The 55,151-nt window shown below is 64.2% G+C and carries 58 protein-coding genes and 1 pseudogene (2 of these 59 cut by a window edge); 38 read left to right on the top strand and 21 right to left on the bottom strand.

All coding sequences use genetic code 11. From position 1 onward, the window contains the following. On the top strand, nt 1-95 hold the final stretch of the coding sequence (locus AC4FWB_RS14970; protein ID WP_491026919.1) for a 4-aminobutyrate--2-oxoglutarate transaminase. Its footprint begins 1,183 nt before the window's first position; the window shows 95 of its 1,278 coding nt (coding positions 1,184-1,278); its start codon lies off the left edge, out of view; its stop codon occupies nt 93-95. A gap of 23 nt (nt 96-118) precedes the next feature. Here the strand turns inward: AC4FWB_RS14970 and AC4FWB_RS14965 are convergent, their stop codons facing one another. The 4 genes from AC4FWB_RS14965 to AC4FWB_RS14950 form a co-directional block, all read right to left on the bottom strand. Further along, nucleotides 119-430: a type II toxin-antitoxin system RelE/ParE family toxin gene (locus AC4FWB_RS14965; RefSeq protein WP_491026918.1), complete on the bottom strand. Its 312-nt coding sequence runs from the start codon at nt 428-430 to the stop codon at nt 119-121. Beyond that, nucleotides 430-687, bottom strand: a complete 258-nt coding sequence (locus tag AC4FWB_RS14960; RefSeq protein WP_491026917.1) for a type II toxin-antitoxin system ParD family antitoxin — start codon at nt 685-687, stop codon at nt 430-432. The genes AC4FWB_RS14965 and AC4FWB_RS14960 overlap by 1 nt, the downstream gene beginning before the upstream one ends. 332 nt (nt 688-1,019) lie before the next feature. Further along, nucleotides 1,020-1,250 (bottom strand): ribbon-helix-helix domain-containing protein, encoded by a 231-nt coding sequence (locus AC4FWB_RS14955; protein ID WP_491026916.1) that lies wholly within the window; start codon nt 1,248-1,250, stop codon nt 1,020-1,022. 38 nt (nt 1,251-1,288) lie between these two features. Then, nucleotides 1,289-2,542, bottom strand: a complete 1,254-nt coding sequence (locus AC4FWB_RS14950; RefSeq protein WP_491026915.1) for an NAD(P)/FAD-dependent oxidoreductase — start codon at nt 2,540-2,542, stop codon at nt 1,289-1,291. Nucleotides 2,543-2,969: 427 nt separating this feature from the next. On the opposite strand from AC4FWB_RS14950, the gene AC4FWB_RS14945 reads away from it, so the two are divergent. The 20 genes from AC4FWB_RS14945 to AC4FWB_RS14850 all read left to right on the top strand — a co-directional run bounded on the left by AC4FWB_RS14945 (nt 2,970) and on the right by AC4FWB_RS14850 (nt 21,332). Then, complete coding sequence (locus AC4FWB_RS14945) at nt 2,970-4,286, top strand: imelysin family protein (RefSeq protein ID WP_491026913.1); 1,317 nt, start codon at nt 2,970-2,972, stop codon at nt 4,284-4,286. A 58-nt stretch (nt 4,287-4,344) separates the two neighbouring features. Next, complete coding sequence (locus AC4FWB_RS14940; protein ID WP_491026911.1) at nt 4,345-4,656, top strand: (2Fe-2S)-binding protein; 312 nt, start codon at nt 4,345-4,347, stop codon at nt 4,654-4,656. Continuing rightward, entirely contained in the window at nt 4,622-5,107 is a 486-nt protein-coding gene (gene bfr, locus AC4FWB_RS14935; RefSeq protein WP_059184973.1) for a bacterioferritin, read from the top strand. The genes AC4FWB_RS14940 and bfr overlap by 35 nt, the downstream gene beginning before the upstream one ends. Before the next feature lie 129 nt (nt 5,108-5,236). Further along, nucleotides 5,237-6,715: a di-heme oxidoreductase family protein gene (locus tag AC4FWB_RS14930; RefSeq protein WP_491026909.1), complete on the top strand. Its 1,479-nt coding sequence runs from the start codon at nt 5,237-5,239 to the stop codon at nt 6,713-6,715. After that, a complete protein-coding gene (locus AC4FWB_RS14925; RefSeq protein ID WP_491026908.1) occupies nt 6,715-7,794 on the top strand; it encodes an imelysin family protein in 1,080 nt (359 codons plus the stop codon). Before AC4FWB_RS14930 ends, AC4FWB_RS14925 begins: the two co-directional genes overlap by 1 nt. Before the next feature lie 4 nt (nt 7,795-7,798). Continuing rightward, the gene (locus AC4FWB_RS14920; protein ID WP_491026906.1) at nt 7,799-8,905 is read left to right on the top strand and encodes a DUF1513 domain-containing protein; all 1,107 of its coding nucleotides are present in this window, start codon (nt 7,799-7,801) and stop codon (nt 8,903-8,905) included. Between the two features lie 158 nt (nt 8,906-9,063). Beyond that, complete coding sequence (tsaB, locus tag AC4FWB_RS14915) at nt 9,064-9,810, top strand: tRNA (adenosine(37)-N6)-threonylcarbamoyltransferase complex dimerization subunit type 1 TsaB (protein ID WP_491026905.1); 747 nt, start codon at nt 9,064-9,066, stop codon at nt 9,808-9,810. After that, nucleotides 9,810-10,304, top strand: a complete 495-nt coding sequence (gene rimI / locus AC4FWB_RS14910; protein ID WP_491026903.1) for a ribosomal protein S18-alanine N-acetyltransferase — start codon at nt 9,810-9,812, stop codon at nt 10,302-10,304. Before tsaB ends, rimI begins: the two co-directional genes overlap by 1 nt. Nucleotides 10,305-10,433: 129 nt before the next feature. Beyond that, entirely contained in the window at nt 10,434-11,234 is an 801-nt protein-coding gene (gene olsA / locus AC4FWB_RS14905) for a lyso-ornithine lipid O-acyltransferase (protein ID WP_491026901.1), read from the top strand. 51 nt (nt 11,235-11,285) lie between these two features. Beyond that, on the top strand, nt 11,286-12,695 hold the full coding sequence (miaB, locus tag AC4FWB_RS14900) for a tRNA (N6-isopentenyl adenosine(37)-C2)-methylthiotransferase MiaB (protein WP_491026900.1): 1,410 nt from the start codon (nt 11,286-11,288) through the stop codon (nt 12,693-12,695). A 136-nt stretch (nt 12,696-12,831) separates the two neighbouring features. Continuing rightward, entirely contained in the window at nt 12,832-13,824 is a 993-nt protein-coding gene (locus AC4FWB_RS14895) for a PhoH family protein (protein ID WP_491026997.1), read from the top strand. A gap of 11 nt (nt 13,825-13,835) precedes the next feature. Continuing rightward, nucleotides 13,836-14,333 carry an rRNA maturation RNase YbeY gene (gene ybeY, locus AC4FWB_RS14890; protein WP_491026898.1) on the top strand — a complete coding sequence of 166 codons (498 nt, stop codon included), beginning with the start codon at nt 13,836-13,838 and terminating at the stop codon, nt 14,331-14,333. Between the two features lie 27 nt (nt 14,334-14,360). Continuing rightward, nucleotides 14,361-15,437, top strand: coding sequence for a hemolysin family protein (locus tag AC4FWB_RS14885; RefSeq protein ID WP_491026897.1), 1,077 nt, complete (start codon nt 14,361-14,363; stop codon nt 15,435-15,437). A gap of 11 nt (nt 15,438-15,448) precedes the next feature. Continuing rightward, nucleotides 15,449-15,919, top strand: coding sequence for a VOC family protein (locus AC4FWB_RS14880; RefSeq protein WP_491026895.1), 471 nt, complete (start codon nt 15,449-15,451; stop codon nt 15,917-15,919). 97 nt (nt 15,920-16,016) lie between these two features. Beyond that, a complete protein-coding gene (gene lnt, locus AC4FWB_RS14875; protein ID WP_491026893.1) occupies nt 16,017-17,606 on the top strand; it encodes an apolipoprotein N-acyltransferase in 1,590 nt (529 codons plus the stop codon). Nucleotides 17,607-17,745: 139 nt separating this feature from the next. Next, entirely contained in the window at nt 17,746-18,168 is a 423-nt protein-coding gene (locus AC4FWB_RS14870) for a helix-turn-helix domain-containing protein (RefSeq protein WP_126086026.1), read from the top strand. Nucleotides 18,169-18,335: 167 nt separating this feature from the next. Continuing rightward, nucleotides 18,336-19,613: a methionine adenosyltransferase gene (gene metK / locus AC4FWB_RS14865; RefSeq protein ID WP_292372373.1), complete on the top strand. Its 1,278-nt coding sequence runs from the start codon at nt 18,336-18,338 to the stop codon at nt 19,611-19,613. 20 nt (nt 19,614-19,633) lie between these two features. Then, the gene (gene trmB / locus AC4FWB_RS14860; RefSeq protein WP_491026891.1) at nt 19,634-20,335 is read left to right on the top strand and encodes a tRNA (guanine(46)-N(7))-methyltransferase TrmB; all 702 of its coding nucleotides are present in this window, start codon (nt 19,634-19,636) and stop codon (nt 20,333-20,335) included. A 187-nt stretch (nt 20,336-20,522) separates the two neighbouring features. After that, nucleotides 20,523-20,819, top strand: a complete 297-nt coding sequence (locus AC4FWB_RS14855; protein WP_491026890.1) for a type II toxin-antitoxin system TacA family antitoxin — start codon at nt 20,523-20,525, stop codon at nt 20,817-20,819. Between the two features lie 3 nt (nt 20,820-20,822). Beyond that, nucleotides 20,823-21,332 carry a GNAT family N-acetyltransferase gene (locus AC4FWB_RS14850; RefSeq protein ID WP_491026889.1) on the top strand — a complete coding sequence of 170 codons (510 nt, stop codon included), beginning with the start codon at nt 20,823-20,825 and terminating at the stop codon, nt 21,330-21,332. Nucleotides 21,333-21,386: 54 nt separating this feature from the next. Here the strand turns inward: AC4FWB_RS14850 and AC4FWB_RS14845 are convergent, their stop codons facing one another. Continuing rightward, complete coding sequence (locus AC4FWB_RS14845; protein WP_491026888.1) at nt 21,387-21,548, bottom strand: hypothetical protein; 162 nt, start codon at nt 21,546-21,548, stop codon at nt 21,387-21,389. 199 nt (nt 21,549-21,747) lie between these two features. Here AC4FWB_RS14845 and AC4FWB_RS14840 point away from each other — a divergent pair, with 199 nt between their 5' ends. The 12 genes and pseudogenes from AC4FWB_RS14840 (at nt 21,748) to AC4FWB_RS14785 (ending at nt 34,846) form a co-directional block, all read left to right on the top strand. Next, complete coding sequence (locus tag AC4FWB_RS14840) at nt 21,748-21,996, top strand: CopG family ribbon-helix-helix protein (protein WP_491026886.1); 249 nt, start codon at nt 21,748-21,750, stop codon at nt 21,994-21,996. Continuing rightward, nucleotides 21,993-22,279 (top strand): annotated as a pseudogene (locus AC4FWB_RS14835) (type II toxin-antitoxin system RelE/ParE family toxin). The gene AC4FWB_RS14840 and the pseudogene AC4FWB_RS14835 overlap by 4 nt, the downstream one beginning before the upstream one ends. Nucleotides 22,280-22,448: 169 nt before the next feature. Continuing rightward, nucleotides 22,449-23,081 (top strand): ribosome maturation factor RimP, encoded by a 633-nt coding sequence (gene rimP / locus AC4FWB_RS14830; RefSeq protein WP_491026884.1) that lies wholly within the window; start codon nt 22,449-22,451, stop codon nt 23,079-23,081. Between the two features lie 46 nt (nt 23,082-23,127). Then, complete coding sequence (gene nusA, locus AC4FWB_RS14825; RefSeq protein ID WP_491026882.1) at nt 23,128-24,723, top strand: transcription termination factor NusA; 1,596 nt, start codon at nt 23,128-23,130, stop codon at nt 24,721-24,723. 32 nt (nt 24,724-24,755) lie between these two features. Then, nucleotides 24,756-25,406, top strand: coding sequence for an RNA-binding protein (locus AC4FWB_RS14820; RefSeq protein WP_491026881.1), 651 nt, complete (start codon nt 24,756-24,758; stop codon nt 25,404-25,406). After that, entirely contained in the window at nt 25,403-27,982 is a 2,580-nt protein-coding gene (infB, locus tag AC4FWB_RS14815) for a translation initiation factor IF-2 (protein ID WP_491026880.1), read from the top strand. Before AC4FWB_RS14820 ends, infB begins: the two co-directional genes overlap by 4 nt. A gap of 123 nt (nt 27,983-28,105) precedes the next feature. Beyond that, the gene (gene rbfA / locus AC4FWB_RS14810) at nt 28,106-28,525 is read left to right on the top strand and encodes a 30S ribosome-binding factor RbfA (RefSeq protein WP_491026879.1); all 420 of its coding nucleotides are present in this window, start codon (nt 28,106-28,108) and stop codon (nt 28,523-28,525) included. After that, nucleotides 28,526-29,488 (top strand): tRNA pseudouridine(55) synthase TruB, encoded by a 963-nt coding sequence (gene truB / locus AC4FWB_RS14805; RefSeq protein ID WP_491026878.1) that lies wholly within the window; start codon nt 28,526-28,528, stop codon nt 29,486-29,488. It begins immediately after the preceding gene. A 104-nt stretch (nt 29,489-29,592) separates the two neighbouring features. Next, entirely contained in the window at nt 29,593-30,687 is a 1,095-nt protein-coding gene (gene corA / locus AC4FWB_RS14800; protein ID WP_491026877.1) for a magnesium/cobalt transporter CorA, read from the top strand. Between the two features lie 191 nt (nt 30,688-30,878). Then, nucleotides 30,879-31,148, top strand: coding sequence for a 30S ribosomal protein S15 (gene rpsO, locus AC4FWB_RS14795; RefSeq protein ID WP_027165894.1), 270 nt, complete (start codon nt 30,879-30,881; stop codon nt 31,146-31,148). A gap of 368 nt (nt 31,149-31,516) precedes the next feature. Beyond that, nucleotides 31,517-33,667 (top strand): polyribonucleotide nucleotidyltransferase, encoded by a 2,151-nt coding sequence (gene pnp, locus AC4FWB_RS14790; protein ID WP_491026876.1) that lies wholly within the window; start codon nt 31,517-31,519, stop codon nt 33,665-33,667. A 171-nt stretch (nt 33,668-33,838) separates the two neighbouring features. Next, on the top strand, nt 33,839-34,846 hold the full coding sequence (locus tag AC4FWB_RS14785) for a class I SAM-dependent methyltransferase (RefSeq protein WP_491026875.1): 1,008 nt from the start codon (nt 33,839-33,841) through the stop codon (nt 34,844-34,846). Nucleotides 34,847-34,851: 5 nt separating this feature from the next. Here the strand turns inward: AC4FWB_RS14785 and AC4FWB_RS14780 are convergent, their stop codons facing one another. From AC4FWB_RS14780 to fabA, 4 genes are all read right to left on the bottom strand, one after another. Beyond that, a complete protein-coding gene (locus tag AC4FWB_RS14780) occupies nt 34,852-36,405 on the bottom strand; it encodes a putative bifunctional diguanylate cyclase/phosphodiesterase (protein ID WP_491026874.1) in 1,554 nt (517 codons plus the stop codon). Between the two features lie 103 nt (nt 36,406-36,508). Further along, entirely contained in the window at nt 36,509-37,321 is an 813-nt protein-coding gene (fabI, locus tag AC4FWB_RS14775) for an enoyl-ACP reductase FabI (RefSeq protein WP_491026873.1), read from the bottom strand. 13 nt (nt 37,322-37,334) lie between these two features. Further along, nucleotides 37,335-38,555, bottom strand: a complete 1,221-nt coding sequence (fabB, locus tag AC4FWB_RS14770; protein ID WP_491026872.1) for a beta-ketoacyl-ACP synthase I — start codon at nt 38,553-38,555, stop codon at nt 37,335-37,337. Nucleotides 38,556-38,682: 127 nt separating this feature from the next. Beyond that, nucleotides 38,683-39,198 (bottom strand): 3-hydroxyacyl-[acyl-carrier-protein] dehydratase FabA, encoded by a 516-nt coding sequence (gene fabA, locus AC4FWB_RS14765; protein ID WP_027165888.1) that lies wholly within the window; start codon nt 39,196-39,198, stop codon nt 38,683-38,685. Between the two features lie 246 nt (nt 39,199-39,444). Between fabA and irrA the strand changes: the two genes are divergently transcribed. The 3 genes from irrA to plsY are packed head-to-tail and all read left to right on the top strand — an operon-like array spanning nt 39,445 to nt 40,972. Continuing rightward, entirely contained in the window at nt 39,445-39,876 is a 432-nt protein-coding gene (irrA, locus tag AC4FWB_RS14760; RefSeq protein WP_491026870.1) for an iron response transcriptional regulator IrrA, read from the top strand. A 10-nt stretch (nt 39,877-39,886) separates the two neighbouring features. After that, nucleotides 39,887-40,267 (top strand): DUF4260 domain-containing protein, encoded by a 381-nt coding sequence (locus AC4FWB_RS14755; protein WP_491026869.1) that lies wholly within the window; start codon nt 39,887-39,889, stop codon nt 40,265-40,267. A gap of 18 nt (nt 40,268-40,285) precedes the next feature. Further along, nucleotides 40,286-40,972, top strand: a complete 687-nt coding sequence (gene plsY / locus AC4FWB_RS14750) for a glycerol-3-phosphate 1-O-acyltransferase PlsY (protein WP_491026868.1) — start codon at nt 40,286-40,288, stop codon at nt 40,970-40,972. 86 nt (nt 40,973-41,058) lie between these two features. On the opposite strand, the gene AC4FWB_RS14745 is transcribed toward plsY, so the two are convergent. After that, nucleotides 41,059-41,616, bottom strand: a complete 558-nt coding sequence (locus tag AC4FWB_RS14745; protein WP_320218698.1) for an SH3 domain-containing protein — start codon at nt 41,614-41,616, stop codon at nt 41,059-41,061. A gap of 169 nt (nt 41,617-41,785) precedes the next feature. Here AC4FWB_RS14745 and AC4FWB_RS14740 point away from each other — a divergent pair, with 169 nt between their 5' ends. Beyond that, nucleotides 41,786-42,787, top strand: coding sequence for a 2-hydroxyacid dehydrogenase (locus AC4FWB_RS14740; protein WP_126096320.1), 1,002 nt, complete (start codon nt 41,786-41,788; stop codon nt 42,785-42,787). A gap of 70 nt (nt 42,788-42,857) precedes the next feature. Here the strand turns inward: AC4FWB_RS14740 and AC4FWB_RS14735 are convergent, their stop codons facing one another. The 11 genes from AC4FWB_RS14735 to AC4FWB_RS14685 form a co-directional block, all read right to left on the bottom strand. Further along, the gene (locus tag AC4FWB_RS14735) at nt 42,858-43,268 is read right to left on the bottom strand and encodes an aconitase X swivel domain-containing protein (RefSeq protein ID WP_491026867.1); all 411 of its coding nucleotides are present in this window, start codon (nt 43,266-43,268) and stop codon (nt 42,858-42,860) included. After that, nucleotides 43,265-44,518: an aconitase X gene (locus tag AC4FWB_RS14730; RefSeq protein WP_491026866.1), complete on the bottom strand. Its 1,254-nt coding sequence runs from the start codon at nt 44,516-44,518 to the stop codon at nt 43,265-43,267. Before AC4FWB_RS14730 ends, AC4FWB_RS14735 begins: the two co-directional genes overlap by 4 nt. Next, nucleotides 44,515-45,003: a GNAT family N-acetyltransferase gene (locus AC4FWB_RS14725; protein WP_491026865.1), complete on the bottom strand. Its 489-nt coding sequence runs from the start codon at nt 45,001-45,003 to the stop codon at nt 44,515-44,517. The genes AC4FWB_RS14730 and AC4FWB_RS14725 overlap by 4 nt, the downstream gene beginning before the upstream one ends. A gap of 4 nt (nt 45,004-45,007) precedes the next feature. Beyond that, nucleotides 45,008-45,763 (bottom strand): molybdopterin-synthase adenylyltransferase MoeB, encoded by a 756-nt coding sequence (locus AC4FWB_RS14720; RefSeq protein WP_491026864.1) that lies wholly within the window; start codon nt 45,761-45,763, stop codon nt 45,008-45,010. A gap of 259 nt (nt 45,764-46,022) precedes the next feature. Then, nucleotides 46,023-47,162 (bottom strand): DNA replication/repair protein RecF, encoded by a 1,140-nt coding sequence (gene recF / locus AC4FWB_RS14715; protein WP_491026863.1) that lies wholly within the window; start codon nt 47,160-47,162, stop codon nt 46,023-46,025. A gap of 68 nt (nt 47,163-47,230) precedes the next feature. Beyond that, complete coding sequence (gene dnaN / locus AC4FWB_RS14710) at nt 47,231-48,349, bottom strand: DNA polymerase III subunit beta (protein WP_491026862.1); 1,119 nt, start codon at nt 48,347-48,349, stop codon at nt 47,231-47,233. A 175-nt stretch (nt 48,350-48,524) separates the two neighbouring features. Next, nucleotides 48,525-50,069 carry a chromosomal replication initiator protein DnaA gene (dnaA, locus tag AC4FWB_RS14705; RefSeq protein WP_491026860.1) on the bottom strand — a complete coding sequence of 515 codons (1,545 nt, stop codon included), beginning with the start codon at nt 50,067-50,069 and terminating at the stop codon, nt 48,525-48,527. A gap of 836 nt (nt 50,070-50,905) precedes the next feature. Beyond that, nucleotides 50,906-51,172, bottom strand: coding sequence for a 30S ribosomal protein S20 (gene rpsT, locus AC4FWB_RS14700; protein WP_059185001.1), 267 nt, complete (start codon nt 51,170-51,172; stop codon nt 50,906-50,908). 242 nt (nt 51,173-51,414) lie between these two features. After that, a complete protein-coding gene (locus AC4FWB_RS14695) occupies nt 51,415-52,188 on the bottom strand; it encodes an enoyl-CoA hydratase (RefSeq protein WP_491026859.1) in 774 nt (257 codons plus the stop codon). Nucleotides 52,189-52,223: 35 nt separating this feature from the next. Continuing rightward, nucleotides 52,224-53,114 carry a bifunctional DNA-formamidopyrimidine glycosylase/DNA-(apurinic or apyrimidinic site) lyase gene (gene mutM / locus AC4FWB_RS14690; RefSeq protein WP_491026858.1) on the bottom strand — a complete coding sequence of 297 codons (891 nt, stop codon included), beginning with the start codon at nt 53,112-53,114 and terminating at the stop codon, nt 52,224-52,226. Further along, nucleotides 53,098-54,345, bottom strand: a complete 1,248-nt coding sequence (locus tag AC4FWB_RS14685) for a phosphopentomutase (RefSeq protein ID WP_491026857.1) — start codon at nt 54,343-54,345, stop codon at nt 53,098-53,100. Before AC4FWB_RS14685 ends, mutM begins: the two co-directional genes overlap by 17 nt. A 241-nt stretch (nt 54,346-54,586) precedes the next feature. Here AC4FWB_RS14685 and AC4FWB_RS14680 point away from each other — a divergent pair, with 241 nt between their 5' ends. Then, on the top strand, nt 54,587-55,151 hold the 5' portion of the coding sequence (locus AC4FWB_RS14680; RefSeq protein WP_491026856.1) for a phosphate/phosphite/phosphonate ABC transporter substrate-binding protein. 368 nt of this gene lie beyond the right edge of the window; the window shows 565 of its 933 coding nt (coding positions 1-565); the start codon lies at nt 54,587-54,589; its stop codon lies beyond the right edge, outside the window.

Genomic DNA, 55,151 nt, shown 5'->3' with positions numbered 1-55,151 from the left:
TCCGCTTCCTGTCGCCGATCACCATCCAGGACGGCGTCATGACCGAGGCGCTGGATATTCTGGAGGCATCGATCCGCGAAGTGCGGGCGTCTTAATCGAAATGGTCAGAGTGTCGGCTTCAACTATCCTTGGGCATTTTCCCTTCATCGAAAATGCCCTGGATGTCGCGTGAGCCGTGCAGAATGCGCTCAACACGCACGTCTTCGCCCTCGACGGTATAGAAGATGACATATCTCTGGAACGCGACGGAGCGCAGCCCGGGCCAGAGCTCCGAACGGGGAGCGCCACCACGCGGTGCATCCAAGATGGTGTCGCATCGCACTCGAAGTGCCGCTATCAAGCGGCGAGCGGCCGCCGGATTTTCAGCCTGGATATAATCGCCAATCTCTTCAATGTCCTGCACGGCGGCAGGCGCGAAACTGAGAGCCATTATTTACGGCTTTCAGCCGCGTATCTTTTCTCCAGCCGATCAAAAACGTCGTCGGCTGTAATAGCTGGTCCGCTCTCTACACCCTTGCGGATGTCCTCACGCAGTGCAGTAAGCTTCGCCTGCCGGTGCTCTTCACGTTCCTCCAGCAGGCGCAGGCTATCGCGCACAACTTCGCTTGCGCTGGCGTAGCGACCACTCTCGACAAGCTCGCGCACGAATGCCTCGTAGCGGGAGCCAATGCTGTAGCTTGCAGGCATGGAACAATCTTTCGCTCTATCCGAAATTATCAATTTATGATAAGTCGACGATGGGCTTTTGCCAAGGTTGGAAGCGGCCTCGCCTAGGGTCTGTTGAGATTCAGGTCAGGCCGCGCCGAAAATGGTGGCTTCCGAGAACCGGAGCGGAGCGTACTTTCTGTACGTGAGCCCCGGAAGCGCAGGAAGCCGCCGTTTGCAGGCCGGCCTCACCTGAATATCAACAGACCCTAAAACGCATTCCATTTCTGCTGACGGCCTGCCCGAGAGTGCGCCGTCAGGAACTCGGACTAGGCTGGAATATCCATCTTGGCGTGCAGTGCCCGTACGCCAGTCTATCGGCGCTGCGCTCGGCTTCGCAGAGCGGCGAAATAGTCGTCGTCAATCGGAGCCCCCGGCGCCGATGATGCGCCCTCGAGAAGCACGCCACGCAGAAGTTGACGATCCTGATCGTGGCGGATCAATTCACGCACATACTCGCCGCTCGCACCATAGCCGCGCTCCGTCACCTGCCGGTCGACGAAATGCTTCAAGCTTTCGGGCAATGAGATACTGATCGTGCTCATCCAGGCATTTTGTTGCGCATAGCAAAAATTGGCAATCTCTACGCGCTGGCCTTGGCTGGCTCCCTGTCCTGAAACGCCGCAAGCGCCGCCTTCAGCGCATCCGGCCCGCCTGCCACCGTCTGCGGCGCTGGCGAAAAACCGGCGCCGAGCATCTTGCGGCCAAGCATGTGGTCGGCCGGGCGGTTGACGGATTCGATGCCGAGCAGCCGGTTGCCGGCATAGTGGTAGATCGAGAACTTGTTGTCGGCGAGATCGCCCAGTACGACGTGGTGATCGCCGCCTTGCGTCAGCCCCACCATCTGCAGCTTCATGTCGCCGATATCCGACCAGAACCACGGCACCGCCGAGAAGGGCTCCGCATGGCCGAGGATCGTGCGCGCGGCAAGCCGCGCCTGGTCGGTGGCGTTCTGCACCGATTCCAGCCGTACGTCGGCGCCGGTGAACCAGTGCCGGTAGGAGGCGGCGTCGCCGACGGCGAGGATTTCGGGGATCGAGCTCTGCATATGCTGGTCGACGCGGATGCCGTTGCCGGTAGCTAAGCCGGCGGCTTCCGCCAATTCGACATTGGGCACCACGCCGATGCCGATGATCACCATTTGCGCCGGCAGGCGTTCGCCGCTCGATGTGATCGCGGCCGAGACGCGGCCGGCTTCGCCTTCGAGGCGGGAAACAGTGGTGCCGGTCAGGATGCGCACGCCCATCGCCTCGAGGCGCTGGCGCACATGGGCCGCGATCACCGGCGCAACGGCCCGGCCGAGCAGCCTGTCTACGGCCTCGACGACGGTGACCTTGCGGCCGGCCGCCCGTAGCGTCGCCGCGATCTCCAGCCCGATGAAGCCGCCGCCGAGGATCACGACGTCCTCGCTCTGCGCGCTGAGCTCGCGGATCAGCCGCGCGTCGGCCAGCGAGCGCAGCGACACCACGCCGGCCAGTTCCACGCCATCGAGCCTGAGCAGGCGCGGCCGCGAGCCGGTCGCGAGCACCAGCCGGTCGAAGGCAAGCGTTCCGCCGCCGGCGATCTCCAGCCTGCGCGCGCCGGTATCGATCCTGTCGATGCGCACGCCCGGTCGGTAATCGATGCTGTTGCCGGAATAGAAGGCTTCGCCGCGCAAAGGCTGCGGCTTCGCCTCGGCATCCTTGATGAAGGTCTTGGACAGCGGCGGCTTGTGATAAGGCAGCTCGTTTTCGTCGCCGATCAGGACGACCGGTCCGTGATAGCCTTCCTCGCGCAGGCTCGCGGCCGCCTGCACGCCGGCATGACCCGCACCGACAATGACCACCCCGTTCTTCATCGCAGTCCTTTTTGCCTTTGAAATCTAGGATCTTCCGCCAGGTGGCGATTGTCTGCCGCCGCCGCAAGAGCCATGGTCGGGGTCGCACCCAGAATGGCCGTCTGTCAATCCGGATGTTCGACAGTGCCATCGGCATAAAGTTGATAATTGCAGTTTAGAATAATTCTAAACTGTTGTTTCAATTGAATTTTCTCTGGCGAGCCAGTTGACTTCCAGCCGCTCCGCCGCTTTATGGAGGGCCGCGCTCCTAGCGCATTCCTTTGATGTCTGGGCCTTGAACCCTTTCGATTGGAGGCATTTCGGTGTCTTTTGCTGATTGGCCGCCGTCGCGCGGCGACCTTGCCTTTCCGGTCATTCGTGCTTGCGCTAGCGCCGCGCGCCGGCGGCCGCACGCCTATGTCATTGAATTTCTGAGGAGATGGGATTGATGAAAGCGATAATTTCGCCACGGATTGTTACGCCACGTTGGGGCAGCAGGCTGGCCGCGATCGGCGCCACCGCGGCGCTGACGGCCGCCGCGTTCGTGCTGCCGGCGAAGGCCGAAACCGACGCGAAGGCGGTCATCAAGACCTATGCCGACATTGCGCTGGCCAAGTATGAGGATTCGCTGACCACCGCGCAGGCGCTCGATAAGGCTGTCGATGCGCTCATCGCCACGCCCTCGGCCGAGACGCTCAACGCCGCTCGTGAGGCCTGGAAGGCGGCCCGCGTCCCCTACCAGCAGACCGAGGTCTATCGCTTCGGCAACAAGATCGTCGACGACTGGGAAGGCCGGGTGAATTCCTGGCCGCTCGATGAAGGCCTGATCGACTATGTCGCCAAGAGCTACGGCACCGAGTCGGACGAGAACGCGCTCTATACGGCCAATGTCATCGCCAACAAGGAGATCGAGATCAACGGCAAGAAGGTCGACGCCTCGAAGCTGACGCCCGAATTCCTCTCCGGCACGCTGCAGGAGGCCGGCGGCGTCGAGGCCAATGTGGCGACCGGCTATCACGCCATCGAATTCCTGCTCTGGGGCCAGGACCTGCATGGCACCGGGCCGGGCGCCGGCGAGCGTCCTTATACCGACTACGATCTCAAGAACTGCACCGGCGGCAATTGCGACCGCCGCGCGGAATATCTGAAGTCGGCAAGCGACCTTTTGGTCTCCGACCTGCAGGAGATGGTCAACAACTGGAAGGAAGACGGCGTGGCGCGCAAGAACCTCACCGACGGTGAGCCGAATGCCGGCATCTCCACCATCTTCACCGGCATGGGCTCGCTGTCCTACGGCGAGTTGGCCGGCGAGCGCATGAAGCTTGGCCTTTTGCTGCACGACCCGGAGGAGGAGCACGACTGCTTCTCCGACAACACCTACAACTCGCATCTCTATGACGCGATAGGCATCCGCGCCGCCTATCACGCCAGCTACACGCGTCTCGACGGCACCGTGGTGTCCGGCCCGTCGGTGGCCGATATGGTCAAGGCCGCCGATCCGGCGATCGACAAGGAGCTGTCGGACAAGCTCGACGTCACGGTCGCCAAGATGGAGGCGATCAAGGCGCGCGCGCTGGCCGGCGAGGCCTATGACCAGCAGATCGCCGAGGGCAATACCGAAGGCAACGCCACTGTGCAGGCGGCGATCGATGCGCTGATCGACCAGACCAAGTCGATCGAACGCGCCGTCGGTTCGCTCAAGCTCAACGCCATCGCCTTCGAGGGCTCCGACAGCCTCGATGCGCCGGATAAGGTGTTCAAGTAAGCGACGGTCCAGTACCAGCCACACGGCGCCGAATGGCGCCGTCAGCCAGAGCAAGTAAATGCTGATCTGCCATTGCAACATCATCACCGAAAAGGAGATCGAGCAGACGATCATCGGTCTGCTGGATGAAGATCCCTGGCAGCTTATTGTGCCGGCCAAGGTCTATCATGCCATGGGCAAGCGCGGTCGCTGTTGCGGCTGCTTTCCAAATGTGGTGGAAACGATCATTCGGGTCACCGAGAACTACCATGCCCGTTCAGAGGGGAGCGGCGTGGACATCGTTTCACACCTGGACCGCGTGAGAGGCTTGCGGGTCCAATACGGGAGCAGAACCCATGAAAGGCGAACCGCAGATCATCGAGCGGCTTAACGAAGCCCTGTTTCTGGAGCTTGGGGCCGTCAATCAGTACTGGGTCCACTATCGTCTGCTCGAGGACTGGGGCTACACGAAGCTGGCAAAGAAGGAGCGGGCGGAATCGATCGAGGAGATGCACCACGCCGACCGGCTGGTGGCCCGCATCATCTTTCTTGAGGGCCATCCGAACCTGCAGTCCGTCGCGCCGCTGCGCATCGGCCAGAACGTCAAGGAAGTGCTCGAATCCGATCTCGCCGGCGAGTATGACGCGCGCACCTCCTACAAGCGCTCGCGCGAGATCTGCCAGGAGGCAGGAGACTACGTGTCGATGAAGCTGTTCGAGGACCTTTTGTCCGACGAGGAGGGCCATATCGACTTCCTGGAGACGCAGCTCGACCTGCTTGCCTCGATCGGCGAGGAAAAATACGGCCAGCTCAACGCCGACTCGGCCAACGAGGCGGAGTAAGGACATGCGGGAATGCGGCGCCCCGTAAACCTTTTGCGCCGCACGCGGCGGGCCGAAGTTGATGGCCTGCCGCTCCAGGAGGACCTGCGATACCGGATTTGTCGCGGGGTTTTGCTCCTGCTGGCAATCATGCTTGCTACATCGACCTCAGCTGGCGAGCCGTCCGGTCTGCCGACCGGCCGCACCGATCTGACGCCGAAGGATCAGGCGCGGGTGCTGGCCGTCACCCGGCCGACCACGGATTTCTCCAAGCCCGAGCAGTTCGAGCTGATGCAGGGTGGCGCCGGCACATCGCGCAAGGACGTCAATCGCGACGTCTTCTCGCAGTCTTCCGCCAACATCACCTTCGAGGAACAGGCGACCTTCAAGCTCGGCAACGCGCTTTTCCGCAAGAACTGGGTGTCGTCGCCGTCGTCGACGCAGGCCTCCGACGGGCTTGGTCCGCTGTTCAACGAACGTGCCTGCCAGAACTGCCATCTGAAGGATGGGCGCGGCCGGCCACCGGAAGGCGGCATCGGCTCCACGTCGATGTTCCTGCGGCTGGCGCGCGATGCGAGCAATGCCGAAGAGAAAGCTGCGCTTGCCGACCACAAGGTGCTGAACTTCCCCGATCCGGTCTACGGCTCGCAATTGCAGGATCTTGCCGTTCCCGGCCTCAAGGGCGAGGGTCGGATGCGCGTCGAATATGCGCAAGAGAAGGTGGCGCTCGGCGACGGCCTCGTCGTTTCGCTGCGCAAGCCGATCTATGCGGTCGAAGGCCTGGCCTACGGCCCGCTCGATCCACGCACGACGCTCTCGCCGCGCCTGACGCCGCCGATGATCGGCCTCGGCCTGATCGAGCAGATCGCGCCCTCCGACATCCTCGCCCATGCCGATCCGGATGATCGCGACGGCGACGGCATTTCGGGCCGGCCCAACATCGTGCGCGACGCTTTGAGCGGCGAACCGACGCTCGGCCGCTTCGGCTGGAAGGCGCAGGCCGCGTCCATCCGTCAGCAGGCGGCCGACGCCTTTGCCGGCGATATCGGCATCTCGACGCCGGAGGTGCCGAAGCATTGGGGCGACTGCACACAGGCTGAGAAGGCCTGCCTCGCCATGCCGAACGGCGTGCAGCAGCGCCTGGGCGCGGCAGAAGCGCCGCCCCCGGTCATGGACCTCGTCACCTTCTATTCGCAGAACCTTGCCGTGCCGGCGCGGCGCGATATCGGCAGGCCTGACGTGCTCGCCGGCAAGAAGCAGTTCTACGAGATGGGCTGCATCTCCTGCCATACGCCGAAATTCGTCACCCTGCGCGGCAACAAGGCGCAGGCCTTCCAACTGATCTGGCCCTATTCCGACTTCCTGCTGCACGACATGGGCGAGGGTCTCGCCGACGGGCAGCGTGTCGGGGAAGCGAGCGGCAGCGAATGGCGCACCCCGCCGCTCTGGGGCATTGGCCTCACCGCGACGGTCAACGGCAACAGCTTCTATCTGCATGACGGCCGTGCGCGAACGCTCGCCGAGGCAATCCTCTGGCATGGCGGCGAGGGCCAGAAAGCGCGCGATCGCTTTGCCGGTGCTACTGCCGCCGACCGTGATGCGCTGATCAAATTTTTGGAGTCTCTCTGATGTCGAAACGCCTGGCAGCCGCGCTTGCCTTTCCCCTGTTTCTGGCCGCTGCATGGCCGGCCTCGGCCGCGGTCAAAGCCTCCGATGTCATCGGACGCGCGATCGACGGTTTTGTCCGCCCCGCCTATGCCAGCCTCAACGATCATGCCGCGGGCCTGACAAAGGCGATGCGCCAGCTTTGCGATGTCCCTTCCGAGCAAAATCTGGATGCGGCGCGCGCCGATTATTCGGCCACGGTCGACGCCTGGTCCGTGGCCGAGATCATCGCCTTCGGGCCGATCAAGGAAAACAACCGGCTGGAGCGCATGCTCTATTGGCCGGACCGCAAGAGCATCGGTCTCAGACAAGTGCAGGCGACGCTCGCCGCCAAGGACCCCTCCGCGACGGATCCGGCACAACTGGCGGGAAAGAGCGTCGCCATGCAGGGGTTGGGCGCGCTCGAATATGTTCTGTTCGGCGATGGCGCGGAGGTGCTTGCCAAAAAGGACGAACCCTATCGCTGCGCCTATGGCACGGCGGTCGCCGGCAACATCCAGGCGATCGCCGGCGAGGTCCGCGACGCCTGGAACAAGCCGGACGGCTTCGCCTCGCTCTGGGCCAATCCTGGACCGAAAAACCCGCTCTACCGCGACGGCACCGAAGCGGTGACCGAACTGGTCGGCGTTTTCATCAACGAGCTGGAGATGATCCGCGACGTTCGGCTCAAGGGTTTCCTTGGCGCCAAGCCGGACGCCGACAAGCCGAAGCAGGCGATCTACTGGCGCTCGCGGAACACGACGAACTCGCTGGCCGGAAACCTGTCCGGCATCGACCAGTTGTTCGAGGCCTCGACGCTCGGCGACGCGCTGCCCGCCGATGCGCGGTGGATGGCGGAATCCATCCACATCCAGCTCACCAATGGCGTGGCGACGGCGAAGTCCGTCACTGGCCCGATTGATAAGGCGCTCGCCGATCCGGCGCTGCGCGGCAACCTCGAGCATTTCGCGCTGATCACCTCCAGCCTCTCGACCCTGATCGGCACCAGGATGACCGCCGAGTTCGGCCTCACCGCCGGCTTTTCGTCACTCGATGGGGATTGATGCTGTGAGGACCTCACTCATCGACCGCCGCGATTTTCTGCGCGCCGCAGGTGCAGGCTTCGCCGCCGCCATGGCGCCGCGCGCCTGGGCGGATACGCTGGCAGTCGACGCCGTCTTTGCCACGGCCTTCGTCAAGCGCGGCGGCGGCTTCGGCGCCGCCGTGCTCTCCGAGGCCGGCAGGATCCTGCACACTGTCGATCTGCCGGACCGCGGCCACGACGTCACCTTCGATCCGGTGTCGAAGCGCTCGGTCGTCTTTGCCCGCCAGCCCGGCACCTTCGCGGTCGTCTTCGACCATGCCGGCCGCGAGAAGCCATTGACCATCGCCAGCGTCGCCGGTCGGCATTTCTTCGGCCACGGCGCGTTCTCGCCCGACGGCGCGCTGCTCTACGCCACCGAGAACGATTTTGACAACGCCGCCGGTGTCGTCGGTGTCTATGACGCGAAGGCGAAATTCAAGCGCATCGGCGAGTTCCCGACCTACGGCATGGGTCCGCATGAATTGCTGCTGCTCGGCGACGGCAGGACGCTGGCCATAGCCAATGGCGGCATCGAGACCCATCCAGACTATGGTCGCGCCGAGCTGAACATCGCGACGATGAAGCCGTCCTATACGCTGGTCGACCGCGTCACCGGCGACCTGATCGAGAAGCACGAACTGCCGCCGGCGCTGCACCAGCTCTCGATCCGCCACATGGACCGTGATCAGGCGGGCACCGTCTGGTTTGGCTGCCAGTATCGCGGGCCGGCGACCGACCGCCCGGCGCTGGTCGGTCGCGCCGCGCGCGGCAAGGAGCTAGAGCTTTTGGAGATGCCGCAGGACGTGCTCTCCGGCTTTCGCAACTACATCGGTTCGGTCGCCGCCAATCCTGCCGCTGGCACGGTCGCCGTCACCTCGCCGGAAGGCAATTCGCTGGCTGTGATCGATGCCGCCAGCGGGCGCGTGGTCGCGACCAGATCGCTTGTCGAGGTTTGCGGTCTCGCCCCGGACAGCGCCGACTTCATGGCGACGACCGGCGCCGGCGAGATCGTCGGCGGCGCCGGTGCCTCGCGTTCCGAGCCCGACTATGTCTGGGACAACCACATGCTGCGCATCGCGGCCACGGCGTGACAGCCGGCAAGGCTGGCCTTGGTGTTACGCGGAAGCAAAGCCGCTTAACATTTATGCGGCCTGGCCCTTGCAGTGGCCGGCCATGCCGGGCACAGGGAAGGCGTTTCGATCCAGTGCGTTAACCGGCCACATGAAGCTACCCGTATGAAGCTGCCTGCATGAAATTGCTTGCCATCGACTGCGCCGCCAATCTCTGTGCCGCCTGCGTCTATGACGCGGGCGCGGGCATCGAGCTTGGCCGGCAGGCGCTCGATCTGGGCAAAGGCCATGCCGAGCATCTGATGGCCGTCATCGAGACTGCCCTGAAGGCCAGCGGGATCGGTTACCGAGGCTTGGGTGCCGTCGCCGTCTCGATCGGACCGGGTTCCTTTACCGGCCTGCGCGTCGGCGTGTCCACCGCGCGCGGCCTGGCTTTGGCATTGAAGATCCCGGCCATCGGCGTGACGACACTGGAAGCGCTGGCGGCGGAAGCCGCGAATGCCTTTCCCGGCCGCCCCGTGCTTGCCGCGCTCGATGCCGGCCGCGAGGAGTTCCATGCGGCTCTTTTCGACAAAGCGTTAGTTTTGACTTACGGTCCCGCGGTGGCCACGCTTTCCGAAGCGGCCGCAATGGCAGTCAAGGCGATCGCGGTTCTAGCCGGCACCGCCGCGCCGCAGATTGCCGCGGCAGCAGGACCTGCCTTCGACATCGGGCCGGTCGCCGCCACGGCGGACATTGCGACCTACGCCAGGCTCGCCGCCGCCAAGGGACCAGGCGAAAAGCCGAAGCCGCTTTATCTGCGCGGTGCCGACGCCAAGCCGCAGGCTGGCTTCATTCTGCCGAGACAGGACCAGCCGAAAGGCCATGGTCCGGAAAAACAGGGCCTGAACCCCCAAAAGCGGGGTTCAGGAGAAAAAGAGTCCTGATGCGCATACCTTTTCTTCAGCCGCGTCGCAGGGACTATGCGCTTGAGCCGCTGACGGTTGCCGACAGTGCCTCCGTCTCGGTCTTGCACCGCGAGGATTTTGTCCGCCCCTGGACCGACGGCGAGTTCGCAGCACTCCTCGAACAGGACACCGTGTTCGGCTACGCCGCGCGCGAGACCGGGCAGGGAGCGAAGCCTCCGGTCGGCTTCGTGCTGGCGCGTCTGGCGGCCGGCGAGGGCGAGATACTGACAGTCGCGGTCGCTCGCGCGCATCGCCGCCAGGGGCTCGGCTGGCAATTGATGGACGCTGTGCTGCGCGAATTGCACGCGCAGCGCGCCGAGGCGCTCTTCCTCGAGGTCGACGAGACCAATGCGCCGGCGATCGCGCTCTACCGCAGGCTCGGCTTTCGCCAGGTCGGCCAGCGTCCGAACTACTACCGGTCGACCGAGCACGGCCCCACCGGCGCGCTTGTCATGCGCCGCGATCTTCGCTAGCCAGACCCGCGCATGATCCCGAAAATCGGGACCGATTTTCGGAAAGATCATGCGCCAAGTGAGAGTGTTACAGCGTCCTTTGCGCGCCCGCGAGGGCGCGCGGCGCTGTAATGGCTAGGGCCGGAGCGAATGATCAAGAAATTGCGGATTTTCCTGGCGTTCGGCCTCGTCGTCGTCGGCTCGCTGGTCATGGTGCCACTGCAGATACTGTCGATGAAGACCGGACTCTGGCCGGAGACGGTCGTTCTGAAAATCTGGCACCGCATGATCCTCAAGGCGCTCGGCATGCGCGTACACGTCAAGGGCGCGCTGTCCAAGGAGCGTCCGTTGCTCATCGCGGCCAACCACATCTCCTGGACCGACATCATGGTGCTCGGCTCCTTTGTCGATGTGAAGTTCATCGCCCGGGCCGACATGGAAGGCTGGCCGCTGATCGGCATGCTGTCCAAGCTGCAGCGCACCGTCTTCATCGAGCGCGACCGCAAGCGTACCTCCGGCGACCAGGCAAGCGAGATCGCCAGGCGCATGGCCAAGGGCGATGCGATGGTGCTGTTCGCCGAGGGCTCGACCGGCGACGGCAATCTCGTGCTGCCGTTCAAGAGCACTCTGTTCGGTGCGGCCTCGATGACGATCTCGGAAGGGGCTGCGAAACAGGTGTTCATCCAGCCGGTGGCGATTGCCTACACGCGGCTGCACGGCGTGCCGATGGGCCGCCGTCACCGGCCGATCGCCGCCTGGATCGGCGACCAGGATCTGATGCCGCATCTGAAGGGTCTGCTTGCCGAAGGCTCGCTGGATGCCGAAGTGCATTTCGGCGATCCGGTGCCGTTCTCCAAGGGTTCGAACCGCAAGGAAACGGCAAGATTGATGGAAGCGAAGGTGCGCGAGATGATGCAGGCCACGCTCGCCGATCCCGCTCCAAGCCGATGACTGCCCAGAATCGTCTGTTTTTTGTCACGGAAAGGCGTTAGAAGCCGCCCGATGGAATTGAACACGATCGAAAGCCACACCATCGGCACTGCGCCCGAGCACTCGGCCGGCGCCGCCCCGGCGGCGAAAAAGGTCTTCGTCAAGACCTATGGCTGCCAGATGAATGTCTACGATTCCCAGCGCATGACCGATGCGCTGGCCGCCGACGGCTATGTCGCGACCGACGCCGTCGAAGACGCCGATCTGGTGCTGCTCAATACCTGCCATATCCGCGAGAAGGCGGCCGAAAAGGTCTATTCCGAGCTTGGCCGCATCCGCGACATGAAGGCCGAGCGCGCCGAGGCCGGCCGCGAGTTGCTGATCGGTGTCGCCGGCTGCGTGGCGCAGGCCGAGGGTGCCGAGATCATCCGCCGCGCGCCCGCGGTCGATCTGGTCATCGGCCCGCAGACCTATCACCGCCTGCCCGACGTGCTGGCGAGGGTGCGCGGCGGCGCAAAGATCGTCGAGACCGACTACGCCATCGAGGACAAGTTCGAGCACCTGCCGCAGCCGAAGCGCGCCGAGTTGGCCAAGCGCGGCGTCACCGCGTTTCTCACGGTGCAGGAAGGCTGCGACAAGTTCTGCACTTTCTGCGTCGTGCCCTATACCCGCGGTTCGGAAGTCTCCCGGCCGGTGGCGCAGATCGTCGCCGAGGCCGAGCGTCTGGCCGAAGCCGGCGTGCGCGAGGTGACGCTGCTTGGCCAGAACGTCAACGCCTGGCACGGCGAGGGCGAGAACGGCGAGGAATGGGGGCTTGGCCGCCTGCTTTTCCGCCTGGCGGAAATCCCCGGCCTAGCCCGGCTGCGCTACACGACCAGCCACCCGCGCGACATGGATGACGAATTGATCGCCGCCCACCGTGACCTGCCCGCCTTGATGCCCTATCTGCATTTGCCAGTGCAGTCTGGCTCCGACCGGATACTGAAGGCGATGAACCGCAGGCACACGGCACGCGACTATCTGGCGCTCATCGAGCGCATCCGCGCGGCGCGCGGCGATATCGCCATGTCGGGCGATTTCATCGTCGGCTTCCCCGGCGAGACGGAAGAGGATTTCGAGGCGACGCTCGAGCTGGTGCGCGACGTGAACTACGCCTCTGCCTTCACGTTCAAATATTCGCCGCGCCCCGGCACGCCGGGCGCCGAGATGGACGGTCACGTTTCCGAAGCAGTGAAGGACGAGCGGCTGCAGCGCCTGCAGGCGTTGATCAACGAGCAGCAGCAGAATTTCATCGCCAGCCTGGTCGGCCGCACGGTCAGCACGCTGATCGAGAAGCCGGGCCGCCGCCCTGGTCAGAAAGTCGGCCGCTCGCCCTGGCTGCAGCCGGTTATTGTTGACGACAAGGCCGGCGGAATCGGTGACATTATCGATGTGCGAATCACGAAGACGGGCCACAACAGCCTGTTCGCCGAGTTGGCCTGATGCATGTCGCCCAAAAGTGCTCGCGGTTTTGGGACAACGACATGCATAGCCACAAGCCTCGGCAGATGAGGAGAGACGGTTGAGCGCTGCTGAACTGAAGAATCCGCCCCAGAACCAGGCATCCGGGGCCTCCGACATGGCGCACATCGTACTGACCTTCGACAACAACAAGCTTGCCAGCGCCCTTTACGGCCAGTTCGACGAGAACCTGGCCAGGCTCGAGCAGAAGCTCGGCGTCGACATCCGCTCGCGCGGCAACCAGCTCACGATCAAAGGCTCGGCCCTCGCGGCCGAGCAGGCGCGCCGCGCGCTGGATACGCTCTATGGGATTTTGCAGAAGGGCGTCGATATCGGCCAGTCCGACGTCGACGGCGCCGTGCGCATGGCGATCGCCGCCGACGACCAGCTGACGCTGCCGACCATGGAGCGCAAGGGCAAGGTTTCCGCCGCCCAGATCGCGACGCGCAAGCGCACGATCTATGCCCGCTCGCTCAACCAGGACGCCTATATGCGCGCGCTGGAGCGCTCCGAGATGGTGTTCGGCATCGGCCCAGCCGGCACCGGCAAGACCTATCTGGCGGTGGCGCACGCCGCGATGCTGCTCGAGCGCGGCATGGTCGAGCGCATCGTGCTGTCGCGCCCGGCGGTCGAGGCCGGCGAGCGGCTGGGCTTCCTGCCCGGCGACATGAAGGAGAAGGTCGATCCGTATCTCAGACCCCTCTACGACGCGCTCTACGACATGATGCCGGCCGACAAGGTCGAGCGAGCGATCGCCGCCGAGGTCATCGAGATCGCGCCTTTAGCCTTCATGCGCGGCCGCACGCTGGCCCATGCGGCGGTGATCCTCGACGAGGCGCAGAACACCACGCCGATGCAGATGAAGATGTTCCTCACCCGTCTCGGCGAGAACTCGCGCATGATCGTCACCGGCGATCCGACGCAGATCGACCTGCCGCTCAACACCAAGTCGGGCCTGGTCGAGGCGCTGCGCATCCTCGACGGCGTGCCGGGCATCGTCACGGTCCGCTTCAACGAAGGCGACGTCGTGCGGCATCCGCTGGTTGCCGAGATCGTCAAGGCCTATGACCGTGACGGCAAGCTGGCCAGGGGTCTCGGCGCCGAAAGCTGATCAAAGGCTCCATGGCTGAAAATCCAGCATCCAGCGGCGGGACGCCGGTCGATATCGATATTTTCGTCGAGGCCGGCGGCTGGCCCGCGGAAGCCGAGCTGGAACACCTGGTCGATCGCGCCGTCGCGGCCGCTTTTGCCGAAACCGGCGCGAAGGGCGCTTCGGAGCTCAGTATCGTTTTTTCCGACGATGCCCATATCCAGACCCTCAACGCCGAATGGCGCGGCAAGGACAAGCCGACCAACGTCTTGTCTTTCCCGGCTTTTTCCTTCCCGAAAGGCGGCGAGCTGCCGCCGATGCTGGGCGACATCGTGCTGGCCTCCGAGACCGTGGTCCGCGAGGCCGCACTGGAAGACAAGCCGCTGGCGAACCATATCACCCATCTCGTCATCCATGGCCTGCTGCATCTTCTGGGCCATGATCACGAGACCGACGCCGAGGCCGAGGAGATGGAAGCCATCGAGCGCGCAGCGCTTGCGAGGCTTGCCATTCCCGATCCCTACGCGTAACAAAAAAGACCAATTGACCTGATGGCGATGAACGACAAACCAGAAACTGCCGCCCGTCCGGACGCCGGCAGTGCGACCAAGCCTTCCGAGAAGTCGGAAGAGGGCTCCAGTCCGAGTATTCCGACCGGCAGCGTGGCCGCTGAGCCTTCGCATGCCGGTCCTTCGCTCTTCGATCGCGTGCTCGGCCTGTTCCGGCACCGCAACGGCACCAATTTGCGCGAGGAGATCGCCGGTGCGCTTGCCGAGACGGCGAGCGATGCCGAATCCTTCTCGCCCGGCGAACGCGCCATGCTCAACAACATCCTGCGGCTGCGCGAAGTGCGCGTCGAGGATGTGATGGTGCCGCGCGCCGACATCGAAGCGGTCGAGATCACCACCAATCTTGGCGATCTGCTTGGCCTCTTCGAACAATCCGGCCATTCCCGCATGCCGGTCTATTCCGAGACGCTCGACGACCCGCGCGGCATGGTCCACATCCGCGACGTTCTTGCCCACATCACCAAGCTCGCCCGCGTCAAGAAGGGCCGCGCGAACAGGAAGACCCAGGCGCCGACCGTTCTCGATCTCGCCCAGGTCGATCTTGCCCGCACCATCGGCGACCTCGACCTGATCCGCCCGGTGCTGTTCGTGCCGCCGTCGATGCTTGCTTCCGACCTGATGGGACGCATGCAGACGACGCGCACCCAGATGGCGCTGGTCATCGACGAGTATGGCGGTACCGACGGCCTCGCCTCGCTCGAGGACATCGTCGAGATGGTGGTCGGCGACATCGAGGACGAGCACGATGACGACGAGCCGATGGTCACCCAGACGGGCGACGGCGTGTTCGTTGTCGACGGCAAGGCCGAGATCGACGAGGTCGCCAAGATGATCGGCGAGGATTTCGCCGCCGGCGAGCATGGCGAATATGTCGACACCATCGGCGGCATGATCTTCAACACGCTCGGCCGCGTCCCGGCCCGGGGCGAAGTGGTGCAGGCCATACCGGGCTTCGAGTTCCATGTGCTCGACGCCGACCCGCGCCGCGTCAAGCGGGTGCGCATCGTGCAGAGCCCGAAAGGCGAACGGCAGCGCCGCCGCGCGGCGCGCACCGAGCAGGCCTGATATTTTCGCTCATGCCGGTCGACGACCCGTTCAAGCACACAGTCGTCGGTTCCGGCGTCTTCTATCGAAATCCACGCGCGGCCCTGGTCTGGCTTCAGGCAGCGTTCGGCTTCGAGCCGAGCATGGTCGTGAGCGATACCGATGGACGGCTTGTCCATGCCGAAATGCGGTTCGGCGACGGCTACATCATCGTCGATTCCGAATGGGCCGAGCACATCGCCAGCCCGGCTTCGGTCGGCGGCAAGAATACCCAGTCGGTCTACATCCGTTTGAAGGAAGACCTCGACGCCCATTGCGAAAAGGCGCGCGCGGCAGGGGCGGAAATTCTCGAAGAACCCACCGACTATTTCTACGGCGAGCGCCAGTATCGCGCCCGCGATCCCGAAGGCCATGTCTGGACCTTCACGCAAACCGTGCGCGTAGTGTCTTGGGAAGAGGCCGAGCAACTGAGCGGCTTGCGCATCGAAGGCTGGCACAGATAGCGCGACCGTGAATTAGGTGGCACTCATCCGGGTTTGGAGCAGGCGGCGCGGCCTGTTAAATCTCTGGCTCCCTGATTCGCGCGACTTGGGAAGCTATATGCAGCGCTTTGCCGGCCGGATAATTCTGCTGTGGGGGTGGCGGCGATCGCTGGTGGCGTTTTTCGCGGGCGCGCTCGCGGTTCTCGCTCAGGCTCCTTACGATTTCTTCGCCGTCTGCTTCGTCTCGTTTCCGGTGCTTGTCTGGCTGCTCGACGGCGCGACCGGCGAGGCCTCCGACGGGTGGCTGAAGCGCCTGAGGCCGGCCTTTGCCATCGGCTGGTGGTTCGGCTTCGGCTATTTCCTCGCCGGCCTCTGGTGGATCGGCCAGGCACTTCTGGTCGAGGCCGACAACTTTGCCTGGGCCTTGCCCTTCGCCGTGGTCGGCATCCCCTTGGCGCTTGCCTTTTTCTACGGCTTTGCGGCGGTCGTGGCGCGGCTTTTCTGGAGCAGCGATATCGGCCGCATAGCAGCGCTTGCCTTCGGCTTCGGCCTTGCCGAATGGCTGCGCGATTTCCTCTTCACCGGTTTTCCGTGGAATGCCGTCGGCTATGCCGCGATGCCGGTGCCGATCCTGATGCAGAGCGTGTCGGTGACCGGCATGATCGGCATGAACGCGCTCGCCGTCTTCGTCTTTTCCTTGCCCGCTCTTGTCGCCGCGCGCCGGCATCTCAGGCTCGGCCTTGCCCTGTTCGTCATCCTCGTCGCCGCCGATGTCGGCTTCGGCTATTTCAGGCTTGCCGCCCCGGCCGAGCCGGCCACCCGCTCGATCGATGTTCGCATCGTCCAGCCCGCCGTCGATCTCAGCGAGAAATGGGATGCCTCGGTGCGTGACCGCATCTTCGCCACGCTGCTGGGCATATCGGGGAAAGCGCCGGAGCAAGGCCATGCCAAGCCGCAGCTGATCCTGTGGCCGGAAACATCGGTGCCGTTCCTGTTCACGGAGCGTCCGGACGCGCTGACGGCGCTGGGCGATATGCTGGGCGACGGCCAGATGCTGATCGCCGGCGTCGTGCGCGAGGAGGGTGGCGCGGGCACTGCCGGCAGCCGTTATTACAATTCCGTGGTGGCGATCAACGACAAGGGCGAGATCACTGACGCCGTCGACAAGGTGCATCTGGTGCCCTTCGGCGAATATCTGCCTTTTGCCGGTCTGTTCGAGCGTTTCGGCATCGGCCAACTCGTTGCCGGGCCGATGAATTTCGCCGCCGGCAACCAGCGGCATCCGATCACGACGCCGAACGGCCTGCGAGCGGTTCCCTTCATCTGCTACGAGGTCATCTTTGCAGACCTTGTGGCGGCTGACGCAGCGTCGTCTGAACTTATTGTGAACGTCACCAACGACGCCTGGTTTGGCGACACGCCAGGCCCGTACCAGCACTTCAGGCAGGCGCAGGTTCGCGCGGTGGAGAACGGGTTGCCATTGTTGCGTGCGGCCAACAACGGCATCTCCGCCGTTGTCGATTCGCGCGGGCGCATCGTCGATGCCCTAGCGGTCGACGCGCGCGGCGCCATCGATGCGCATGTGCCGATTTCTGGGCGCGCCCTCCTGCCCGCCGACCAGCGGCGCATTAACGGATTGCTGATCATGTTGCTGTTTGCCCTGACGGCCTTCACATTGAATGTAAGGCAGCGGCTACGGGTGAATTGACAGTCGGCACATTAGAAACTCATACTGTAACGCCTAAAATTTTCTCGAAGTCGGCTGGAGGGGTCTGTTGGGGCAGGTGGCTCCGGCTTCGTTTGGGCGGGAAAAATAGAAAAAGCCGGAAAAATTCGGCGAGGAAAAAATGACAGAAGAGAACAAGAAGAAGCCGAATCCGATCGACATCCATGTCGGGAGTCGTATTCGGTTGCGTCGCAATATGCTTGGAATGAGCCAGGAAAAGCTGGGTGAAAATCTCGGCATCACGTTTCAGCAGATACAGAAGTACGAAAAGGGGACGAACAGGGTCGGCGCCAGCCGTCTGCAGGCGATAGCCTCCATCCTGAGCGTTCCCGTCGCCTTCTTCTTCGAGGACGCCCCGGGTCAGGAGGCCGGGGCCGGCAATCGAGGATTCGCCGAGGACGCCTCGATGGCCTTCGCCATCGAATTCTGCGGCAGCCCGGAGGGGCTTCAGCTCAATCGCGCCTTCGTCAAGATTCCGGACGTCAAGGTGCGGCGCCGGATCATCGATCTTGTGAAGTCCCTTTCGCCGGACGATGCCGAGTGATTCCAGGCTCCTGTCGCCGGCGGTGCCCTGCCGCCGGTGGCACAAGCCGATTGTGCCGATATTCATGCCAGATCCGTCGCGCCGCTTGACGAGTGGCGCCCGGCACCGCTAACACGTGGCGCGCCAAAATCGGCAGCTTGCCGATCTTTTTTCAAGAGGGGACACCCGTGACGCGGCAGAACTATCTCTTCACCTCGGAATCCGTCTCTGAGGGCCATCCCGACAAAGTCTGTGACCGTATCTCCGACGAGATCGTCGATCTCGTCTATCGCGAGGCCAAGAAGACGGGCATGGACCCGTGGAAGGTGCGCGTTGCCTGCGAGACGCTGGCCACCACCAACCGCGTCGTCATCGCCGGTGAGGTCAGGGTTCCCGACACGCTGCTGAAGAAGGACAAGGCCGGCAACATCCTCAAGGATGCGTCGGGCCACCCGGTCGTCAATCCGACCAAGTTCAAGTCGGTCGCCCGTAAGGCGATCCGCGAGATCGGTTACGAACAGGCGGGCTTCCACTGGAGGACGGCCAAGATCGAGGTGCTTCTGCACGGCCAGTCGCCCGACATCGGCCAGGGCGTTGACAATGCCGCCGACCGTCAGGGCGAGGAAGGTGCCGGCGACCAGGGCATCATGTTCGGTTACGCCTGCCGCGAGACGCCGGACCTGATGCCGGCGCCGATCTATTACAGTCATAAGATCCTCGAATTGCTTGCCGCCGCGCGCCATGAAGGCAATGGCGAGGCCGGCAAGCTCGGCCCGGATGCCAAGAGCCAGGTCACCGTGCGCTATGCCGACGGCAAGGCGGCGGAAGTGACGCAGATCGTGCTTTCCACCCAGCATCTCGATTCGAGCTGGGATTCCAAGAAGGTTCGCAAGGTCGTCGAGCCTTACATCATCGAGGCGCTTGGCGATCTCAAAGTCGCCGAAGACTGCAACTGGTACATCAACCCGACCGGCAAGTTCGTCATCGGCGGACCCGACGGCGATGCCGGCCTCACCGGCCGCAAGATCATCGTCGATACCTATGGCGGCGCAGCACCCCATGGCGGCGGCGCCTTCTCGGGCAAGGACACCACCAAGGTCGACCGCTCGGCCGCCTATGCGGCGCGCTACCTCGCCAAGAACGTGGTGGCGGCCAAGCTCGCCGACCGCTGCACCATCCAGCTCTCCTACGCAATCGGCGTCGCCCAGCCGCTGTCGGTCTATGTCGATCTGCACGGCACCGGCAAGGTCGACGAGGCCAGGCTCGAGGAGGCGCTGCGCACGGTGATGGACCTGTCGCCGTCCGGCATCCGCCGTCACCTCGACCTCAACAAGCCAATCTACGCCAAGACCTCGTCCTATGGCCATTTCGGCCGCAAGGCCGGCCGCGACGGTTCCTTCTCCTGGGAGAAGACCGACCTCGCCAAGGCGCTCAAGGACGCGGTTGCCGATGCGATTGCCGCCTGACGGCGTCGCCAAGCGTATCCATGGAGCCAAACGACAGGCCGAGCCGCGCGACCGAAGCTTTCTTCGGCCGCCGGCACGGCAAGGCTATTCGCCCGCAACAGGCTGCGGCGCTTGAAAGTGGCCTGCGCGCCTACAGGCTCGACCTGACGGCCGAGGTGCCGGCAGATCTCAAGACGCTGTTCGAGGCGCAGGTTTCTGCCCTTCAACTCGAGATCGGCTTCGGCGGCGGCGAGCATCTCTTGCATCGCGCGACGGAAGCGCCGGCGACCGGCTTCATCGGCGTCGAGCCCTTCGTCAACGGCATGGCCAAGATGATGACGGCGCTCGATAAGCGCCCGCTCGCCAATCTGAGGGTCTATGACGACGACGCCACGCGCCTGCTCGACTGGCTGCCGCCGGCCTCGCTCGACGGCATCGACCTGCTTTATCCCGATCCCTGGCCGAAGAAGAAGCACTGGAAGCGGCGCTTCGTCAGCCCGGCCAATCTCGACCGGTTCGCCCGGGTGCTGAAGGCGGGCGGCCGGTTCCGCTTTGCCTCCGATATCGACAGCTATGTGAACTGGACGCTGCTTGCCTGCCGCGCCCACGGCGCCTTCGCCTGGCAGGCGAGCGAGTCTGCCGACTGGCACCGGCCCTATGAGGGTTGGCCCGGCACGCGCTATGAAGCCAAGGCCATCCGCGAGGGAAGGCGGCCTGCCTATCTGACCTTTATCCGGAAGTAGCCCGGAAAATCTCGGAAGGGCCGCAAAGTGCCCCAGTCGTCCCACCGCTAAGAAGCTCGATGGCGGCGGTCTCCATGCCGCGCTGTTTCGCGTCGAGGCGGCGCGGCTTGGGCCGGCCTCGATGGTTCGCCGTGATGTATTGCCGTTAGCGCTACAAATCTCTATGTTTGCCGGCAAGGAGACAATTATGGCCACGGTCGAACGCAAGGAATACCCGATCTCGATGCGCCTGCCGGAAGCGGACGTGGCGATGATTGATCGTGCCGCCACTCTCCGCGGCCGGTCCCGTACGGACTTCGTGCGCGATGCCGCCGTGCGCGCGGCCGAGGATGTATTGATGGACAACCGTCTTGTCCGCATGAGCCCGGAAGGGTTTGCGGAATTTATGGAGGTTCTGTCGGCCCCGGCCGCTCCGGTCCCCGATTTGGTGGAATTGGCAAAGCGGCCCGCGCCTTGGGAAGCTGGTTACACAACGAAGCGCTAAGCCGTGGCCTTATCGGCTCCCGAACCGCTTACCGCAGCCCACGACGTTTCCGGATTTTCCTGCGGGAAACCGACGCTTGATCACTGGCTGAAAACGCGCGCGCTCTCCAATCAGGAGAAGGGCTTTACGGCCGTCCTCGTTGTCCATGAAGCCAGCCGCGTGGTCGGATACTATGGTTTGGCGCCCACGGCCGTCGTGCCGTCGATCTTGCCCCGGTCAATCCGCACAGGCCAACCGCCCGATCCGGTGCCCTGTCTCCTCCTCGGCCAGCTTGCGACCGATGCCGAATGGGCGGGGCGCGGCATCGGTACTGGCTTGGTGAAGCATGCCCTTCAGCGCTGCGTCCAGGCCGCGGAGCTGATTGGAGGGCGCGCGCTGATGGTCAATGCAATCGATGAGGACGCGGCGCAATTTTGGCAGCGGCGGGGATTTCTCCCAACAAAAGACGATCCATTTGTCTTGTTTCGTTCGATTGCAGCAATTGCGGCGTCGCTGCTGGAAGCGCGGAAGTAAGGCAGAGGCGCTGCGCGCGGCGAGGTCGGGACGGTCAGGGTTCCGTCCACCGCTTTAGAAGCGGCCGATCTTGTCGAAGGCGGTGGGGTCGATGCCGAGCTTCTTCAGATCGCCGCGGCGCGGCTTGCGGCCGGCCTCGACGGCGCGCGATGCGGCTGCGGCGCTGCCGAATGTGTTGAAGAAATCACCGATGACGAAAAACAATCCACGGTCCATATGATTACCTTCGCGCGCCACCGGGCGCGTCCTTTTGGCGCTGCAACATAGATGGTCACGACACATCGGTTTACAAAGGACTGCATGGCCGCCATGCGCGGCGCGCAACGCAGCTCAAGCGGGTTCTGCCTCGAGACATGCAGAATTGACGAACCAATTTGGTTCCACCACATTCATAGTGAACCAGAATGGAGACAGGATGATGGGTGCCTTCACCGTGCGGCTCCCTGATGAGACTGTCGCCAAGCTCGACCAACTGGCCGAAAAGGTGGATCGCTCTCGTTCCTACGTCGCGGCTCAAGCGATCGAAGACTACGTCGCCAGGGAAGAATGGCAACTTGCCGAGATCGAGGCCGGCCTTGACGAAGCCGATCGCGGAGAATTTGCGAGTGAGAAGGATTTGGCCGGCGTCATAGCGAAATACGTCAAGCCGCCCTACGGACGATGAAGCCGATCCGCTGGACCGAGCGCGCCGTGCGTCGTCTCGACCAGATTGGCGCTTTCATCGAAAAGGACAATCCAACAGCCGCGGCCCGGGTCGTTGCCCGTATCGTTTCCTCTGCGGACAATCTCGCCGAGCAACCCGCTATGGGCGGGTCGGGCGGGTGAAAGGGACACGAGAACTGGTCCTGGCAGATATCCCATACATAATTCCCTGCCGTGTTGTCGGCGGCGAGATCGAGATACTCACCGTGATGCATGCGGCCCAACGATGGCCGCGCCAGTTGTAGACACCGCCGCAGGCCTTTGCCTACAGTGCGCCACCGTGAGGCTTGAAACGCCGGCCGGGATCGTCTATATCAGGCTCAAATTCTTGGTCGGTATGACGAAGAGTGGGTCCACCCGGTCCCGCTCTTTTTTATTACCTGCCGGCCGGAGCGACGAAGCGACAGGAAACTCATGACCGCAGCGGCAAGCCAAGCCGACGACCGTATCATCCGCGAAAGCGGCATCGATGCGCGCATTGCGATGATCGTGCAGCCGGTGCTCAAGGCCATCGGCTTCCGCCTTGTCCGGGTGCAACTGACGGGGCAGAACGGGCTGACGCTGCAGATCATGGCCGAGCGCGAGGACGGCACCATGACCGTCGAGGATTGCGAAGAGGTCAGCCGCGCGGTGTCGCCGGCGCTCGATGTCGAAGATCCGATCGAAAAGGCGTATCATCTCGAAGTGTCGTCGCCGGGCATCGACCGGCCGCTGGTGCGCAAGTCGGATTTTGCCGCCTGGACCGGCCATTTGGTCAAGATGGAGACCTCGGTCCTCATCGGCGACCGCAAGCGCTTCAAGGGCAAGATCGCCGAGGCGGACGCCGACGGCATCCTGCTGGAGCGCGACAAGGCGGCCTATGGCGAAGAGCCGACGGTGCGCGTGCCCTATGACGCGATCGCCGAGGCGCGGCTGGTGCTGACCGACGATCTGATCCGCGAGGCCCTGTCGAAGGACAACAGGGCCCGCAAGGAAGCAAAGAAACGCCGGGGCGAGGCGGAAGATGCCGCCGCCGGCGAAGAAAATGAAACCGAACAGGAAAGTTGATTGAGCTTTCGGGCTGCGTGCCTGGAGCGAAGTCGGGAGAAAGACAATGGTTGTAAGCGCCAACAGGCTTGAACTGCTGCAGATCGCCGATGCGGTCGCGCGTGAAAAGTCGATCGACAAGTCGATCGTCATCGCCGCCATGGCCGATGCGATCCAGAAGGCGGCGCGTTCGCGTTACGGTCAGGAAACCAATATCCGCGCCGACATCAACCCCAATACGGGCGAGATGAAGCTGCAGCGCCTCATGGAAGTGGTCGAGAAGGTCGAGGACTACGCGACGCAGATCGCTCTTTCCACGGCGCGCGAGCGCAACCCCGATGCTCAGCTCGGCGATTTCATCGCCGAACAGCTGCCGCCCATGGATTTCGGCCGCATCGCCGCCCAGTCGGCCAAGCAGGTCATTGTCCAGAAGGTGCGCGAGGCCGAGCGCGATCGTCAGTATGACGAGTACAAGGACCGTATCGGCGAGATCGTCAATGGCACCGTCAAGCGCGTCGAATACGGCAACGTCATCGTCGATCTCGGCCGCGGCGAGGCGATCATCCGCCGCGACGAGCTGATCCCGCGCGAGAACTACAAATATGGCGACCGCGTCCGCGCCTATGTCTATGACGTGCGCCGCGAGCAGCGCGGCCCGCAGATCTTCCTGTCGCGCACGCATCCGCAGTTCATGGCCAAGCTCTTCACCATGGAAGTGCCGGAAATCTACGACGGCATCATCGAGATCAAGTCGGTCGCCCGCGATCCGGGCTCGCGCGCCAAGATCGCCGTCATCTCGCGCGACTCCTCGATCGATCCGGTCGGCGCCTGCGTCGGCATGCGCGGCAGCCGCGTCCAGGCGGTGGTCGGCGAATTGCAGGGCGAGAAGATCGACATCATTCCGTGGTCGCCTTCGGCCGCCTCCTTCATCGTCAACGCGCTGCAGCCGGCGGAAGTCGCCAAGGTGGTGCTCGACGAGGATGCCGAGCGCATCGAGGTGGTGGTGCCGGACGACCAGCTGTCGCTGGCCATCGGCCGCCGCGGCCAGAATGTGCGCCTTGCCTCGCAGCTCACCGGTTGGGACATCGACATCCTGACCGAGCAGGAAGAGAGCGAGCGTCGCCAGAAGGAATTCGTCGAGCGCTCGGCGCTGTTCATGGAGGCCCTCGACGTCGACGAGATGGTCGGCCAGGTGCTTGCCTCCGAAGGCTTCACCAGCGTCGAGGAAGTCGCCTATGTCGATTCGGGCGAAATTTCCTCGATCGACGGCTTCGACGAGGACACCGCCTCGGAAATCCAGTCGCGCGCCCGCGAATATCTGGAGAAGATCGAGGCCGAGCATGACGAGAAGCGCAAGGCGCTCGGCGTCCAGGACGAGCTGCGCGAGATCCCCGGCATCACCACGGCCATGATGGTGACGCTCGGCGAGGACGGCGTGAAGACGATCGAGGACTTCGCCGGCTATGCCGCCGATGACCTGATCGGCTGGAAGGAGCGCAAGGACGGCGAGACCAAGGTTTATCCCGGCGTGCTCGCCGATCACGGCGTCTCGCGCGCCGATGCCGAAGAGATGGTGCTGGCCGCTCGCAAGAAGGTCGGCTGGATTTCCGAGGAAGAACCGGCCGCTGAAGACGCCGCGGCCGGCGAAACCGTCGGTGCGTGAGGTGACTACCAATCGCAGGGTCCGTGGACGAGATGAACGATCGCACCTGCATCGTCACGCGCAGGCAGGCCGAAGCGGATGAGCTGATCCGCTTCGTCGTCGGCCCGGATTCGGCCGTCGTTCCGGACATCAAAAGGAATCTGCCCGGCCGCGGTTGCTGGGTCACCGCTGATCGCCTACATATCGACAAGGCGGCGGCGAAGAACCTGTTTGCCCGCGCCTTCAAGGCGCAGGTCGCGGTTCCCGCCAATCTCGCCGATATGGTCGACGGGCTGCTTTCCCGATCCGCTCTTGGCATGCTGGGTCTTGCTCGCAAGGCCGGAGCGGTCGTTCTCGGCGCCGCCAAGGTAGAGGCTGCCGTGCGCGACGGGCAGGCGCTCTTTGTGCTGCACGCGACCGAAGCCTCGGACGATGGCGTCCGCAAGATCACTCAGGCGCGGCGGGCGACCGTCCATCTCGGCGGCCCCGCCATCCTTGCCTACAAACTTTTCCCCGAGGCCGAGTTGAGCTTGGCATTGGGGGGCACAAATGTGATACATGCTGCCGTCCTCGCGCAGGACGCGGGTAAGGCGGTTGAGAAGCGCATGGTTGCGCTCGACCGGTATCGGGGCGGAACCCCGGACGATTTGGCAATGCTTGCGGCCGTTGCTGACGAAGATGATGCCGCAGAGGATATGGAATGAACGACACGAAATCGGGCGATGACAAGACGTTGAGCGTTACGCCGAAGAAGACCTTGACGCTGAAGCGCCCGGGCCTCGAACAGGGCACCGTGCGCCAGAATTTCTCGCACGGCCGCACCAAGTCGGTCGTGGTCGAGACCAAGAAGCGCAAGTTCTCGCTGCCAGGCGACAAGCCGGAGCCGGTGGCGCCGTCCGTCTTCACGCCGAAGCCCGCAGCCGCGGCACCCGCGCCCGCCGTGCAGGAAACGCCGAAGGCGCCGCCCCCGCCGCCGGAACGCTCCGGCATGGTGCTGAACGAATTGTCGCGCGGTGAGATGGAAGCGCGCCGCAGGGCGCTCGAGGGCTCCAAGGCGCGTGAGATCGAGGATCGCCAGCGCGCCCAGGAAGAGAGCAAGCGTCGCGCCGAGGAAGAAGAACGCCGCAAGCGCGAGCGTGAGGAATCCGCGCGCCGCCAGGCGGAGGAAGAAGCGCGCCTCCAGGCCGAGGCCGAGTCCCGCCGCCGCGCCGAGGAAGAGGCCCGCCGCCGCGCGCCGTTGGCAGCCGATCTCGCCACCGCCGACGACGAGGAGGAGGCCAAGCCGAGGCGTATCGCTGCTGGTGCTGGTGGAGGCGCCGGTGCGCCCGCCCGCCGTCTCGCCACGCCCGAAGTGGCGCGTCCGGCCAAGCCCACCAAGGGCGAGGAAGACCGCCGCCGCGGCAAGCTGACGCTGAACTCTGCGCTTTCCGACGAGGACGCGCGCGGCCGTTCGCTGTCGTCGATGCGACGTCGCCAGGAGAAGTTCAAACGCGCGATGCACAACGAGCCGCGCGAGAAAGTCATGCGTGAAGTGATCCTGCCCGAAACCATTACCATCCAGGAATTGGCGCAGCGCATGTCCGAGCGCGCCGTCGACGTGGTCAAGTTCTTCATGAAGCAGGGCCAGATCTTGAAGCCGGGCGACGTCATCGACGCCGACACGGCCGAACTGGTCGCTTCCGAATTCGGCCATACGGTTCGCCGCGTTGCCGAGTCGGACATCGAAGAAGGCCTGTTCAACATCGCCGACCGTGCGGAAGACCTGGTGTCGCGTCCGCCGGTGGTGACCATCATGGGCCATGTCGACCACGGCAAGACCTCGCTGCTCGACGCCATCCGCAACGCCAATGTCGTCTCCGGCGAGGCCGGCGGCATCACCCAGCACATCGGCGCCTACCAGGTCGAGAAGAACGGTCAGAAGATCACCTTCATCGACACGCCCGGCCACGCCGCCTTCACGGCGATGCGCGCCCGCGGCGCCCAGGTCACCGACATCGCCGTGCTGGTGGTGGCGGCCGATGACGCCGTGATGCCGCAGACGATCGAATCGATCAGTCACGCCAAGGCGGCCGGCGTTCCGATCATCGTGGCGATCAACAAGATCGACAAGCGCGACGCCGACCCGCAGAAGGTGCGCGCCGAACTCCTGCGCCATGAAGTGTTCGTCGAATCGATGGGCGGCGAGGTGCTGGACGTCGAAGTGTCGGCGACCAAGGGCACCAACATCGACAAGCTGCTCGAGACGATCCTGCTGCAGGCCGAAATCCTCGACCTCAAGGCCAATCCCGACCGGACCGCCGAAGGCGCCGTCATCGAGGCCAAGCTGGACAAGGGCCGCGGTCCTGTCGCCACCGTGCTGGTGCAGACCGGCACGCTGATGCCGGGCGACATCCTGGTCGCCGGCAACGAATGGGGCCGTGTCCGCGCGCTCGTCAACGATCGCGGCGAGCATGTGCCGGAAGCACCACCGGCAATGCCGGTCGAGGTGCTTGGCCTGCAGGGCACGCCGCAGGCGGGCGACCGCTTCGCCGTCGTCAACAACGAGGCGCGGGCGCGCGAGATCACCGAGTATCGTCAGCGCCTGGCGCGCGAGAAGGCGGTGGCCAAGCATGCCGGCCAGCGCGGCTCGCTCGAGCAGATGATGTCGCAGTTGCAGACGAGCGGGCTCAAGGAGTTCCCGCTGGTTATCAAGGGCGACGTGCAGGGCTCGATCGAGGCGATCAATGCCGCGCTCGAAAAGCTCGGCAACGACGAGGTGCGCGCGCGCATCGTCCACGCCGGCGCCGGCGGCATCACCGAAAGCGACGTCTCGCTCGCCGAGACCTCGGGTGCGGCGATCATCGGCTTCAACGTCCGCGCCAATGTGCAGGCGCGTGCGGCCGCCGCCGCCGCCGGCATCGAGATCCGCTACTATTCGATCATCTACAACCTCGTCGATGACGTGAAGGCGGCGCTCTCCGGCATGCTCTCGCCGGAGCGTCGCGAGACCTTCATCGGCAATGCCGAGATCCTCGAGATCTTCGACATCACCAAGGTCGGCAAGATTGCCGGGTGCCGTATCACCGAAGGCAAGGTCGAGCGCGGCGCGGGTGTGCGCCTGATCCGCGACAACGTCGTCGTCCATGAAGGCACGCTGAAGACGCTCAAGCGCTTCAAGGACGAGGTTTCGGAAGTGCCGGTCGGCCAGGAATGCGGCATGGCCTTCCAGAACTACGAGGACATGCGCGTCGGCGACGTCATCGAGTGCTTCCGCGTCGAGATGGTGAGCAGGACGCTCTAAATTCGGATATACTTGCCGAAATGACCCCGGGCGGCGGCCGAAAGGCTGCCGCCAGACCCTCATGCATATTGAGACATGTGGCGCGGTCCCATCCCGCGCTTCACGATTTCAGGACCGAAGAAAATGTCCCGTTCGACACAATCAGGCCCCTCCCAGCGCATGCTGCGCGTCGGCGAGCAGGTGCGCCACGCGCTGTCCGAAAGCTTGCAGCGCGGCGAGATCATCGATCCGGTAATCGAGAACAGCGTCGTCTCGGTCTCCGAGGTGCGCATGTCGCCCGATCTCAAGATCGCCACCGCTTTCGTCTCGCCGCTCGGTGCCGGCGATGCCGGTGTCGTGGTCGAGGCGCTCAACAGGCACGCGAAATTCATCCGCGGCCGCGTCTCCGGCGCGCTGAGGCAAATGAAGTACATGCCGGAGTTTCGCTTCCGGCTCGACACGTCCTTCGACAATTTCGCCAGGATCAACGAATTGCTGAAGTCGCCCGAAGTCGCGCGCGACCTCGATGACCAGAACAAAAACAACGACAAGGACGAAAACTAAGTGGCGCGGCGCGGCAAGAAGAAGGGGCGGCCGGTTTCCGGCTGGGTGGTGCTGGACAAGCCGGTCGGCATGGGCTCGACCGAGGCGGTCTCCAAGATCAAATGGCTGTTCCAGGCGGAGAAGGCCGGCCATGCCGGCACGCTCGATCCGCTGGCCTCCGGCATGCTGCCCATCGCGCTCGGCGAGGCGACCAAGACCGTGCCTTACGTGCAGGATGGCGCCAAGGTCTACCGCTTCACCGTTGCCTGGGGCGAGGAGCGCTCGACCGACGACCTCGAAGGCCCGGTGACGGACAGTTCCGACCGGCGCCCGGCCGAGGCGGAGGTAAGGGCGCTGCTGCCGAAATACACCGGCGTCATCATGCAGACGCCGCCGCAGTTCTCAGCCATCAAGATTGCCGGCGAACGCGCCTACGATCTCGCCCGCGACGGCGAGACGGTCGATATCCCCGCCCGCGAGATCGAGATCGGACGCCTGGACATCGTCGAGCATGCTGCCGACAAAACCGTCTTCGAGGTCGAATGCGGCAAGGGCACCTATGTGCGCTCGCTGGCGCGCGACATGGGCCGCGATCTGGGCTGTTTCGGCCACATCGCCGAACTCCGGCGCGTCGAGGTCGAGCCTTTCACGGCAGAGGACTTTGTCACCGTCGCCGAACTCGAAGCGGCGCGCTTTGGCCACAAGACCGATGAGAATTCGGGCGAAGAAGCCGAGACTCCAGTCGATTTCGGCGCCATCGACGCGCTGCTGGTCGATACCGCGGCAGCCCTCGACTGCCTGCCGCAGGTCGCGGTCAGCGACGACGCGGCGACGAAGATCCGCCTTGGCAATCCCGTCATCATTCGCGGCCGCGACGCGCCGGTCGAGGCTGAGGAAGCCTGCGCCACCGCGCGCGGCAAGCTCGTCGCCATCGGCGCCATCGAGCAGGGCATGTTCAAGCCCAAGCGGGTCTTTGTCGGTTGACGGTGCTCGGCTACAGCAATTCCAGGAAAAGTGCGTAGCGGTTATCTGCCCGGAATTGCTAAGAAACAAGACCAAATCGGTTCGAGTTTGCGCCCGAGGATCCTATGGCAAAGGCTGATACCGTCAGGACACGGGCGCCGCTGAAAACCCGCCGGCCGCCGGTCGGCGCTTCGCCTGGCACGCTGATCGCCGATCCGGCGGCGCGGCGCAGCGAGCTTCGGATGACGCTGATCTCGCCCGAAAAATTCAAGACCATCGACAATGCCAGCATTGACGATCTCAACACCCACTGCGACCGCTGGCCGGTCGTCTGGCTGGATTGCACCGGGCTTGCCAACATCCCGCTGATCGAGGAGATCGGGCGGATCTTCAACCTGCATCCGCTGGCCCTGGAGGACGTCGTCAACACCGGTCAGCGGCCGAAGGTGGATTTCTTCGAGGATCATGCCTTCGTCGCCATGCGCATGATCGACGACGTCACCGCCCATCGCTACGAGCAGATCGCGGTGTTTTTCGGCAAGAACTTCGTCGTCACCTTCCAGGAGCGCGAGGGCGACCCGTTCGATCCGGTGCGCAAGCGCATCGCGGCGGCCATGCCCAACCGGCTGCGCTCGCGCGGCGCCGACTATCTGGCCTATGCGCTGATCGATGCCATCGTCGACAGCTATTTCCCGCCGATCGAGGCGGCGAGCGAACAGGTTGACGGCATCGAGGACCAGATGCTGAACACGCCGCACAAGCATCAGATGCGGCAGTTGCATGAGTTGCGGCGCGACGCCAACGTGCTGAAGGGCGTGCTGTGGCCGATGCGCGATGCGCTGGCGACGCTGATCCGCAACGACGTGCCTTTCGTGAAGGCCGAGACCAAGATCTTCTTCAACGACACGCTCGACCATTCGCTACGGCTGATCGAGCTGGTCGAGAACCAGCGCGACATGCTGACCGGCCTGATCGAGATGCACCTGTCGCTGACCCAGGCGCGCACCAATGACGTGATTTCCTATCTGACGATCGTCTCGGTGATCTTCATGCCGCTCACTTTCCTCGTCGGCGTCTGGGGCATGAACTTCGAGCCGGAAAGCTCGCCCTGGAACATGCCGGAGCTGAAGTCTTATTACGGCTACCCGGCGGCTCTGTTGTTCATGCTGGTCGTCGCTGTCGGGCTCGTAGCCTTCTTCAGGTGGAAGAAGTGGCTGTAGCCCAAAGCAACCCTCTGTTTTTGCGACAAGACCTGCGACAAGCCGGCTTGACAATTGGGCTGGTGTTTTGCCGGAAATTGCACTATATGCGCCGCAGCTTCGCGCCTTGACGCGTTGCTTGCACCGGCCCCTGCTGGACGACATCCCGGCTGAGGGCGTCCCGTTTCCTCGAACAGATAAGGAAAAACACGATGTCGATTACTGCCGATCGCAAGAAGGAATTGATGACCGAATTCGCAACCGCCAAGGGCGATACCGGGTCTCCGGAAGTCCAGGTTGCCATCCTTTCCGAGCGCATCAAGAACCTGACGGAGCACTTCAAGGACCACAAGAAGGATAACCATTCCCGCCGTGGCCTGCTTGCTCTCGTCTCCCAGCGCCGCAGCCTGCTTGATTACCTCAAGCGCAAGGATGACGCGCGCTATCAGACGCTGATCGACAAGCTCGGTCTGCGTCGCTGACGAATTGACCGGCGGGCTCTCTCTGCGGAGGGCCCGCCGGTCGCGCATTGGCGCATCGGATGGTCCGGTGTTCCGATGCTGAAACGAAATTTGCATTCGCGCATGGCGCGTTCCGGAAACAAGGGTTTTCGGCGTCATGCGCAAGGCCGGCCCGACCGGTCGGCCAGACCCGGTTCCGGGAGTGCAGAGGGCAACTCGGAACCGCCCATGGACGGTCATGGGGCAGGATTGCAGGATGCTCGCTCGGCTGTTGCCGGACCTATCGAGCTTCCCGTTGTCTTGCCCGTGGCTGCCCGAAGGAAGCCAGGGAAGGGATGATCCGCGACCGTTGAGACGGCGTGGCCCTTTCCGCATATGAAGGACAAGATATGTTCAATCATCACAAAGTGGAAATCGAATGGGGCGGCCGTCCGCTCATCCTGGAAACCGGCAAGATCGCGCGCCAGGCTGACGGCGCTGTGCTCGCCACCTATGGCGAGACCGTGGTTCTCGCCACCGTCGTTTCGATGAAGGAGCCGAAGCCCGGCCTCGACTTCTTCCCGCTCACCGTCAACTACCAGGAAAAGACCTACGCCGCCGGCAAGATCCCTGGCGGCTATTTCAAGCGCGAGGGCCGTCCGAGCGAGAAGGAAACGCTGGTTTCCCGCCTGATCGACCGCCCGATCCGCCCGCTCTTCGCCGACGGCTACAAGAACGACACCCAGATCGTCGTCACTGTCGTCCAGCACGATCTTGAAAACGATCCGGACATCCTGTCGATCGTCGCCACCTCGGCCGCGCTCACGCTCTCCGGCGTGCCCTTCATGGGCCCGATCGGCGGCGCCCGCGTCGGCTACATCAACGGCGAGTATGTGCTCAACCCGCATATCGACGAGATGGAGGAATCGAAGCTCGACCTCGTCGTCGCCGGCACCGCCGACGCCGTTCTGATGGTCGAATCCGAGGCCAAGGAACTCAGCGAGGACGTGATGCTCGGCGCCGTCGTGTTCGGCCACAAGAGCTTCCAGCCGGTGATCGACGCGATCATCAAGCTGGCCGAGGTCGCCGCCAAGGAACCGCGCGACTTCACTGCGCCGGACTATTCCGAGCTCGAAGGCGAGATGCTGAAGATCGTCGGCGACGAGCTTCGCGAGGCCTACAAGATCACCGACAAGCAGTCGCGCTACGCCGCCGTCGACGCCGTCAAGGCCAAGGTCAAGGCAGCCTTCGCGCCGGCCGAAGGCGAGGAAGCCAAATACTCTTCCGAGCAGATCGGCAGCGTCTTCAAGGAGCTCCAGGCCAAGGTTGTGCGCTGGAACATCCTCGACACCGGCTCGCGCATCGACGGCCGCGACCTGAAGACCGTTCGCAAGATCGTCTCCGAGGTCGGCGTGCTGCCGCGCACCCATGGCTCGGCGCTGTTCACCCGCGGCGAGACCCAGGCGCTGGTCGTCGCCACGCTCGGCACCGGCGAGGACGAGCAGTATGTCGACTCGCTCACTGGCATGTACAAGGAGAAGTTCCTCCTCCACTACAACTTCCCGCCCTATTCGGTTGGCGAGACCGGCCGCATGGGCTCGCCGGGTCGTCGCGAGATCGGCCACGGCAAGCTTGCCTGGCGCGCGATCCGCCCGATGCTGCCGTCGGCCGAGCAGTTCCCCTACACGCTGCGCGTCGTCTCGGAGATCACCGAGTCCAACGGCTCGTCCTCGATGGCGACCGTCTGCGGCACCTCGCTGGCGTTGATGGATGCCGGCGTGCCGATCGCCAAGCCGGTGGCCGGCATCGCCATGGGCCTGATCAAGGAAGGCGAGCGCTTCGCGGTGCTCTCCGACATCCTCGGTGACGAGGACCATCTCGGCGACATGGACTTCAAGGTCGCCGGCACCGCCAACGGCGTCACCTCGCTGCAGATGGACATCAAGATCGATGGCATTACCGAGGAGATCATGGGCATCGCGCTCGGCCAGGCCAAGGACGGCCGCCTGCACATCCTCGGCGAGATGGCGCATGCCATCTCCGGCGCGCGCGCCGAGCTTGGCGAGTTCGCGCCGCGCATCGAGGTCATGCACATCCCGACCGACAAGATCCGCGACGTCATCGGCTCCGGCGGCAAGGTGATCCGCGAGATCGTCGAGAAGACCGGCGCCAAGATCAACATCGAGGATGACGGCACGGTCAAGATCGCCTCGGCCAACGCCAAGGAGATCGAGGCGGCGAAAAAGTGGATCCACACCATCGTTGCCGAGCCGGAAGTCGGCGAGATCTACGAGGGCACCGTCGTCAAGACGGCCGACTTCGGCGCCTTCGTCAACTTCTTCGGCCCGCGCGACGGCCTCGTCCACATCTCGCAACTCGCCAATGAGCGCGTCGCCAAGACCTCCGACGTCGTCAAGGAAGGCGACAAGGTTTGGGTCAAGCTGATGGGCTTCGACGAGCGCGGCAAGGTCCGCCTGTCGATGAAGGTCGTCGACCAGGCGACCGGCAAGGAAATCGTCCAGGAGAAGAAGAAGCCGGAAGGCGAGGAAGACGCCGCCTGATCGGCTGACCAGAGCATGATCCCGAAAAGTGGAATCCGGTTTTCGGAAAAGATCATGCTCAAACAAATAGATAGAGCCCCATCCCGATATCATCGGGATGGAACAGGCTCGGGATAATCGAGACGGGCGCGCCGCAGGGTCGCGCCCGTTTTTGTTTGAAGAGTTGTGTGAATGGCCTCAGAGCCACTGAAGACGCTGTTTTTTCCCTTCGAGGCTGAGGCGCTCCCTTTGCCGCGAAAAGATGCTCACCTGCTGTTCCTGGGTGCCGAGCCCGGCTTCCGTTTGCCTGCCGGCTTCGACGCCGCGCTGCATCTCGTGCAAGGCTTCCGGCCACATTTTCGCGCCATGCAGGCGGCCGGCTACACCGTCACGCCGCGAGCGGAAGGTTCCGGCTTCGACGCGGCCCTGGTGCTGGCCGGCCGGCATCGCGGCCAGAACGAACTGCGGATCGCGGAGGCCATCGAGCGTGTGGTGCCGGGAGGGCTGATCGTGGTCGCCGGCGGCAAGGACGATGGCATCGACAGCCTGCGCAAGCGCATCGATGCGCTGGTGTCGCTCGAGGCGCACCTGCCGAAACATCACGGCGTCGCCTTCTGGTTCCGCCAGGCCGGCATGGACGTGGCCCGGGCGCTTCGCGCCGCCAACCCCGACCTCGTCGTCGAAGGACTCTTCCGCACCGCGCCTGGCATGTTTTCGTTCGATCGGATCGACGCCGGCTCCAGGCTGCTCGCCGCGCACCTGCCCGACGATCTCGGCGGCAACGTCGCCGATTTCTGCGCCGGCTGGGGCTATCTGGGGGCAGAGGTGGCGGAACGCTCGAAGGGCCTCTCCGGTCTCGACCTCTACGAAGCGGATTTCGAAGCCCTGGAAGCGGCCAGGATCAATGTCCACGCTGATCCAGGGCCACGTTTCTTCTGGACCGATCTGCTGACCGAAACGGTCGAGCGACGCTACGACGTGATCGTCATGAACCCGCCCTTTCACCGCGGCCGGTCGGCGGAGCCCGAGATCGGCGCGGGCATCATCCGTGCGGCGTCGAAGGCGCTGAAGCCAGGCGGCCGGCTGGTCATGGTCGCCAACCGGCAGCTGCCTTATGAACAGGTGCTGGCGGCCGCTTTTTCCAGCCATTCCGAGATCGCGCGCGACGGCATGTTCAAGGTGTTTTCGGCTCGCCGCTGAGGCGGCTACTGCAGGCTGACGAGGCGTGCTGGCTCGCGCGTGGTGTGTGCGGGTCGCATCTGGCCGAGTTCGATCTTGAGCGGCGCAGGACGTCCGAACAGATAGCCCTGCACCACCTCGCAGCCGGCGGCTCTCAGCAGCGTTGCCTGGTTCTCGGTCTCGACGCCTTCGGCGATGATGCCGACGCCCAGCGCCCGCGACAGCCCGACGATGGTCGAGACCACGGCGCCCGAGCTGGAGTCGGTATCGATGCGGCTGACGAAGGAGCGGTCGATCTTCAGCTTGCCGAACGAGAAGTCGATCAGATAGCTCAGGTTCGAATAGCCGGTGCCGAAATCGTCGACGGCGACCGAAATGCCCATCTCGGCGAGCTGCTTGAGGATGACGGCCGCGCGGTCGCGGTCCTGCATCATCGCCGTTTCGGTGACTTCGAGCTCCAGCCGCGACGGCTTGATGCCGGTCGATGCCATGGTCTCGCGGACGATGCCGACGAAGTCCTTGGTCATGAACTGGACCGGCGAGATGTTGACGGCGACGAAGCAATCCCGCGGCAGATACTGGGCGTCGCTGCAGGCCTTGCGCAGCACCCACTCGCCGATCGGATTGATCATGCCGGTTTCCTCGGCGATCGGAATGAATTCCATCGGCGGGATCATGCCGCGTTCCGGATGCTTCCAACGGATCAGCGCTTCGTAGCCGACGACACGGCCGGTCGGCAGATCGAATTGCGGCTGGTAATGGAGGCTGAAGTCGCCGCGGTCGAAGGCGGTTTTCAGCTCGGATTCGATCCATTGCCGGTAGTCCGCCACCCGCCCCATATCGGCGTGGAAGACCGACCAGTTGCCGATGCCGCTCGCGCGCGCATTCTGCAGCGCCAGATTCGAGCGGCGGAGGACGAGCACCGGATCGACGCCGTCCTTGGGCATCGCCACGATACCGATGGACATGCTGACCGACTGCAGGTGCGTCTGGAGCTGGTAGGGCTCCATCATGTCGTTGATGAGCTTTTCGAGGAACCGTTCGAGCGATCCCCGGATCTCGCGGTCCGGCAAGAGCACGGCGAATTCGCCGGCGCCGAGCCGCCCGATCACGACATCCTCCGGCATGCTCTCCTTCAGCCTTTTGGTGAAGGCGCGGATCAGCTCGTCGCCATGGCTGTAGCCGATGGCGTCGTTGATCTGCTTGAAGCGGTCGATGTCGATATCGATCAAATAGACCGGTTCGCCGGTCTCTATCGTTTCCGCTGCTGCCGCCGCCACCTTTCCGACGATCGCCTGGCGCGTCAGCAGGCCGGTCATCTTGTCGAAATGCGTTTCCTTGAAGACGTATTCGGCCGATTCATCAACGCCGGCGAAGAAGGACATGGAGGCGCCACCGGCGGAAAGGGCGCAGAGCGCGGCGATGACGCCTGCCATCGTCTCAGCAGACATGCCGGCCAGGCCGTCACCGAAACCGAAGCGCAGCCCCCAGAGCCCGAGGATAAAACTGCCCATGCCCGAGCTGGCGATGGTGATCAGCCGGAACAGCGGTGTTCGCTTCGGGTTGCTGACTGCAGGCATGCAAGGTCCCTGACACTACAGGACCCTTTAGCGGATACCTCCTTAAAATCAGTTTCCGCCAATGCCTCCAATTTTACTGGAAAGTATTTTTTGCGTTAGCGAATTATTCGCGGGCGCCGTCGTTCTGCTTCAGTTCCTCGAGCGCCGGCATGGAGACGATGTGATAGCCGGAATCGACATAGTGGATCTCGCCGGTGACCCCCGAAGACAGGTCCGAGAGCAGGTAGAGCGCCGAGCCGCCGACCTCGTCGATGGTCACCGTGCGCCGCAGCGGCGAATTGCGCTGCTGATAGGAGAACATATGGCGCGCGTCGGACACGCCGGAGCCGGCGAGCGTCCGCACCGGTCCCGCCGAGATGCCGTTCACCCGGATGCCGCGCGGGCCGTAATCATTGGCGAGATAGCGCACGCTCGCCTCAAGCCCGGCCTTGGCGACGCCCATGACGTTGTAGTTCGGCATGACCCGCACCGACCCGGCATAGGTCAGCGTGATCATCGAGCCGCCATTCGTCATCAGCGCGGCGGCATTGCGGGCGACCTCGGTGAAGGAATAGCAGGAGATCACCATGGTGCGGACGAAATTGTCGCGGCTGGTGTCGGCGTAGAGGCCCTTGAGTTCGTTCTTGTCGGAAAAGCCGATAGCGTGGACGACGAAATCCAGCCCGCCCCAGGCCTTGCCGAGTGTCTCGAAAGTGGCGGTGACCGAGGCGCTGTCCTCGACGTCGCAAGGCACGACCAGCGAGGCGCCGAGCTTCTCGGCCAGCGGCTTGACCCGCCGCCCGAAGGCGTCGCCCTGGTAGGTGAAGGCAAGTTCCGCCCCGTGCTCGGACAATTTCTTGGCGATGCCCCAGGCGATCGAATGATCGTTGGCGACCCCCATGACAAGCCCGCGCTTGCCCTTCATCAACCCGTCCATAAAAGGCAAATCCTTATGCGGAATAGCGCTGGAAAATCAGCGTTGCGTTGGTGCCACCGAAACCGAAGGAATTGGACAAGACGGTGTCGATCTTGGCGTTGTCGATGCGCTTGCGCACGATCGGCATGCCCTCGAATTCCGGATCGAGCTCTTCGATATGGGCGCTCTCGCCGATGAAGCCGCCCTGCATCATCAGGATCGAGTAGATCGATTCCTGGACCCCGGCGGCGCCGAGCGAATGGCCGGTCAGCGACTTGGTCGAGGTGATGTACGGCATCTTGTCGCCGAACACCTCGCGGATGGCGCCCATCTCCTTGGAATCGCCGACCGGCGTCGAGGTGCCGTGCGTGTTGATGTAGTCGACCGGCGTCGAAACCGTGGCAAGCGCCTGCCGCATGCAGCGCACCGCGCCTTCTCCCGAAGGAGCAACCATGTCGTAGCCGTCGGAGGTGGCGCCGTAGCCGACGACCTCGGCATAGATCTTGGCGCCGCGCGCCTTGGCGTGCTCCAGCTCTTCCAGCACCAGGACGCCAGCGCCGCCGGCGATGACGAAACCGTCGCGGTTGACGTCATACGCGCGCGAAGCGGTCGGTGCCTTGTCGTTGAACTTCGACGACATGGCGCCCATGGCGTCGAACAGGTCCGACATCGTCCAGTCGAGATCCTCGTGGCCGCCGGCGAACATCATGTCCTGCTTGCCCCACTGGATCAGCTCATACGCATTGCCGATGCAATGCGCCGAGGTCGAGCAGGCCGAGGAGATCGAGTAGTTGACGCCATGGATCTTGAACCAGGTGGCTAAAGTGGCCGAGGCGGTCGACGACATCGCCTTCGGCACCGCGAACGGGCCGATGCGCTTCGGGCTGCCGTTCTTGAGCGTGGTTTCGGCGGCTTCGACGATGGTCCTGGTCGACGGTCCGCCGGAGCCCATGACGATGCCGGTCCGCTCATTGGTGATATCGCTTTCGCCGAGGCCGGCGTCCGCGATCGCCTGGTCCATGGCGACGTGGTTCCAGGCGGCGCCTTGGCTTAGGAAGCGCATGGCGCGGCGATCGATCATCGCCGACGGGTCGAGCGTCGGCGCGCCCCACACCTGGCAGCGGAAGCCGTGCTCGGCAAAAGAATTGGAAAAGCTGATGCCGGACTTGGCATCGTAAAGCGAGGACTGCACCTCGTTGGCGTTGTTGCCGATCGACGACACAATGCCGAGGCCTGTCACTACGACACGTCTCATTCGCAACTCCTTCCGGCGTACTTTGGCGAAAAACCTAGTCGGTTTTCGCCTTCGATCATACGCAAAATAAACTGCCGCGGCGTCCTTGCGCATCCGTCGGACACGCGAGGCCCCGTGGCGATGGCGATCAGGCGGCCGACTGCTTGGACAGGCCGACCTTCAGATCCGTTGCCGCGTATATGGGTTCGCCATCCGCCTTGAGCCAGCCATCGGCGATGCCGAGCACGAGGCGTCCGCGCATTACGCGCTTGAAGTCGACGCCGTATTCGACCTTCTTGACCGACGGCGTCACCATGCCCTTGAACTTGACCTCGCCGGTCGACAGCGCCATGCCCTTGCCGGGCTCGCCGAGCCAGCCGAGATAGAAGCCGGTCAATTGCCACATGGCGTCGAGGCCGAGGCAGCCCGGCATGATCGGGTTGCCGATGAAATGGCAGGCGAAGAACCAAAGGTCCGGCTTGATGTCGAATTCGGCGCGGATGAAACCCTTGTCGAAGGCGCCGCCGGTCTCGCTGATCTCGGTGATGCGGTCGAACATCAGCATCGGCGGGTAGGGCAGCTGGGCGTTTCCCGGTCCGAACAGCTCGCCGCGGGCGCAGGCAAGCAGTTCCTCGTAATCGTAGCTGGACTTTTGACCCGCCATTAACTCCGTCCCCGTTTCCGTTCCGGGCGGCAGGGCGCCCTCGGTCGTTGGTTTCCTAACACACTCTGTTTGCGGCCGGAAACCGGCGTTTGCGCTTAACCCGTGCGCCTGCCTGGGTCAATGCGCGCTATTGATCGCATTTGGGCGACAGAATATATGTCGGGAGGCGTCCAGTTTTTGGCATTGACGTCTTTTTGCCATTCTGGGCCGCTCTATGGGGCTGAGCCACGAGCTTTGACGGGATAGATGGATTCGGGCTGCCGGAAGGAAAATGTCGCTGTGGACAAGCGGGTTCGCGAAGCCGGCCTGAGGCCGACGCGCCAGCGCATTGCGCTGGCCGATCTGCTTTTCGCCAAGGGCGACCGCCACCTCTCGGCCGAGGAACTGCATGAAGAGGCGGTTGCCGCCGGCGTGCCGGTTTCGCTGGCGACCGTCTACAACGCGCTGCACCAGTTCACCCAGGCCGGCCTGCTGCGCATCCTCGCGGTCGAGGGATCCAAGACCTATTTCGACACCAACACTTCCGATCATCATCATTTCTATGTCGAGGGCGAGAACCGGATTTTCGATATCGCCAGCGGCCCGGTGAGCGTCTCCAACCTGCCGGAGCCCCCGGAAGGCATGGAGATCGCCAATGTCGACATCGTGGTGAGGCTGCGCCCGAAGCGCGGCGATTGATCCCGTCGCGATGCGGCCTGTCGATCTGACGATCCGGCTGGAATGGATTGCGGCCGCCGTGGCGGCCATCGTCTTCTACAAGATGACCGGTGTCTCCTGGTGGCTGTTTGCGCTGCTCATCCTGGCGCCGGACCTGTCGATGCTCGGATACCTGGCTGGGCCGCGTGTCGGCGCCATCGCCTACAATGCCCTGCACATCCTGATTACCCCGCTTGTCCTCGCGCTCGCTGGCGTCCTGTTTGCCGCTCCAACCACGACAGCGGTGGCGCTGATCTGGATCGCGCACATCGCCATCGACCGCGCCCTGGGCTATGGCCTGAAACTATCCACCGGTTTCCAGGATACGCATCTCGGCCGCATCGGACGCGACCGGAGCGGCGCGCCTGGCTAGAGCGTCGAGGTGGGTCCCATGGTTTTCTGGATAGCGAGCGCGATTGGACTGGTGATCGCTTACCTCCTCGGCTCCACGCCCACGGGTTATCTGGCCGGGAAACTGCTTAGGGGCATCGATGTACGGGAGCATGGTTCCAGATCCACCGGGGCAACGAACGTGTTGCGAACCCTGGGGAAATGGCCCGCCTTGGTGGTGCTCCTGATAGACGTACTGAAGGGTGTGGGGGCGATCGTCTTTGCCCGCTGGTTCTATCCCTGGCTCCATACTTTGCCGTCCGTCTCGTCGCCGACAGCACTTGACCTGCAGACCTGGGGATCCTGGGCTGTTTGCCTGGCCGGGCTCGCCGTGTTGTTGGGGCACAGCTGTTCGATCTGGTTGAATTTTACAGGCGGCAAATCCGCAGCGACTGGGCTCGGCGTGCTGCTGGCGATGTCCTGGCCGGTAGGTTTGGGTGCTGCCGTGGTTTTTGCCGGTGTGCTGGCTTTTTCCCGCATTGTTTCGCTTGGCTCGATGCTGGCGGCGTTGACCGCGATCGCCCTCATCTGCGGCCTGGAGCAGCCGCTGCCCTATCGTTTGCTGGTGATCGCAGGCGGCACCTACGTGATTGCACGCCATCGCGCCAATATTCGGCGTCTGCTGGCTGGGACAGAGCCTCGCCTGGGGCAGAGCGGCCCTGGATCGAAAGCGGAACCGCAAGTTTAGCGTGGGCACTCCCAGGGCTGTCGCAATCGCCGACATGGGTTACCTCGGCGCGGAGCGGTCCCGATACCCGTGACCAAGCGTTCAGATCAGTTCTTGAACTTCTCGCCCGGATAAGCGCCCCAGACCTGCGACTGGGCCATCCAGCCGGTATGGCCGTCGAAGGTCATCTCGCACCACTGGCCGTCGCATTTTTTGATCGAGCCGATCACCCCCGGCTCGATGATGGCGACGACATTGGCGTCCTTGTTGGGATCGTCGAGCAGATTGATTCGCCCGCCCTTGCCGCGCTGCCAGGGCGCGACGATCGCCGTGCGGCGGCCCGAGAGCAGCGACTGGTTGATCCAGCCCTCCGAGCCGTCGGCGTCGCGCACGCGGCGCCAGGTGTCGAATTCCTGGATGACTTCCATCGGCAACCCGGCCTTCATGTACATCCAGTTGACGGAATAGTTGGCGCCCGGGCCGACTCGCGAGTTGACGCGCGCCGGCTTAAGGCTGACGAAGCGCGGCAGCGGCAGGCCGCTCGGCCCCAGAGTCACCGTTTGCGCAGGGGCGGCGGCACTTTGCGCGGATGCCTGCGGCGCGCAAAGCATGGCGCCGAGAACGGCTGCGCTGAAAGCCAGGCGAAGCGACGCGAAACCAGACACTTTCGTTCCTTTCGGCGCCGGTCCGTCGGGATGAGCGCCCCTTTTTCTTTGTCTTCGGCGGCACCGCTTGTTACAGGAGTGGGCTGGTACCGCGATCGGCTACAAGTTTCGCCGGTCTTGGTTAAAGAGGTCTCAACGAGATCGGTTTCGAGGAAGCTTCGGGGATACAATGGCAGGCAAAAAACGGCCCCTCGTCGTCATCACGCGCAAGCTGCCCGATCCGGTCGAAACCCGCATGCGCGAGCTGTTCGACGCGCGCCTCAATGTCGAGGACCGGCCGATGACCCAGCCGGAACTGGTCGCGGCCGTCAAGGAAGCCGACGTGCTGGTCCCGACCATCACCGACCACATCGATGCCGCGCTGATCGCACAGGCCGGCGAGAACCTGAAGCTGATCGCCAATTTCGGCAACGGCGTTGACAAGATCGACGTCGCGGCGGCGGCCAAGAAAGGCATCACTGTCACCAACACGCCGAATGTGCTCACCGAAGACACCGCCGACATGACCATGGCGCTGATGCTCGCCGTGCCGCGGCGGCTGGCTGAAGGCGCCAATGTGCTCACCGGCGAGAAGAAATGGGCCGGCTGGTCGCCGACCTGGATGCTCGGTCGCCGCATCTGGGGCAAGCGCCTCGGCATCGTCGGCATGGGCCGCATCGGCACGGCGGTTGCGAGACGCGCCAAGGCATTCGGCCTGTCGATCCACTACCACAATCGCCATCGTGTGCTGCCGGCGGTCGAGGACGAATTGGAAGCGACCTATTGGGAGAGCCTCGACCAGATGCTTGCCCGCATGGACATCATCTCGGTCAACTGCCCGTCGACGCCGGCGACCTTCCATCTCTTGTCTGCCCGGCGCCTGGCGCTGATGCAGCCTTCGGCCTACATCGTCAACACCGCGCGCGGCGACATCATTGACGAGGAATCGCTGGTCAAGCTCATCCATGACGGCAAGATCGCCGGCGCCGGCCTCGACGTCTACGAGCACGAGCCGGCGCTGAACAGCAAGCTTTTGAAGCTCGCCGCCAGGGGCAAGGTCGTTCTCTTGCCGCATATGGGCTCGGCCACGCTCGAAGGCCGCATCGACATGGGCGAGAAGGTTATCATCAACATCCGTGCCTTCTTCGACGGCCACCGCCCGCCGGACCGCGTGCTGCCGCTCAGAACCTGATGCAATTCAGGAAAGTGCGCAGCGGTTTTTCGTCCGGAATTGCGCAAAAACAAATATTTGGAGCGGTTATTCAGGCGGCGACGGTAAGGGCGCCGTCGCCGGCAATTTTGACGGTGCTGCCGCGATAGCTGTCGAACACGCCACGTTCGAGCCGCACCGCCATGGGCGTCTCCCAGCCCATCTCCCGGGCGACGATCAGGCCGAGCAGCAGGATGGCGTCCGGCTCGTGGAGCACCAGCGCCGCCGGCGCTCGGCCGTTGTGGACCAGCTCCATCAGCACCGCCGAAGCCGACGACGAGCCGATCGTGCCCGGCAGGAACAGCACGCGGCCGGAAATCACCTCGCCATGCTGCGGGTGGCGGACATCGGCGATGCGGCCTGTCTTCGGGTCGACGCCGCCCCAGAAGCTGATCGGCGCCGTCAGCACCAAAGCCTCCCCTTCGCCGGCCTTGCCCGGCACCAGGATCTCGGCGGCGCTCATGCGGCGATATCCGTGAAGCGCGGCTTGCCGGTGACCGCGCTTTCGACGCAGTCGGCGAGCGAGGCGTAGAGCACCGCATAGCCGGTGTTGCCCGGCGCGTAATGCGCGAACTTGCCCGAATTGGTCATCAGCACGCCGTTGTTGAGCTCCGGCATGATCGGCGTCACCACCACGCAGGTGTCGGCGACGATGACGACCCCGCTCGCCTCGAGCGCCTTTTGTCTGCCGTCCTGCTCGAGCGAGGCCAGCACATGGCGGCCGGTGCAGGCATAGATAGGCACGGCAAGCCGTCTTCCGGCGATCAGCCGCTCCAGCATGCCGAACTCGGCATCGGACAGATGCGGACTGCCGATCGCCACCGCGTCGATCGCCTTGGTCGCTGCGGCGGTCGACAAGCCGGCGCGGGCTTTCGCCACCATCTGCGGCGTGACGTGGATCACCGCCTCCGGTTCCGGCCCGGCCAGAATGGTTTCGGCGTCGGGAGCCTCGGGCGTCACGCCGGCAATATGGAAGAGCCCGACCGCGCCGGACGACGCAGCCGCTGCGCCGAAAGCCTTCAGCGCGTCCTCGCCGGGGTGACTGGCGATGCCCGAGACGACGCCGATCGCATTGCCGACCTCGCGGCCGTAGAGGCTGCCCAGCACCGGCCAGGCGATCTCGGAGGCGAGGAAGGAAGGAGAAAGACCAGAGACGTCGAACATCAGGCGCGCACGCCTGTTCTCCGGGCGATGCAGGCCATAGTCGGGCGCCCGGCCGGTGATGGCGCAGGCAATGTCGAGAAAGTCGCCGTAGCGGTTGGTGCGGGCGCCCAGCACAGAGTTGCAGAATACCACGGCATTGGACTCGCCCCAGGCGACATCGCTGCCCTGGGCGGGCCTGTGCCCGGCCTGGTAAGGCGCGCAGGTCCAGCTCTGCTCGCAGCCAAGCTTGCGATAGGCCTCCATCATCCGCCGCGCCATGCCGCGCTGCGGCTCTTCCAGGCGGATGCGCGAGCAGCCCATCAGGTCGAGCGCTCCGACATTGAGCGTCGAGCGCACCGCCGCCCTGGCACCGCCCTCGACCAGCCGCTCGGCGAACAACGTGCCGGAATCGCCGTGGTAGAGAGCGCCGTCGATATGCGCCGAGGCGATCGGGATCAGCCGCGGCGCTCCGAGAAGCCGCGCGCTCTCGGCGACGATGCGCATCGCCATCCCAGCACCGTCCTTGCCGGCGGCGATTACCTGTTCTTCGGGGCTGAGCGCGAGGCTCAAGACAGCACCTTGCGCATGGTGATCGAGGTTGGCCGGTCGTAGCCCGCATGCGCCGTGCGTCCGGTCTCGCGAAAGCCAAGCCGGGCGAAGGCCGCGTGGTTTGCTGCGAGTTCGATGCGCGTCTGCAACTCGATCGCATGCTTGCCGCGCCGGCGGGCAAGATCCTCCACGGCCCGCATCAGCCGTCCGCCTATGCCCCGCCCCTGAAGGCCGGGCTCGACGGCAAGCTTGCCGACATAGAAGTCGTTCGCCCGCTCCAGCGCGAAGACGCAGCCGACGATCCGGCCGCGTTCCACGGCCAGGAACGTTGCTTCCTGCCTCGCCTTGCTCTTGAGGCCTTCCGGCGTCAGCAGATGCGCCGAGGATGGCGGGTCGATGACGCCGTCCAGGTAGGCGAAGGCGCGCAGGATCAGCGCCAGCAATTCGTCCCACTGCGCGAAGTCCGGCGGAAGCTCGGCGACAAGGAGAGCGGCGGGCTGGTCCATCAGTTCAGATTGCCTTGTAGCGGACGGTGTCGAAACGGGCGGTGAGCCCGTCGTAAAGCAAGAGCCGGCCGACCAGCGGCTCGCCGATCCCGGCGATCAGCTTGATCGCTTCCATCGCCTCCAGCGTGCCGATGACGCCCGTCAGCGCGCCGACGATGCCGGCAACGGCGCAGGATGGCACCAGCCCTTCGGGCGGCGCTTCCGGGAAAAGGTCGCGGTAGCTTGGATTGCGCTTGCCGTCGGCACCCGTTTCATATGGCTTCAGCACCGTCACCGAGCCGTCGAAACGGCCGACGGCGGCGGTGACCAGAGGCTTCTTTTCCTGGGCACACGCATCGGCCAGCGCGTAACGTGTCTCGAAATTGTCGGAGCCGTCGACGACGATATCGTAGCGGGCGATGAGAGCGGGGGCGTTTTCAGCCGTCAGCCTGAGGCGATGCAGTTCCACCGCGACATTGGGGTTGATGCGCATGATTGCCGCCGATGCGCTGTCGGTCTTCGCCATGCCGATCGTGTCGCTGCCATGGATCACCTGCCGCTGCAGGTTGGACAGCGAGACGTCATCGTCGTCGACGATGCCGAGCGTGCCGACGCCGGCCGCGGCAAGATATTCCAGCACCGGTGCCCCCAGCCCGCCGGCGCCGATCACCAGCACCCGCGCCCGCTTCAGCTTCTGCTGGCCGGGGCCGCCGATTTCCGGCAGCACGATGTGGCGGGCATAGCGCTCGAGTTCTTCGTCGGTCAGGGCGGCGTCGATCATGGCTGGACCTTAGAGCATGTCTCCCGAAAGTGGGAACCGGTTTCGGGACAAAGACATGCGTAAAATCAAAAACCTAAAGCGCACGGAGCGAATCTGAAAGATCGCGACGCGCTTTAGAGCAATTCCAGGAAGAGTGTGTAGCGGTTTCCCGTTCGGAATTGCGTGAAAACAAATAGTTAGAGCAGCTCCAAACACGGAGTTGCTCTAACGGTGCGAAGCCTTGTCATGCGCCCGCAAGTGGCGACGCGCCCTGGGCTCTTCAAGAGGTCGGCCCGACACTGCCGTGATCGACCGTCAGGAATTGCGCCCGCCCGGCAAGGCTTGAAAACAGCGCCGCGTCGGTGCCGGTCATGAAGGCCTGGCAGTTCAGCTCCTCGAGGATGGAAAACAGTGCCGCCCGCCTGCCGCTGTCGAGATGCGCTGCGATCTCGTCGAGCAGCAGGATCGGTGTCAGGCCCGACATCTCGCCGGTCAGCCTCGCATGCGACAGCACGATGCCGACCAGGAGGGCCTTCTGCTCGCCGGTCGAGCAGAGTTCAGCAGGCATCGACTTCGGCCTGTGGCGGACCACGAGGTCCGAGCGGTGCGGGCCGTCGAGCGTGCGGCCGGCGGCGCGGTCGCGCTCGCGGCCGTTGGCGAGGGTTGCGCGGAACCGCTCCTCGATATCGACCGCCGGCGCGACGGCGATCTCGCTCTCCAACTCGCCGGCGAGGCTGATGTCGGCCTGCGGAAACGGACCGCTGCCGGGCAGCCTGTCGATCATGGCGGCAAGCAGCCGCACCAGTTCCGCCCGCGCCGCCGCGATCGCCACCCCGGTTTCGGCCATCTGCGTCTCGATCGCATCGAACCAGCCGCTGTCGCGGGAACCTTCGGTAAGCAAGCGGTTACGGCCGCGCATCGCCTTTTCATAATCCAGCGCTCGCTGGCCGTGGCCGGGGTCGATCGCCAGCACCAGCCGGTCGAGGAAGCGGCGACGGTCGGCGGCCGGCCCCGGAAACAGCCCGTCCATCGCCGGCGTCAGCCAGACGACCCGCAGCCATTCCAGCATGTCCTCGGCCGACTTCGCCGGTGCGCCGTTGATGCGAACGCGTCTGCCGCCTTCTCCGGCACCGTCGCCGCCGGCAATGCCGGTGCCGATTTCGACCTGGCCTTCCGGTCCCTCGATGCGGGCATGCAAGGCAAAGCTGCCATCGCCGCCCTCGCGCGCCACGTCGGCATAGGGCGCGCGACGGAGCCCGCGTCCGGGCGTCAGCAGCGAGATGGCTTCGAGCAGATTGGTCTTGCCGGCGCCATTGTCGCCGGACAGCACAACGGCGCCAGGGCCGAGCTCAAGCGAAAGTCCCGCATAATTGCGAAAATTGGTAAGCGTAAGCTTACTTATGTGCGTCTGTTCCGGCAACCGCTATCCGTCCGTGCAAGCCGCCGTAATCATCGCTCCATCGCCAGCCGGCGCGAAACCGGATGCGGCTAGACCCGCATCGGCATCAGCACGTAGAGCGCCGTCTCGTCGGCCATGTCATGGATCAGCGTCGGCGAGCCGGCGTCGGCCAGCATGAACTTCGCCTCCGTGCCGGTGAGCTGGGCTGCGACATCGAGCAGATATTTGGCGTTGAAGCCGATCTCGATCGGGTCCGACGAATAGTCGGCCGCCAGTTCCTCGGTGGCGCTGCCCGAATCCGGATTGTTGACGGCAAGCGTGAGCTGGCCCTCGGTGATCGACAGTTTCACCGCCCGGCCGCGCTCGGACGAAATGGTCGAGACGCGGTCGACGGCGGCGGCGAAGCTCTGGCGGTCGATGATCAGCTTCTTGTCGTTGCCGGTCGGAATGACGCGCTGATAGTCCGGGAAAGTGCCGTCGATCAGCTTCGAGGTCAGGATGACGCTGCCGATGGTGAAGCGGATCTTGGTGTCCGACAGCTCCGTCGTCACTGCCACATCCGGATCGTCGACCAGCTTCTGCAGCTCGCTCACCGTCTTGCGCGGGATGATGATGCCGGGCATGCCTTCGGATCCTGCCGGCGCGTCGATCTCGGCGCGCGCCAGGCGGTGGCCGTCGGTTGCGACCGAGCGCAGCTTCAGCTTGCCGCCGGCCTCATGCGTGTGCAGGAAGATGCCGTTGAGATAGTAGCGCGTCTCTTCGGTCGAAATGGCGAACTGCGTTTTCTCGATCAGGCCCTTGAGCGCCACCGAGTCGAGCCGGAAGATGTGCGAGAAGGAGCCGGCCGAAAGCTCCGGGAAATCGGACTGCGGCAGGCACTGCAGGCGGAAGCTGGAGCGCCCGGAAGTGACGGTCATCGCGTTGCCGTCCTCGTCGGTCTTCAGCATCACCTCGGCGCCGTCGGCGAGCTTGCGCACGATGTCGTAGAGCAGATGCGCCGGGACCGTGGTGGCGCCGCCGCGCTCGACCTTGGCGGGCGTGGCTTCCGTCACTTCGAGGTCGAGGTCGGTCGCTTTCATTTCGAGGCTGGCGCCTTCGGCGCTGAGCAGCACATTCGACAGGATCGGAATGGTGTTGCGCCGCTCCACCACGCGATGAACATGGTTGAGGGACTTCAGGAGATTGGACCGTTCCAGGATAACACGCATGACGAAACAGGCTCGCTTCAATGAATGAGCGGGTCACCAGGGAGCGGCATCCCGCGAAAGCTCCGAAAAGCTCAGAATCTGTGTAAGCTGACAGTAAAAAGCCTGCAAGCGCAAGCCCGCGACACCGGTTCGGGCCGGTTGCGCGGGCTTTCTGGGGATAAAGCCGGCGAAGCGCTCAGGCCTGCTCGTTGATCAGCCTTCTGAGCAGCTCGAGTTCCTGCGCCAGCGTGTTGTCGGCACCGGAAAGATCCTCGATCTTGCGCACGGCATGCAGAACCGTCGTGTGGTCGCGGCCGCCGAAGCGCCGTCCGATCTCGGGCAGCGAGCGCGGCGTCATCACCTTCGACAGATACATCGCCACCTGGCGCGGCTTGACGATGGTGCGCGTGCGCCGGTTGGACAGCAGCTCCGTCTTCGACACGTTGTAGTGGCGCGCCACGATGCGCTGGATGTCCTCGATGCGCACCCGCTTCGGCTCGCCCGAGCGGTAGATGTGGCCCAGGATCTCGTCGATGCGGTCGATGGTGATCTGCGGCTCGAAGGACTGGCGGAACAGAAGCTGGTTGAAGGCACCTTCGAGCTCGCGGCCGCTGCCCGTCACCGTGCGGGCGACGTGATCGAGGATCTCGTCCGAAATGTCGAGCGAGGAATCGTCGATCTTGGCGGTGGCAAGGCGCAGCTTCAGCATGCCGAGCCGCATGGCGAAGTCCGGCGCCGACATTTCGAGCGCCACGCCGCCATTGAGGCGCGAACGCACGCGCGGCTCCAGCGATTCCAGTTCCGACGGCGGCCGGTCGGCAGCGACCACCACCTGCTTGGCGCTGTCGAGCAGCATGTTGATGAGATGGCAGAACTCATGCTGGATCGACTTGCCCTGCAGGAACTGCATGTCGTCGATGATCAGGAGATCGATGTCGCGCAGCTGCTCCTTGAGCGTGAGCGCATTGTTGTCGCGGATCGCGGTGGCGAAGCGCCACATGAAATATTCCGCCGTCAGATAGACCACGCGCGACTTCGGGTTGTGCCGCAACGATTCCGCCGCGATCGCCTGCAAAAGGTGCGTCTTGCCGAGGCCAACGGTCGCGTGAAGGAAAAGCGGGTTGAAGCGCACCGCGCTCGACTGTGATTCCGCTACCGCCTTGGCCGCCGCGAAGGCCACCCGGTTCGAAGGCCCTTCGATGAAAGAGGTGAACGTGTAGCGCGGGTCGAGCGGTGACCCCAGCACATTGTGGCGGAACTCGGTCTCCGCCGGCATGCCCTGGCGGGGCGCCGGCGTCCGCTCCACCCGGCCGGCGCTCGCGGTGCCGGCGGCGAGCGCGGTCTGCGCCTGCTTGGTCATCTTGCGCGCAGGTGCGATCTCCGGCTCGACATTGTTGCGGCCCTGCCGCGTGGCGGTCCGCACGATGATCTCGATCTTGAGAAGGTCGGGATCCTCATGCCTCCACAGTTCGGCGATGAGGTCGAGATAGTGGCCGTTGATCCACGACCGCAGGAAGGCCGTGGGCACGGAGATGCGGACAATGCCGCGCGAGGCCTCGGCAACCTTCATGCGGCCAAACCAGCTCGAATAGACCTCGGCTCCCAGACGCGCCTTGAGCTGGGTCTTGACCCGCTCGAACTTCTGTTCGGCGTCGCTGGATGCCGCCATGCCGTCCCCTCCGACGAAAGTTGTAGGGAATGGGAGCTCGCCCGCTATCTCCCGTTCGATGCCGCTCTGCATGATCAAGTTCCTTGTCTTCTCGTACCCTTTTCCCGCCGGAAGTGCGCCTCCTGCACTCTGGATCCGGCGACGTTTTTTCGCTGCTCTCCATCGCCGCCGCCGGCGATGTCGTCGCAACGTTGCGCAAGGGACCGATGCCGGCTTTTGCAAGCCGGCTTGACCATGCCAAGGCAATACAACACCGTCCGGCGAAAACGCCGGCCAACGTCGACTGCCATGTACAATTACGCCAGTCCCCTACCCACCGAAGAGACAGACCAAGCCGCACGCGGAATTGCTCCACGTCATGAATTCCGCCATTTTGTGCTGGCCGATTCAGGCTGGGTCAGGGGCTAAAGCCCGTCCCTTCGATGAATGGACATTACCGAAATCGCTGTGGATAGGGCAAGGCCACGTCTAACCGATTTTTAACGAATCTGGTTACCGGAGACGTGTTCGAAGCAGGTGCCGCCGGTTAATGTTTTGACAAAGCCATTGTGATTCAAACCCTTTTCCGGCGAATATGAAAAAGCCCGGCCGATACGAAATTTTCTGAAATAATTCTCTTGACAGCTACTTGTCCCCCGCCGCTCCTCCGCGCGTTGAACAAGCTGTGGATGACCATCCGTAAGTTTCTGAAAAATAAGCGGAATTTTTGACAGGCTAATTTACGGCCATGCCCGCATTCGACGGGCGTCAACATGAGCGATTATGTATATGCCGGCAAAACAATCGCAACTTTGAAATTCGGCCCGAGCGTCGTTATGCACGCGTTCTTTTTAAGTACTTGCCGGCAAACGAAAAAACCCGGCCTATGCGGCCGGGTTCAAAGGATAACGGTTCTAAGCGGAAGTCGGTCAGGCCGACAGCACCTTGACCCGCTGGGCCAGCCGCGAAACTTTGCGGGAAGCCGTGTTCTTGTGGATGACACCCTTGGTTGCGGCGCGCATCAATTCCGGCTCGGCGACCTTGAAGGCTTCGAGCGCCGCGGCCTTGTCGCCGGCGGCGAGCGCCTCTTCGACCTGGCGGACATAGGTGCGGACGCGCGACCGGCGGTTCTTGTTGATCGCCGCGCGGCGGGCGATCTTGCGCGTTGCCTTTTTGGCCGAAGACGTATTGGCCATGATGCCTCTCTTCTGATCTGGTGAGCGCCAGCGGGGTGCCGCAGGGCGCAAAAAACAAACGGGCAGCCACGGGGCCGCCTCGGTTGGTGCGGCTTATAGTTCAGCTTTTCCGGCGCGTCAACGCCGCTTCGCGGTCTTTTTGGCGCCTTGTAACGCGCCGCGCCGAAACGCGCGACGCACTGCAAGTCTTTGTCTTATGGGTGTCGTTTCCCAAATTCCCACGCGCTTCCGGGGGACACGCATTAGCGGTTGGTGAAATTCGGCTTCCGCTTCTCGACGAAGGCGGCCATGCCTTCCTTCTGGTCGTCGAGCGCAAACAGCGAATGGAACAGGCGACGCTCGAAGCGCAGCCCTTCGGCAAGCGTCGTCTCATAGGCCCGGTTGACGGCTTCCTTGGTCATCATCACCGACGGCAGCGAAAACTCGGCGATCTTGCCCGCCGCCTTCAGCGCTTCCTCGGTGAGCTCGCCTGCCGCCACCACCCGCGACACCAGCCCGCAGCGCTCGGCTTCGGCGGCGTCCATCATGCGCCCGGTCAGGCACATGTCCATCGCCTTCGACTTGCCGACGAAGCGGGTCAGCCGCTGCGATCCGCCCATGCCCGGCATGACGCCGAGCGTGATTTCGGGCTGGCCGAATTTTGCATTGTCGGCGGCGATGATGAAGTCGCACATCATCGCCAGCTCGCAGCCGCCGCCGAGCGCATAGCCCGCCACCGCCGCGATGATCGGCTTGCGCGCACGCGTAAGCTCCTCCCAGCCGACGAAGAAATCCTGTGTGTAGGCGTCGACGAAGGAGATCGCCTGCATTTCCTTGATGTCGGCGCCCGCCGCGAAAGCCTTCTCCGAACCCGTAAGAACCATTGCGCCGATGCCGGCATCGGCGCCGAACGCGTTCACCGCGGCCACGATCTCCGCCAGCACCTGCGAATTGAGCGCATTGAGCGCCTTCGGCCGGTTCAGCGTGATCAGCCCGACCTTGCCGCGTGTCTCCACGAGAATGGTTTCATAGGCCATGGCATCGTCTCCTTGATTGAGGAGACCGGTCTAGCTCACCGCTGACAGGTCCGGCAATAGAAGGTCGAGCGGCCGCTTTGCACGATGCGCTCGATATGGCCGCTGCAGCCAGGTTTCGGACACGGCTCGCCTTCGCGGTTATAGACCGCGAAGGAATGCTGGAAATAGCCGAGCGACCCGTCTGCCTGGACATAGTCGCGCAGCGAGGATCCGCCAGCGGCGATCGCGTCGGCGATAACCGAGCGGATGGCCTCGGCCAGGCCTTCGCATTGCTGTTTCGCTTTCTTGCCGGAGCCGGCGATGGTGCCGGCTTCGCGCAGCGGCGACAGGCCGGCGCGCCACAGCGCCTCCGACACATAGATGTTGCCGAGCCCGGCGATCAGCCGCTGGTCGAGCAATGCCGCCTTGAGCGGCGACCTGCGGCCTGCGAGCAGCGAGGCGAGCAGGGGGCCGTCAAGCGCATTGCCGGTCGGCTCGATGCCCAGCCCCGCCAGCATGGGATGCGTGTCCGGCGCCCCTTCGGCAAACAGCATGAAGCCGAAACGGCGCGGGTCGTTGAAGATGACGCGGGATCGCTCGCCCTTCGGCGAGGCGACATCGAACACGACATGGTCGTGCGCCGCGCTCTTCGAGCGCTCGTGATGGAAGGCGCCGGGCGTGTCGCTGCTCCCGGCAGCTTCGACGCGGAACGATCCCGACATGCCGAGATGGCAGATCAGCACCGGGCCGTCTTCGATGTGCATCGTCAGATATTTGGCGCGCCTGCCGAGCGCCGTCACGGTCTTGCCGGCAAGCCGCTCCGAAAAGCGTTCGGGAAAGGGAAAGCGAAGGTCGGGCCTGCGTGTCTCGACGTTGACGAGGCGGGCCCCTTCCAGAACCGGCTGCAGCCCGCGCCGGACCGTTTCGACTTCAGGCAGTTCGGGCATGGCCGCCTATCGTCGCTAGGAAAGAGCTGCCGTGGCGGCCAGGCGCGAGGCCGAGATGGTCCGCGACGGTTTCGCCGATATCGGCGAAGGTCGGCCTGAGCCCGATGTCGCCGCCCTTCAGCCCCGGCCCGATGCCGATCACCGGAATGCGTTCGCGAGTATGGTCGGTGCCGCGCCAGGTCGGATCGTTGCCATGGTCGGCGGTGAGGATGAGCAGGTCGCCTTGCCCGACACACGACAGCGCCTCCGGCAGCCGGCGGTCGAAGGCCTCGAGCGCTCCGGCATAGCCGGCAACGTCGCGCCGGTGGCCGAACTCTGTGTCGAAGTCGACGAAATTGGCAAAGACCAGATCGCCGTCGCTGGCGTCGTCCATGGCGCCGAGCGCCATGTCGAACATCGCCATGTTGCCGCCCGCCTTGCGCACCTCCGAGATGCCCCGATGGGCGAAGATGTCGCCGATCTTGCCGACGGCGATGACCTTGCTGCCGCGCTCCGTCAGCCGGTCGAGCAAGGTCGGCTCCGGCGGCGGCACGGCATAGTCGCGGCGGTTGTGGGTGCGCTGGAAGGTGGCTCTTGTCTCGCCTATGAAGGGCCGTGCGATCACCCGCCCGATCTTGAGCGGATCGACCAGCCGGCGCACCGTCAGGCAAAGCTCATAAAGCCGCTCCAGGCCGAAATGCGTCTCGTGCGCGGCGATCTGCAACACGGAGTCTACCGAGGTGTAGCAGATCGGCTTGCCGGTGCGGATGTGCTCCTCGCCGAAGCGCTCGATGATTTCGGTTCCGGGCGCATGACAATCGCCGAGGATGCCCGGCACCTTGCCTTCGCGGATGATCGCGCCGGTCAGCTCGGCCGGGAAAGCCGGCACGGTGTCGGGAAAGTACCCCCAGTCGAAACGCACGGGCAGGCCGGCAATCTCCCAATGGCCCGATGGCGTGTCCTTGCCGCTCGACACCTCCTGAGCGGCGCCGTGGAAGGACGAGGCAAGCAGCGGCGCGTCGAAATTTATGGGCAGTCCCGCTGCCGTCCGTGCGGCGTGGGCAAGCCCGAGCGAGATCATATTGGGCACGGCGAGCGGCCCCTTGCGCAAACCTTCACGATCCGCGCGGCCCTCGGCGCAGGCCTGCGCGATATGTCCGAACGTGTTGGCGCCGGCATCGCCGTAGCGTTCGGCATCAGCCGCTCCGCCGATGCCGAAGGAATCGAGAACGAATAGGAAAGCCCGCGCCATAGGGTGCCGTCGTTGCCAGTCCAGTGCATGTCTCCCGAAAGTGGGAACCGGTTTCGGGACAAAGACATGCGTAAAATCAAAAACCTAAAGCGCACGGAGCGAATCTGAAAGATCGGTACGCGCTTTACGCCAGCCAGACATAAGGTTCCGCGGCGGCGTTGGCAAATCGGAAACCAAACCGCAACGGCTTGGTGCCATAGTCGCGCAAATCGGGCGCAGGGTCGGCGGGAGTGCGGCAAGGATGGGCAAGGGCACAAGATCTGCGGCAAGCCGGACTTTGAGGACGTGCGCGGCGGCCCTCGCGGTGCTCTCGGCGGCCTCGTCGGCGCGCGCCGACTGGCGCGACGACATCGGCACGTTTCGCATCGGCATCGTCGCCGAGCCTGGAGGCGGCAACACGGTTCCCGGCCTGGCACGCCTGACGGATGCCTATACGAACGCGCTCGGCATGAAGGTGGAGTTCGTGGTTGCCCGCGACTATGCGGCGCTGATCGAGGCGCAGGCCAGCGGCCGCGTCCAATATGCGATCTATTCCGCGCTCGCTTATGCCGCGGCCTCCGAGCGCTGCGGCTGTGTCGAGCCGCTGGTGGCGCCGGTCGATGCCGATGGGGCCGTCGGCATCCGCTCCGTGCTGGTGACGCGCGACGGCAAGGTGCCGGACCTTGCCGGCATGGCTTCGCGTCGGATCGCGATCGCGCCTGCCGACAATGTCGGCGGTTCTCTGCTGCCGCTGACCGGTCTGGCTGGCGAAGGCGTGAAGATCGCGGACGATTCACCTTTCCTGGCGCGCGCGCCTTCGGCCACTG

The organism is Mesorhizobium sp. LEGMi-168a, from assembly GCF_058312955.1.
The sequence above is the reverse complement of the archived record's forward strand: the minus strand, read 5'-3'. Positions and strand labels throughout refer to the sequence as shown.

What these genes read in the sequence shown, in the direction of transcription:
- AC4FWB_RS14965 (WP_491026918.1), bottom strand. Translation starts at nt 430, where the DNA reads ATGGCTCTCAGTTTCGCGCCTGCCGCCGTGCAGGACATTGAAGAGATT.
- AC4FWB_RS14960 (WP_491026917.1), bottom strand. Translation starts at nt 687, where the DNA reads ATGCCTGCAAGCTACAGCATTGGCTCCCGCTACGAGGCATTCGTGCGC.
- AC4FWB_RS14955 (WP_491026916.1), bottom strand. Translation starts at nt 1,250, where the DNA reads ATGAGCACGATCAGTATCTCATTGCCCGAAAGCTTGAAGCATTTCGTC.
- AC4FWB_RS14950 (WP_491026915.1), bottom strand. Translation starts at nt 2,542, where the DNA reads ATGAAGAACGGGGTGGTCATTGTCGGTGCGGGTCATGCCGGCGTGCAG.
- AC4FWB_RS14945 (WP_491026913.1), top strand. Translation starts at nt 2,970, where the DNA reads ATGAAAGCGATAATTTCGCCACGGATTGTTACGCCACGTTGGGGCAGC.
- AC4FWB_RS14940 (WP_491026911.1), top strand. Translation starts at nt 4,345, where the DNA reads ATGCTGATCTGCCATTGCAACATCATCACCGAAAAGGAGATCGAGCAG.
- bfr (WP_059184973.1), top strand. Translation starts at nt 4,622, where the DNA reads ATGAAAGGCGAACCGCAGATCATCGAGCGGCTTAACGAAGCCCTGTTT.
- AC4FWB_RS14930 (WP_491026909.1), top strand. Translation starts at nt 5,237, where the DNA reads ATGCTTGCTACATCGACCTCAGCTGGCGAGCCGTCCGGTCTGCCGACC.
- AC4FWB_RS14925 (WP_491026908.1), top strand. Translation starts at nt 6,715, where the DNA reads ATGTCGAAACGCCTGGCAGCCGCGCTTGCCTTTCCCCTGTTTCTGGCC.
- tsaB (WP_491026905.1), top strand. Translation starts at nt 9,064, where the DNA reads ATGAAATTGCTTGCCATCGACTGCGCCGCCAATCTCTGTGCCGCCTGC.
- rimI (WP_491026903.1), top strand. Translation starts at nt 9,810, where the DNA reads ATGCGCATACCTTTTCTTCAGCCGCGTCGCAGGGACTATGCGCTTGAG.
- olsA (WP_491026901.1), top strand. Translation starts at nt 10,434, where the DNA reads ATGATCAAGAAATTGCGGATTTTCCTGGCGTTCGGCCTCGTCGTCGTC.
- miaB (WP_491026900.1), top strand. Translation starts at nt 11,286, where the DNA reads ATGGAATTGAACACGATCGAAAGCCACACCATCGGCACTGCGCCCGAG.
- AC4FWB_RS14895 (WP_491026997.1), top strand. Translation starts at nt 12,832, where the DNA reads ATGGCGCACATCGTACTGACCTTCGACAACAACAAGCTTGCCAGCGCC.
- ybeY (WP_491026898.1), top strand. Translation starts at nt 13,836, where the DNA reads ATGGCTGAAAATCCAGCATCCAGCGGCGGGACGCCGGTCGATATCGAT.
- AC4FWB_RS14885 (WP_491026897.1), top strand. Translation starts at nt 14,361, where the DNA reads ATGAACGACAAACCAGAAACTGCCGCCCGTCCGGACGCCGGCAGTGCG.
- AC4FWB_RS14880 (WP_491026895.1), top strand. Translation starts at nt 15,449, where the DNA reads ATGCCGGTCGACGACCCGTTCAAGCACACAGTCGTCGGTTCCGGCGTC.
- lnt (WP_491026893.1), top strand. Translation starts at nt 16,017, where the DNA reads ATGCAGCGCTTTGCCGGCCGGATAATTCTGCTGTGGGGGTGGCGGCGA.
- AC4FWB_RS14870 (WP_126086026.1), top strand. Translation starts at nt 17,746, where the DNA reads ATGACAGAAGAGAACAAGAAGAAGCCGAATCCGATCGACATCCATGTC.
- trmB (WP_491026891.1), top strand. Translation starts at nt 19,634, where the DNA reads ATGGAGCCAAACGACAGGCCGAGCCGCGCGACCGAAGCTTTCTTCGGC.
- AC4FWB_RS14855 (WP_491026890.1), top strand. Translation starts at nt 20,523, where the DNA reads ATGGCCACGGTCGAACGCAAGGAATACCCGATCTCGATGCGCCTGCCG.
- AC4FWB_RS14845 (WP_491026888.1), bottom strand. Translation starts at nt 21,548, where the DNA reads ATGGACCGTGGATTGTTTTTCGTCATCGGTGATTTCTTCAACACATTC.
- AC4FWB_RS14840 (WP_491026886.1), top strand. Translation starts at nt 21,748, where the DNA reads ATGATGGGTGCCTTCACCGTGCGGCTCCCTGATGAGACTGTCGCCAAG.
- rimP (WP_491026884.1), top strand. Translation starts at nt 22,449, where the DNA reads ATGACCGCAGCGGCAAGCCAAGCCGACGACCGTATCATCCGCGAAAGC.
- nusA (WP_491026882.1), top strand. Translation starts at nt 23,128, where the DNA reads ATGGTTGTAAGCGCCAACAGGCTTGAACTGCTGCAGATCGCCGATGCG.
- AC4FWB_RS14820 (WP_491026881.1), top strand. Translation starts at nt 24,756, where the DNA reads ATGAACGATCGCACCTGCATCGTCACGCGCAGGCAGGCCGAAGCGGAT.
- infB (WP_491026880.1), top strand. Translation starts at nt 25,403, where the DNA reads ATGAACGACACGAAATCGGGCGATGACAAGACGTTGAGCGTTACGCCG.
- rbfA (WP_491026879.1), top strand. Translation starts at nt 28,106, where the DNA reads ATGTCCCGTTCGACACAATCAGGCCCCTCCCAGCGCATGCTGCGCGTC.
- corA (WP_491026877.1), top strand. Translation starts at nt 29,593, where the DNA reads ATGGCAAAGGCTGATACCGTCAGGACACGGGCGCCGCTGAAAACCCGC.
- rpsO (WP_027165894.1), top strand. Translation starts at nt 30,879, where the DNA reads ATGTCGATTACTGCCGATCGCAAGAAGGAATTGATGACCGAATTCGCA.
- pnp (WP_491026876.1), top strand. Translation starts at nt 31,517, where the DNA reads ATGTTCAATCATCACAAAGTGGAAATCGAATGGGGCGGCCGTCCGCTC.
- AC4FWB_RS14785 (WP_491026875.1), top strand. Translation starts at nt 33,839, where the DNA reads ATGGCCTCAGAGCCACTGAAGACGCTGTTTTTTCCCTTCGAGGCTGAG.
- AC4FWB_RS14780 (WP_491026874.1), bottom strand. Translation starts at nt 36,405, where the DNA reads ATGCCTGCAGTCAGCAACCCGAAGCGAACACCGCTGTTCCGGCTGATC.
- fabI (WP_491026873.1), bottom strand. Translation starts at nt 37,321, where the DNA reads ATGGACGGGTTGATGAAGGGCAAGCGCGGGCTTGTCATGGGGGTCGCC.
- fabB (WP_491026872.1), bottom strand. Translation starts at nt 38,555, where the DNA reads ATGAGACGTGTCGTAGTGACAGGCCTCGGCATTGTGTCGTCGATCGGC.
- fabA (WP_027165888.1), bottom strand. Translation starts at nt 39,198, where the DNA reads ATGGCGGGTCAAAAGTCCAGCTACGATTACGAGGAACTGCTTGCCTGC.
- irrA (WP_491026870.1), top strand. Translation starts at nt 39,445, where the DNA reads ATGGATTCGGGCTGCCGGAAGGAAAATGTCGCTGTGGACAAGCGGGTT.
- AC4FWB_RS14755 (WP_491026869.1), top strand. Translation starts at nt 39,887, where the DNA reads ATGCGGCCTGTCGATCTGACGATCCGGCTGGAATGGATTGCGGCCGCC.
- plsY (WP_491026868.1), top strand. Translation starts at nt 40,286, where the DNA reads ATGGTTTTCTGGATAGCGAGCGCGATTGGACTGGTGATCGCTTACCTC.
- AC4FWB_RS14740 (WP_126096320.1), top strand. Translation starts at nt 41,786, where the DNA reads ATGGCAGGCAAAAAACGGCCCCTCGTCGTCATCACGCGCAAGCTGCCC.
- AC4FWB_RS14735 (WP_491026867.1), bottom strand. Translation starts at nt 43,268, where the DNA reads ATGAGCGCCGCCGAGATCCTGGTGCCGGGCAAGGCCGGCGAAGGGGAG.
- AC4FWB_RS14725 (WP_491026865.1), bottom strand. Translation starts at nt 45,003, where the DNA reads ATGGACCAGCCCGCCGCTCTCCTTGTCGCCGAGCTTCCGCCGGACTTC.
- AC4FWB_RS14720 (WP_491026864.1), bottom strand. Translation starts at nt 45,763, where the DNA reads ATGATCGACGCCGCCCTGACCGACGAAGAACTCGAGCGCTATGCCCGC.
- dnaN (WP_491026862.1), bottom strand. Translation starts at nt 48,349, where the DNA reads ATGCGTGTTATCCTGGAACGGTCCAATCTCCTGAAGTCCCTCAACCAT.
- dnaA (WP_491026860.1), bottom strand. Translation starts at nt 50,069, where the DNA reads ATGCAGAGCGGCATCGAACGGGAGATAGCGGGCGAGCTCCCATTCCCT.
- rpsT (WP_059185001.1), bottom strand. Translation starts at nt 51,172, where the DNA reads ATGGCCAATACGTCTTCGGCCAAAAAGGCAACGCGCAAGATCGCCCGC.
- AC4FWB_RS14695 (WP_491026859.1), bottom strand. Translation starts at nt 52,188, where the DNA reads ATGGCCTATGAAACCATTCTCGTGGAGACACGCGGCAAGGTCGGGCTG.
- mutM (WP_491026858.1), bottom strand. Translation starts at nt 53,114, where the DNA reads ATGCCCGAACTGCCTGAAGTCGAAACGGTCCGGCGCGGGCTGCAGCCG.
- AC4FWB_RS14685 (WP_491026857.1), bottom strand. Translation starts at nt 54,345, where the DNA reads ATGGCGCGGGCTTTCCTATTCGTTCTCGATTCCTTCGGCATCGGCGGA.